Source organism: Vibrio penaeicida, assembly GCF_002933855.1.
GTDB classification, from domain to species: domain Bacteria; phylum Pseudomonadota; class Gammaproteobacteria; order Enterobacterales; family Vibrionaceae; genus Vibrio; species Vibrio penaeicida_A.
Genome location: NZ_BFAQ01000009.1, coordinates 1 through 57,671 on the forward strand (window position 1 = coordinate 1; position 57,671 = coordinate 57,671).

The 57,671-nt window shown below is 44.1% G+C and carries 41 protein-coding genes and 1 riboswitch (1 of these 42 running past the window's edge); of the genes, 17 read left to right on the forward strand and 24 right to left on the reverse strand.

All coding sequences use genetic code 11. The features are described 5' to 3' along the window. Positions 1-3,556, reverse strand: a 3,556-nt coding sequence (locus VPNCDNU1_RS02930) for a VCBS domain-containing protein (protein WP_145959431.1), incomplete at its 3' end; no start/stop codon positions are given. A 782-nt stretch (positions 3,557-4,338) separates the two neighbouring features. Continuing rightward, a complete protein-coding gene (locus VPNCDNU1_RS02935; RefSeq protein ID WP_104398979.1) occupies positions 4,339-16,902 on the reverse strand; it encodes a VCBS domain-containing protein in 12,564 nt (4,187 codons plus the stop codon). A 408-nt stretch (positions 16,903-17,310) separates the two neighbouring features. Between VPNCDNU1_RS02935 and VPNCDNU1_RS02940 the strand changes: the two genes are divergently transcribed. From VPNCDNU1_RS02940 to VPNCDNU1_RS02955, 4 genes are all read left to right on the forward strand, one after another. After that, positions 17,311-18,603: a TolC family outer membrane protein gene (locus VPNCDNU1_RS02940; RefSeq protein WP_101114507.1), complete on the forward strand. Its 1,293-nt coding sequence runs from the start codon at positions 17,311-17,313 to the stop codon at positions 18,601-18,603. A gap of 11 nt (positions 18,604-18,614) precedes the next feature. Further along, complete coding sequence (locus VPNCDNU1_RS02945) at positions 18,615-19,229, forward strand: OmpA family protein (RefSeq protein WP_104398980.1); 615 nt, start codon at positions 18,615-18,617, stop codon at positions 19,227-19,229. A 130-nt stretch (positions 19,230-19,359) separates the two neighbouring features. Beyond that, entirely contained in the window at positions 19,360-19,710 is a 351-nt protein-coding gene (locus VPNCDNU1_RS02950) for a DUF2750 domain-containing protein (RefSeq protein WP_104398981.1), read from the forward strand. Positions 19,711-19,970: 260 nt separating this feature from the next. Then, positions 19,971-21,941 (forward strand): GGDEF domain-containing protein, encoded by a 1,971-nt coding sequence (locus VPNCDNU1_RS02955; protein WP_104398982.1) that lies wholly within the window; start codon positions 19,971-19,973, stop codon positions 21,939-21,941. Here the strand turns inward: VPNCDNU1_RS02955 and queC are convergent. The 11 genes from queC to VPNCDNU1_RS03010 all read right to left on the reverse strand — a co-directional run bounded on the left by queC (position 21,895) and on the right by VPNCDNU1_RS03010 (position 32,830). Continuing rightward, on the reverse strand, positions 21,895-22,596 hold the full coding sequence (gene queC, locus VPNCDNU1_RS02960) for a 7-cyano-7-deazaguanine synthase QueC (protein WP_104398983.1): 702 nt from the start codon (positions 22,594-22,596) through the stop codon (positions 21,895-21,897). The two genes, VPNCDNU1_RS02955 and queC, sit on opposite strands and share 47 nt — an antisense overlap. 9 nt (positions 22,597-22,605) lie before the next feature. Beyond that, a complete protein-coding gene (gene queE, locus VPNCDNU1_RS02965; protein ID WP_104398984.1) occupies positions 22,606-23,256 on the reverse strand; it encodes a 7-carboxy-7-deazaguanine synthase QueE in 651 nt (216 codons plus the stop codon). 197 nt (positions 23,257-23,453) lie between these two features. Continuing rightward, positions 23,454-24,797, reverse strand: coding sequence for a bifunctional NUDIX hydrolase/phosphatase PAP2 family protein (locus VPNCDNU1_RS02970; RefSeq protein ID WP_145959432.1), 1,344 nt, complete (start codon positions 24,795-24,797; stop codon positions 23,454-23,456). Positions 24,798-24,938: 141 nt separating this feature from the next. Next, positions 24,939-25,424: a GNAT family N-acetyltransferase gene (locus VPNCDNU1_RS02975; RefSeq protein ID WP_104398986.1), complete on the reverse strand. Its 486-nt coding sequence runs from the start codon at positions 25,422-25,424 to the stop codon at positions 24,939-24,941. A gap of 170 nt (positions 25,425-25,594) precedes the next feature. After that, entirely contained in the window at positions 25,595-27,478 is a 1,884-nt protein-coding gene (locus VPNCDNU1_RS02980) for a propionyl-CoA synthetase (protein WP_104398987.1), read from the reverse strand. Positions 27,479-27,528: 50 nt separating this feature from the next. After that, positions 27,529-28,980, reverse strand: coding sequence for a bifunctional 2-methylcitrate dehydratase/aconitate hydratase (locus VPNCDNU1_RS02985; protein ID WP_104398988.1), 1,452 nt, complete (start codon positions 28,978-28,980; stop codon positions 27,529-27,531). A gap of 17 nt (positions 28,981-28,997) precedes the next feature. Next, positions 28,998-30,128: a bifunctional 2-methylcitrate synthase/citrate synthase gene (gene prpC, locus VPNCDNU1_RS02990; RefSeq protein ID WP_104398989.1), complete on the reverse strand. Its 1,131-nt coding sequence runs from the start codon at positions 30,126-30,128 to the stop codon at positions 28,998-29,000. A 92-nt stretch (positions 30,129-30,220) separates the two neighbouring features. Next, entirely contained in the window at positions 30,221-31,126 is a 906-nt protein-coding gene (gene prpB / locus VPNCDNU1_RS02995) for a methylisocitrate lyase (RefSeq protein WP_104398990.1), read from the reverse strand. Then, positions 31,123-31,803: a GntR family transcriptional regulator gene (locus VPNCDNU1_RS03000; protein WP_104398991.1), complete on the reverse strand. Its 681-nt coding sequence runs from the start codon at positions 31,801-31,803 to the stop codon at positions 31,123-31,125. Before VPNCDNU1_RS03000 ends, prpB begins: the two co-directional genes overlap by 4 nt. A 217-nt stretch (positions 31,804-32,020) precedes the next feature. Further along, a complete protein-coding gene (locus tag VPNCDNU1_RS03005) occupies positions 32,021-32,290 on the reverse strand; it encodes a hypothetical protein (RefSeq protein ID WP_104398992.1) in 270 nt (89 codons plus the stop codon). Between the two features lie 9 nt (positions 32,291-32,299). Next, positions 32,300-32,830 carry a hypothetical protein gene (locus VPNCDNU1_RS03010; RefSeq protein WP_104398993.1) on the reverse strand — a complete coding sequence of 177 codons (531 nt, stop codon included), beginning with the start codon at positions 32,828-32,830 and terminating at the stop codon, positions 32,300-32,302. Positions 32,831-33,076: 246 nt separating this feature from the next. Between VPNCDNU1_RS03010 and VPNCDNU1_RS03015 the strand changes: the two genes are divergently transcribed. From VPNCDNU1_RS03015 to VPNCDNU1_RS03025, 3 genes are all read left to right on the forward strand, one after another. After that, complete coding sequence (locus VPNCDNU1_RS03015) at positions 33,077-34,048, forward strand: tripartite tricarboxylate transporter substrate binding protein (RefSeq protein ID WP_104398994.1); 972 nt, start codon at positions 33,077-33,079, stop codon at positions 34,046-34,048. A 237-nt stretch (positions 34,049-34,285) separates the two neighbouring features. Then, positions 34,286-34,765, forward strand: a complete 480-nt coding sequence (locus VPNCDNU1_RS03020) for a tripartite tricarboxylate transporter TctB family protein (RefSeq protein ID WP_104398995.1) — start codon at positions 34,286-34,288, stop codon at positions 34,763-34,765. 9 nt (positions 34,766-34,774) lie between these two features. Beyond that, positions 34,775-36,310, forward strand: coding sequence for a tripartite tricarboxylate transporter permease (locus tag VPNCDNU1_RS03025; RefSeq protein WP_104398996.1), 1,536 nt, complete (start codon positions 34,775-34,777; stop codon positions 36,308-36,310). An 87-nt stretch (positions 36,311-36,397) separates the two neighbouring features. Here the strand turns inward: VPNCDNU1_RS03025 and VPNCDNU1_RS03030 are convergent, their stop codons facing one another. The 5 genes from VPNCDNU1_RS03030 to VPNCDNU1_RS03050 form a co-directional block, all read right to left on the reverse strand. Further along, the gene (locus tag VPNCDNU1_RS03030) at positions 36,398-37,342 is read right to left on the reverse strand and encodes a hypothetical protein (protein ID WP_104398997.1); all 945 of its coding nucleotides are present in this window, start codon (positions 37,340-37,342) and stop codon (positions 36,398-36,400) included. Beyond that, positions 37,342-37,845 carry a hypothetical protein gene (locus VPNCDNU1_RS03035; protein ID WP_104398998.1) on the reverse strand — a complete coding sequence of 168 codons (504 nt, stop codon included), beginning with the start codon at positions 37,843-37,845 and terminating at the stop codon, positions 37,342-37,344. The genes VPNCDNU1_RS03030 and VPNCDNU1_RS03035 overlap by 1 nt, the downstream gene beginning before the upstream one ends. 362 nt (positions 37,846-38,207) lie before the next feature. Continuing rightward, positions 38,208-39,170 carry an ABC transporter substrate-binding protein gene (locus tag VPNCDNU1_RS03040; protein WP_104398999.1) on the reverse strand — a complete coding sequence of 321 codons (963 nt, stop codon included), beginning with the start codon at positions 39,168-39,170 and terminating at the stop codon, positions 38,208-38,210. Positions 39,171-39,275: 105 nt separating this feature from the next. Then, on the reverse strand, positions 39,276-39,962 hold the full coding sequence (locus VPNCDNU1_RS03045) for a response regulator (RefSeq protein ID WP_104399000.1): 687 nt from the start codon (positions 39,960-39,962) through the stop codon (positions 39,276-39,278). After that, a complete protein-coding gene (locus VPNCDNU1_RS03050; protein WP_174715124.1) occupies positions 39,962-41,518 on the reverse strand; it encodes an ATP-binding protein in 1,557 nt (518 codons plus the stop codon). Before VPNCDNU1_RS03050 ends, VPNCDNU1_RS03045 begins: the two co-directional genes overlap by 1 nt. 206 nt (positions 41,519-41,724) lie before the next feature. On the opposite strand from VPNCDNU1_RS03050, the gene VPNCDNU1_RS03055 reads away from it, so the two are divergent. The 4 genes from VPNCDNU1_RS03055 to VPNCDNU1_RS03070 are packed head-to-tail and all read left to right on the forward strand — an operon-like array spanning position 41,725 to position 46,459. Beyond that, positions 41,725-43,125: a TolC family protein gene (locus VPNCDNU1_RS03055; protein ID WP_104399082.1), complete on the forward strand. Its 1,401-nt coding sequence runs from the start codon at positions 41,725-41,727 to the stop codon at positions 43,123-43,125. Continuing rightward, on the forward strand, positions 43,122-44,105 hold the full coding sequence (locus tag VPNCDNU1_RS03060; RefSeq protein WP_104399002.1) for an HlyD family secretion protein: 984 nt from the start codon (positions 43,122-43,124) through the stop codon (positions 44,103-44,105). The genes VPNCDNU1_RS03055 and VPNCDNU1_RS03060 overlap by 4 nt, the downstream gene beginning before the upstream one ends. 3 nt (positions 44,106-44,108) lie before the next feature. Next, a complete protein-coding gene (locus VPNCDNU1_RS03065) occupies positions 44,109-45,314 on the forward strand; it encodes an ABC transporter permease (RefSeq protein WP_104399003.1) in 1,206 nt (401 codons plus the stop codon). Further along, complete coding sequence (locus VPNCDNU1_RS03070; protein ID WP_104399004.1) at positions 45,311-46,459, forward strand: ABC transporter permease; 1,149 nt, start codon at positions 45,311-45,313, stop codon at positions 46,457-46,459. Before VPNCDNU1_RS03065 ends, VPNCDNU1_RS03070 begins: the two co-directional genes overlap by 4 nt. A gap of 124 nt (positions 46,460-46,583) precedes the next feature. Here VPNCDNU1_RS03070 and VPNCDNU1_RS03075 read toward each other — a convergent pair whose 3' ends face one another. From VPNCDNU1_RS03075 to VPNCDNU1_RS03080, 3 genes are all read right to left on the reverse strand, one after another. After that, complete coding sequence (locus tag VPNCDNU1_RS03075; RefSeq protein ID WP_104399005.1) at positions 46,584-47,336, reverse strand: chromosome partitioning protein ParA; 753 nt, start codon at positions 47,334-47,336, stop codon at positions 46,584-46,586. A 15-nt stretch (positions 47,337-47,351) separates the two neighbouring features. Further along, positions 47,352-47,510: a hypothetical protein gene (locus VPNCDNU1_RS28780; RefSeq protein WP_167404709.1), complete on the reverse strand. Its 159-nt coding sequence runs from the start codon at positions 47,508-47,510 to the stop codon at positions 47,352-47,354. Positions 47,511-47,687: 177 nt separating this feature from the next. After that, the gene (locus VPNCDNU1_RS03080) at positions 47,688-48,422 is read right to left on the reverse strand and encodes a beta-ketoacyl-ACP reductase (RefSeq protein WP_104399006.1); all 735 of its coding nucleotides are present in this window, start codon (positions 48,420-48,422) and stop codon (positions 47,688-47,690) included. A gap of 425 nt (positions 48,423-48,847) precedes the next feature. Next, positions 48,848-48,972: riboswitch (glycine riboswitch) on the forward strand. Between the two features lie 112 nt (positions 48,973-49,084). On the opposite strand from VPNCDNU1_RS03080, the gene VPNCDNU1_RS03085 reads away from it, so the two are divergent. Further along, a complete protein-coding gene (locus tag VPNCDNU1_RS03085; protein ID WP_104399007.1) occupies positions 49,085-50,455 on the forward strand; it encodes an alanine/glycine:cation symporter family protein in 1,371 nt (456 codons plus the stop codon). Positions 50,456-50,520: 65 nt separating this feature from the next. Here VPNCDNU1_RS03085 and VPNCDNU1_RS03090 read toward each other — a convergent pair whose 3' ends face one another. Next, positions 50,521-51,153: a LysE family translocator gene (locus VPNCDNU1_RS03090; protein ID WP_104399008.1), complete on the reverse strand. Its 633-nt coding sequence runs from the start codon at positions 51,151-51,153 to the stop codon at positions 50,521-50,523. A 185-nt stretch (positions 51,154-51,338) separates the two neighbouring features. Between VPNCDNU1_RS03090 and VPNCDNU1_RS03095 the strand changes: the two genes are divergently transcribed. Beyond that, a complete protein-coding gene (locus tag VPNCDNU1_RS03095) occupies positions 51,339-52,820 on the forward strand; it encodes a carboxypeptidase M32 (protein WP_104399009.1) in 1,482 nt (493 codons plus the stop codon). Positions 52,821-52,899: 79 nt separating this feature from the next. On the opposite strand, the gene VPNCDNU1_RS03100 is transcribed toward VPNCDNU1_RS03095, so the two are convergent. Next, positions 52,900-53,757 (reverse strand): AraC family transcriptional regulator, encoded by an 858-nt coding sequence (locus VPNCDNU1_RS03100; RefSeq protein WP_104399010.1) that lies wholly within the window; start codon positions 53,755-53,757, stop codon positions 52,900-52,902. Positions 53,758-53,940: 183 nt separating this feature from the next. Between VPNCDNU1_RS03100 and VPNCDNU1_RS03105 the strand changes: the two genes are divergently transcribed. From VPNCDNU1_RS03105 to VPNCDNU1_RS03115, 3 genes are all read left to right on the forward strand, one after another. Further along, positions 53,941-54,657: a sugar isomerase domain-containing protein gene (locus tag VPNCDNU1_RS03105; RefSeq protein WP_104399011.1), complete on the forward strand. Its 717-nt coding sequence runs from the start codon at positions 53,941-53,943 to the stop codon at positions 54,655-54,657. A gap of 76 nt (positions 54,658-54,733) precedes the next feature. Then, positions 54,734-55,480, forward strand: coding sequence for a copper homeostasis protein CutC (locus VPNCDNU1_RS03110; RefSeq protein WP_104399012.1), 747 nt, complete (start codon positions 54,734-54,736; stop codon positions 55,478-55,480). 36 nt (positions 55,481-55,516) lie between these two features. After that, positions 55,517-56,161, forward strand: a complete 645-nt coding sequence (locus VPNCDNU1_RS03115; protein WP_104399013.1) for a copper homeostasis protein CutC — start codon at positions 55,517-55,519, stop codon at positions 56,159-56,161. A gap of 137 nt (positions 56,162-56,298) precedes the next feature. Here the strand turns inward: VPNCDNU1_RS03115 and VPNCDNU1_RS03120 are convergent, their stop codons facing one another. Then, positions 56,299-57,228: a DMT family transporter gene (locus VPNCDNU1_RS03120; protein WP_104399014.1), complete on the reverse strand. Its 930-nt coding sequence runs from the start codon at positions 57,226-57,228 to the stop codon at positions 56,299-56,301. Between the two features lie 148 nt (positions 57,229-57,376). Between VPNCDNU1_RS03120 and VPNCDNU1_RS03125 the strand changes: the two genes are divergently transcribed. Then, positions 57,377-57,671 carry the 5' portion of an Lrp/AsnC family transcriptional regulator gene (locus tag VPNCDNU1_RS03125; RefSeq protein WP_101113753.1) on the forward strand. It continues 161 nt past the right edge of the window, so the window shows 295 of its 456 coding nt (coding positions 1-295); its start codon is at positions 57,377-57,379; its stop codon lies beyond the right edge, outside the window.

Genomic DNA, 57,671 nt, shown 5'->3' on the forward strand with positions numbered 1-57,671 from the left:
CCGTATCTTCTGTGATCTCCACGCCTGGCGCTTCTGGTGCTATCTCATCAATGTCACTGACATTGATAACGAATGTTTGGCTAGATTTGCTGCCGTCTTCTGAGGTTGCAGTGATTTCAATAGTGTGAGAATCAGAGGTTTCGTGGTCGAGAGCGTCGTTTACGGTTACGACACCAGTTTCTGGGTCAATGACGAATAAGCCGTCTGCATCCTCAGTAAGTGAGTAAGTTACTTTTTGACCGTCAGGATCAACAACAAGACCTGTAATATTGACTTCTGTTCCTATTGCCGCATTCTCAGCAACTGTATTATCATTGGCATCTGAATCTGTCACCGCGCCTACATCATCATTAACCGCTTCAACAGTTACTTTCACAGTTGTAGGTTCGCTATCTAGCTTTCCATCCGTGGTTGTATAGGTAATCGTGGCTTCGCCATTGAAGTTTTCGGCTGGGGTGAATACGATTTTCCCATCTACAATCTCAACTGTTCCTTGATTCGCTGGAACTGATGCCTCTTTGATAGATAGAGGGTTGTCTTCTGCATCGGTATCGTTAGCCAATACATCTATGGTTACTGAATTGTCTTCTAGAGTTGTAGCAGTATCTGCGGTAGCAACTGGGGCATCATTGGTGCCTTCAATTGTAATCTTGACTGTTGTTGGAGTACCGTCTTCGGTAAAGACATTGAAGGTGTGTGTTACAGACTCCCCTTCATCTAGGTGATCGTATGCACTGCTTGATTTGAATTGCCACTCACCACTTTTATGAATGTACAACGTTCCGATATCACTTTCGATCGTATCGGCTTTGAATGTGTTATCCGCACCGTCCACGTCTGTGTGCGTTAACGTGCCACTCGTTCTTATAATACCATCGGTTTCTGTTAATGTTTTAGTTGCCGATGTCACTTCAGCAGCGTCATTTGTACCAGTAATCGTTACCGTAACATCAACAATAGTGGTTGCACCTTGAGAATCTTTTACTTCAATTTGATATGTCTCATTGTGCTTATAACCTTCCGGCAGCTTATCTGCGCCTTCAGTGTCTGTGATAACGAATGTATAGCTGCCGTCGGCACGCATTTCAAAATCACCCAGACTTGTGTCTGGTTGAGAAAGAACAGTGAAAGTATGGCTGTCGTTTGCATCAGCATCGTTAACTGTCAGGCTTTTTACTGTTTTTGATGTATCACCTTCAAGTATCCAAATATGTGTTTGCAACTCCACGGAAGGAGCATCGTTAGTACCTTGGATATTAATATCGATGGTTGATTTCGTTCCATCTTCCGTTTCTACGACAAACTGTTCTGTAACTTGATCATTCGCCCCAAGCTCATCCAAAGCAGTGTGAGATTCAAAATTCCAGCTACCGTCTGCTTGAAGCGTCAATACACCATATGTGCCGCTAATAGTGGTCGCTTTAAATGTGTTGTCATTACCATCTGGATCAGTGCTTTCAAGTTGACCACTTGCAGTAAGTACAGAGTCAGACTCCGTCAAATTTGCTACATCGGCAGTCACATCAGCAGGATCATTGCTACCAATAACGGTAATGGTAAGTGAAGTCGTTGTATTACCATCTGCGTCATCTTCAACAGTAACTGGTACCGTGATAACAAGTTCTTGCCCTTCTTTCAGTTCATCATATTCGCTTGCGTCGAAGGTATATGTGCCATCTGAATTAAGTGTTAGTCCTTTCACTACTTCGTTTGTTGTAAATACTAACGATTTGTCAGCAGGGAGATCGACATCCGACGCTTCAATTTGTCCACTAACCGTCGCATCTTCATTGACTGATGCTGTTTCTGCTGTTGCTGTTGGATCATCATTAACAGCCGCAACACCAACATTCACAGTTATCGTATCTGTACCACCATTACCGTCACTTACGATTACAGTAAAGCTGTCGTTACCATTGTAATTTTCGTTAGGTGTATAAGACCAATTTCCGTCAGCATCTACGGTTAGTATGCCGTTAGAAGGTTCTGTTCCTTTTGCAAAAGTTAACACGTCACCATCGGCATCTGTCGCCGTAAGTCTTCCACCAACTTGGGTGTCTTCATTCGTCGACACACTCAAAGAGTCACCAAGTGGGTTCCCATTTTCGTCCGCGATGACTGGGTTATCATTGATATTCTCACCAGTAACGGAGTCTGTTCCTTCCGCTGAAACATTACCTGATGTATCAGTAATGGTGGCATTTACAGTAAGAGTTTCATTTTCACCTGGAGCTGGATATGAGACGGTAATAAACCCAACATCGATTTGTTCTTGGTTGATGATTAGATCGGGTTGCCCAGTGATTTTTAGCGTATCGCCGACTTTAATGCCTTCAGGAAGCGTAATTCTGACATCCACTGTCCCATCGTTTTCATCCGAGGTTAGGATTCCATCATCATTCGCATCGTCCAATATTTGGACAACAGGTGCACCTGTCGGTGTGTTATCTTCAGTAACAACGCTATCACTGCCTTCAGCTGAGGTGTTACCTGCTTGGTCGGTCACCGTCGCCGTGATATTCAGTGATTCGCCATCTTCTGGGCGATCGTATTCAAAAGAAATCGCACCGTTATTGATCATTTCTTGGGTGATAATAGTGTCAGGTTGCCCCGTCACCGAAAGCACATCACCAACTTCTGCATCTGATGGGATACTAACCGTAACAGTGACTTGCCCTTCTAGTTCATCATCCGCGAGCAAACCGTCGTCGTTGAGATCATCTTCAATCGTTACAATAGGTGTAGATGGAGGCGTAGTATCAAGATCAAAGGTGATAGGCGAACTGGTTGAAGTTGAATCACCATTTGGTTTAACAACTTCAGAGGTAACAGTGTAATCACCGTCTGTTGTCAAATCCGTTGCTGGAATAGTCACGACTATTGGAGAGAAACCATCCCAGTCATCAGGAACAGGAACTTCTATAAAGACAGAACCACCAGTAGGTCTTGATACTTCAAGGAAGATAGTATCTTCAATGGTTGTACCTGCAGGAACAGTTACGAGAACATCAACACCATCTTGTGCTTCTTCTGCGTTAACTGAGTTAATAGCTTCTGGGATGGATAAAGTCGGCGCGCCTTCTGGACTAGGCTCTGTCGTAAGTAAAATTCGGTAGGATTCTAATAAAGTTAAACTTTGGGTTCGAGACAGCCCCTGGCTTTCTAGGCTGCCTGTATCAAAGGATGTTTGGGCAATAGACTGAGCACCAACTCGTTCAATTTCTCCAGAAGTCGTTAAGCTCGAACCCGAAGCTGCAGTACCTGCAGCAGCTGCAAATTCATCCCCTAACTGGGTAGGGTCATCACCACCTTCTAACGCAGCAAAGATGTCTTGGATATCTTCATCAAGCTCCAACTCATTCAAGTTCTGATCATTATCAACAATACTTGCTTTTGCGGAACCTTGTTCTTGCACATCATCTGCTGCAAAAACAACTTCTCCTGGAAGTAATGGTGTTCCTTTTGGAACCACTCGAATATTACCTTCTTGATCGATAACAATTAATTGAGTGATACCTGCGATCGCTGATGACAAAAGAGATTGAATAGAATCCATGCTAACCCCAAAGTTATTCGTTGCGCCTTTACAAGCCAGAAAGTATGACGCATTAGATTTTTATTAGTTAATCTAATAATTTACCACCTATATGGAACTAACTCCACAAAACCCATTAGTTGATTCAATATCTCTTTGCAGTCCCTGCGTACTTTATGAGCCAGCTCTCAAAGTTGAGAGCCTTTAAATTACATTTCCAATCATTTTAAACAATTTGAAATTAAATCGATGATTAAACAACCAAATTTGTACTGAAAGTTTATTTTTCTAAAAAATTAATTCCAACACTGACATTTTTAGAAAGAGCTATATTGACAAGTATCTCTCTAATGATCCGTTTTTGCTCTATTCTCGTATGACTGAGAAAATAATTATTTATTATATTTTCTCACAAAAGAGAGCATTTTCTCACTAATGACACGTTTTGTTTTTTCTTGCTTAAGATCTACTTAAGATTTTCGATTCAATCTCATCCACTTGATTATAAATAGATTTTACTTCCCAATCAGAATCAATGCAGTTTCTCACAAATAAGTCAGTTTCTATCTATGTCTTTCGGTCGAGCTATAATGTTCAAAGATTCGTTGTAAACGTAAAGTATTCTTATGTAGGAAACGAAACACCACTTTTATTCATCAATATGTAGTCAGACAAAGTACTAGATAAGTATTAAAAATACTAAAGAAGTATCTTATGTGTACAAATGCGTTTAATTGTTGAATTAGCAGAAATAAAAAAGGGCTGGAGAATTCCAGCCCTTTGAAAATAGGAAATTTATTACATTAGTCCCACTTAAAAGCGTTTTGATTCATAAGTTCATTCACTATTTCACTTGAGGTAGAAGTTAGTGATAAACCATAATCACCAGCATTTCCGATGACTACATCTATAGCCTGAGTCATTCCGGATTCAGGCGTTACAACTAGCTCCAGAGTCGAGCTATCACTAGAAACAGATGCGGAAATATGACCAAGCAGTGAAGAAAGATCATTGCCATCTACTGAATCAGGCAAGATGTCCCTTAAGTCCATCTTATCTCCGATACTGGTATCTGTAGATAAGGTGAAATCAGTAATCTGGTCGTGGCTTGAGGCGCTATCTGTTTCTCCTTTGTACCAGATAAACAAGTCGTTCCCACTGCCTCCAGTTAAAATATCGTTTCCACTACCGCCCACAAGAATATCTGAATCACTATCACCATCAAGAATGTCATCTCCAGATAAACCAAATAAGCTGTCAGATAAGATTCCACCACCGATCGTATTAGCGCTACTGTCACCTATATTATCGCTTACAACCAAGCTCCCGTTATCCAGCATACGTTCAATTTTTTCTTCAGAAGATAAGCTATTTGGAGAGGCGTGGTCCAGTAACTCGCTCAATCCAACATTTTCTAATTCGATGGTTTGAATCACACCACTCACATCACTTATGGTAAGTACACTGCTGCCAGAATTTTCTGAGAGAGCAATATTGGATGCTAACGTAGAAAGCCCTAGCAAGTTATCTGCTTCTACGATTGCGCTAATGTCCAACTGGTCATTGTTAGCATCGAACTCTCGAACTATGTCGTGCCCCGCTGGCGAACTTAATGAGCCAGGTTGCCATACAAAAGAATCTTGAGAAGCAACACCACTCCCTTTCGGATCACCATAAATAATTTCATCTTCATCGGTTGCGATAAGTATGTCATTACCCGTAGTAATAGAACCGCTGAACAACGCACCGTTAACCGTTACAGTCACTGTTTCAGTAGAAATGCCACCATGTGAATCTTCAACTTCAATTGTGAAGGTTTCCGTTTTTGTCACGCCGCTAATAAGGTCAGATGCATTGGGTTTAGTTTCGTCAATAACGTAAGACCACATCCCAGACTGGTCGATACTAAGGTTTCCATATGTTCCGTTCGGATCGGATACAGACCAAAGTAGAGAAGTATTATTTGAGTCGGGATCTGACGCTGTAAGGCTTCCAGACGCTAACGCTGTAAACCCAAGTGTTGTTGTACCTGCAACATTAACAGCAGTTACCGTTGGTGCATCATTTCTACCAGATACTGTAATAACGACGTTTTGGTTAGTTACACCGCCATTTCCATCAGATACTTGCACAGTAAAGGTTTCAGTATCTGTCTCACCTTCTCCTAATGCATCGCTGCCAAGCAACGCATTATTAACGGTGTACTCCCACTCACCTGAAGAGGCATTAAGTGTTATCTCACCGTATTGACCAGTAGCGCTACCAACTAGCGACCAAGAGTGCGTATCCGTTAAATCTTTGTCTGATACGTTCAAGTCACCAGTGATAGTTGAAGCTGAATCTTGAGAAATTCCACCCGATACGTCACCGGTAATTGATGGTGTATCGTTACTTCCTTGTACATCGATTGTTACGGTTTTTGTTACCGTTTCAGTACCGTCAAAAACGCTGATCTGGAAGGTATCTTGTTCTGTCTGTCCAGCAGCCAAATTTTGTACGGCATCCGAACCATTTGCTAGCGTGTAGGTCCATACGCCATTAGCATCTACCGTAATAGAACCATATGTGCCCGTATCACTACCACTCACACTCCAAGTATGTGTGTCGTTCACATCTACATCACTCACGTTCAGATCACCTGTCGCGCTTGACGTTCCGTCTTCGGATGTACTGCCTGTCAGTGGACCACTCACGATTGGAGTATCGTTGGTTCCCTTAACTGTGATTGAAACAGTCTGCGTATCACTCTCGTTATGTTGATCAGACACTTTAATCTGATACTCAATAACAATTTCTTCTCCTGCACCCAGCTCTTGAATGTCGGAATGACTATTGTCCAAATCAAATGTCCATTCTCCACTCTGGTCGATAGACATACTTCCGTATGGAAAATTGTCATTCAGCACCTCCCAGATATGGGAGTCAGGAGTATCTAAGACATCTGGGTCACCGGAGTTGAGCTGACCTGTCACCGTAATTGCAGATTCTTCCTGAGCGGTTGCATCAGTGTCTGACGGAAGGTTACCCACAATAACTGGAGCATCATTTTCACCATTGATGGTGATATTGATGGTCATGGTATCAGTACCGCCGAATTTGTCGGTAACGGTCACAACCGCTGTATCTACAATTGAAGAGCCTTTTCCTAAGCTATTCACGGTTGTGTTGTTGCTGTCGACAACATACTCCCACACGCCTGTAGTAGGGTTAACTGTCATTGTCCCGTATGACGATGCCGTAGTTACACTGTAACTCGTAGTATCTGCTTCATCGACGTCTGCCGTTACCAAACTTCCAGATGCTGTAGTGATTGCCGTTTCCGCAACAACGCCGGTTGCGTCACCAGAAATGACAGGGTCGTCATTCGTCCCCGTAATAGTCACAGTCACAGTTTCACGAGTGGTCACGCCAAAGCTGTCGACCGCTGTTACCACGAAGGTTTCCGTTACAGATGAATCCGGCGAAAGCTTCTCGACATGAGGTTGCCCGTTATATAAGTTGTAAACCCAGTTTCCGGCAGCATCAATCTCGAATGTTCCGTACGTCCCTTGAAGCGCATTAGCCCCTTCTTTTGGTATAAAGGAAGCTGAATCATCAGAATTGGATTCCGTCGCATCCAATTTTCCTGAAGCTGGCGTGCTACTGTTTTCTTCTGCCATTCCAGAAACATCACCAGAAATTACCGGAGCGTCATTGGAACCTGTAACGGTAATTGTGATAGTTTCCGAAGACTCAAGCCCAAGCGCGTCTCGAACAATGACATCAAAAGTTTCTGTAAGCGTATCTGTTTGCCCTAAGTTTTGAACCGTCGCATTACTTTGATCTAGCTGATATTCATAACTTCCGGTAACAGAATTAAGAACCAGCTTCCCGTAAGATCCTTGCTCTTCATTCGCTGCTGTCTCATTCGGCAGTCGCCACTCATGTACATCACCAACGTCAGGGTCACCAGAATTAAGCGATCCAGCGACTTTACCGTCGTCATCAGTATTCGCAATACTACTAGTCAGTTCACCCGTTATGTTTGGTGAGTCATTAGTGCCTGTAATATCAATTTCAACTTGAAGCTTGATTGGATTACCACTTGCGTCAACAGTGGTCTTTCCATATTCATCGACGACAACGACTTCGAAGGTTTCGGTAAGTTTTGCACCTTCTTTTAGTTGATTGACAGCCGCGTTTGAACTGTTGAGGTTATAGCTCCAGTTCCCTGATGAATCAAGGGTTAATGTACCGTATTGACCTTCACCCGTTGGCAAGTGCCATGTTCCTGTACCGAGCCCTGCTGGTACGGTAAGTGTTCCTGAATCCGTTTCCGTTGTTTCTTCAACAACTTGTGCCGTTTCTATAACTGGGTTGGTTACCTCAACGTGATCAGCGCTCCCCACTACATCAATCGTAATAGTTTGGGTATCTGAGTCGTTGGATTCTCCTGAAGAGTCCGTCACTTTTACAGTAAACGTCTCTTGAACAACTTGCCCAGGCTCCAATGCTTGAACCAACGGATCATTGTTATTTAAAATATAGTGCCATTTACCGGTTGCTGGATTGAGTTCCAACGTACCATATGTGCCTTCAAGCTTGTTATCAGGTTCGGCAGTGCCGCCACTATTAATTAAACTCCAAGTATGCGAGTCCGCGACATCAGGATCACTGGCTATTAGCTGACCAGACTCAGAAGTAAGAGAGTCTTCGGTCACAGAGCCAGAGATATCTCCGACAATGTCTGGCTGATCGTTGTTTGGTGCACCACCATCTCCAACTGGCGGGAAGCCAGACCCTTGCACTTTAATAACAATCGGGAAAGGTGCTGACAAACCATCGTCTAGATCTTTCGCTTGGACATAAAATACGTCATCGGCAGTGGCGTTTGTTGCAGGCATTGTTTTTCCTGCATCTAAAGTGTAAATCCATTCACCAGTTGCAGAGTCGATACTTAAGGTTCCGTAGGTCCCATCGCCGTCTACAACAGTCCATTCTTTAACATCGTCAAGAGAATCAACATCTGTGGCAACAACCATACCTTTTGCGGATTCAGACTTCGTTGCTGTGACTGTGCCATCATCATCGCCGCTCACTACAGGCAAATCATTGGTTCCTTTGACGGTTATGGTGAGATCTTTACTCACAATCGCACCAAATTCGTCTTCAGCAAGTACGGTAAATGTTTCTACATAAGTATCGTCCTGACGCAAGCCTTGAACTTGCGGAGAATCATTGTTGATCAAATACTCCCATTGACCATTTTCATCAACAGTCAGCGTACCTAAATTACCCGTAAACGTAGCAGCAGCAAACTTAACTGTATCGACAGTATCCGTATCTGTCCCATCAGCAACATCAATATCGATTTCCTGTATATCAAGATTTCCGGTCAACGAGACACTCGTACCTGAACCACTATCTTCGGTATACGTTGCTGCAACATCACCGATAATTTCTGGCTCATTATTGGTTCCAGCAATCGTAATAGTCAGCGTTTTCTCTACTTTTTCTCCCGCATCATCTTCGACAAATACCGTAAACGTCTCCGTCAAACTTGTGGTTGGTGAAAGCTGTTGAATGGCGGTTGAATTCGCATCATTTAGGGTGTAACTCCACTGACCTGTTGTTGGGTTTACAACAAGAACGCCGTATGTTCCTTCTCCAGCGTTAGGGGGACCTGATATACCAAACTCTGCACCATCATCTTTATCCGGATCCCCCGATTGAAGCTGACCGGAAACAGCGGTTGCTCCATCTTCTGTGATCGTTTTAGACAACTGGCTACCTGAGAGTGTTGGTGCGTCATTGGTGCCTGTGATGGTTATCTCTACTTGAGATTCACTTTGTTGACCAAAGCTATCTGTCGCTCGCACTGTAAACGTATCAGTTGCGGTGTCGCCTTCATCTAATTGGTTCACTGAATTAGATGAATCATTGAGAGTAAACGTCCATTGACCATTGCCATCAATAGAAAGAGAACCATAGCTACCGGATGGGTCGACAACGATCCAGGTATGTGTATCACTCCCATCAGGATCGCCAGACTCTAATGTGCCTGTCGTGGTATTAGGGGTTGGTGGCGTGCCCGTACCTGCAAGCTCTTTTATGCTGCCAGTATCGTCGCCGATAATACTAGGATCTGTGTTGGTCCCCACCACATTGATGGTGATTTCTTGAGTGGTTTTTCCTAAATTACCGTCATCCACTTCAACAATGAATGTATCCTGAGCTATTTCACCCGCGTCTAATTTAAGCGTCGCGTCTTTGGTTGAATCGAGTTGGTATGTCCATTTTCCAGTATTCTCGTCAATGGCAAGCGTCCCGAATGTGCCCGCCGGAGCCAAGACTTTCCAAGTGTGTGTATCCGTTGTATCGATATCAAGTGCGGTAAGCTGCCCCTCCGCTTCTTGCTGACCAGTAGTCGCTTCAATCACTGTGCCCGATATTTTACCCGTTATCGTAGGATCATCATTATTACCCTGAACGGTAATAACAAGGTTCTTCTCTGTTTTCTCTCCATGACTATCCGTTACAGTCACCCGATAGGTATCCGTTAACGTTTCACCTACGGCAAGCGCCTGTACTCGGCTATTCGAATTTGTTAGCACGTAATCCCAATTACCATTGGGATTCATCGTCAATTCACCAAACAGCCCTTTAGGATTCAATACTGCAAACGTGTGAGTGTCATCGGCATCTGGGTCACCATCGAGTAATGTGCCCGATGTAGTCACTTGAGTATCTTCCGTTACTGTGCCTAACAAATCACCATCAAGAGCCGGAGCATCGTTCGTTCCTTTAATCGTCACCACTACTTTTTTAGTGGTTGAAGCTCCCTCACTATCAGTGACTTTCACCCAGTATTCTTCCCGAACAGTGTCACCTGCATCAAGATGGTCAGCTTTGTCATTATCGAGAGTGAATGTCCACCAACCATAAGCATTGACACTGAATGTACCTAAGCTACTAGGATGAGACTGAGTCACTTCCCAAGTATGAGTATCGTTTTGGTCCGCATCGCCAGGTTTTAATCTCTTTGATACAGATAGGGTTCCGTCTTCTGTTACCGTACCCACTCTTGAACCTGTCATACGTGGGATATCATTTGTACCCGTAACTTCAATGGTAATTTGTTTGGTATCTATTCCACCATTACCATCGTTCACGGTTACAGTGAAGAAATCATGTTCTTCCTGTCCTTCAAGCAGTCGCTGCACTCTTTTACTGCTGTTGTTTAGGGTATACGTCCAGTCTCCATTTGCATCAATAGAAATGGAGCCATATTTACCCACGCCAGCATTACTCACCGTCCAAGTGTGAGTATCAATCACATCGGCATCCGCCACATCCAGTGAACCTGTTGTGGTTAGAGTAGTGTCTTCTTTTACGTCCCCAGACTGTGTACCTGAAATAAATGGCTGATCGTTGTCACCCGTTATGGTGATCACAACGTCTTGAGTAATGACGCCATTGTAGTCATCGGTAATTTCAACGGTGAACGTGTGCGTGACTTCCTGACCTTCAGCCAAAGCTTGCGCAGCGGTGTTGTTTATATCGAATTCCCATTCACCGGTCGCAGCGTCAATTTTAAATGTGCCGTAGGTTTGAGTATCGCTACCGAGCAGTTTAAACTCTGTGCTATCAGGTACGTCAGGGTCTTGTATCGCTATCGTGCCTGTTGCTTTTTGAAGTGAAGAGTTATCTTCTTCGACATCACCACTTGTTCCACCGGTTACAGTCGGTAGATCGTTGCTACCAACCACTGAAACTTCGATGGTTTTAGAAACGGTTCCACCTTTCCCATCACTCAAAGTAACAGTGAAAGTTTCCGTTTCCTGCTGATTCTCATGCAGGCTGTTTGATTTCACAGCATCCAACACATACTGCCAGTTGCCGTTGTTGTCGATGGTTAGGTTCCCATATGTTCCCGTTCCACCACCACTAACCGTCCATGTGTGTACGTCAATGGTGTCAACATCTGTAAAACTGATGGCACCGGTAGCGGTCGTTTGAGTGTCTTCGGTGACTGTATCTGAAAACTTACCACCCGTTACTACAGGGGCATCATTGGTCCCCGTTACGGTGACGGTCACTTCCTGAGTATCCGTTGCGCTTCCGTCGCTCACTTGAACAGTAAAGGTTTCCGTCACGGTTTGCCCTTCGGCAAGCGACTGTACGGCAGTTAGTGAATTGTTGATTTGATAGGTCCACTGACCTGTGCCTGAGTCTATCGAGAAACTGCCATAAGTCGGAGAGCCTGTAGTGACGTCTGTCCATGCCATATCTTGGTTTGGATCGGTATCGTTGTCCGGGTCGGTTGCTATCAGAGTTCCTGTTGCAGTTGCACTTGCAGCTACATCCTCTTTAACGGTTCCAGAAACGCCTGTTGTTCCATCAATCACCGGACCATCATTTGTACCTTCAATGACTACGGTAACAGTCGTAGGTGTTCCGTCTTCGGTTGTGACGTTGTAAGTTTCTTCTACTTTGTCGCCAACGTTTAATTCATCAAAGGCATTGCTAGCAACAAACGTCCAGACACCATTAGCATTAATTGAGAATGTACCTATGGTTCCATTAGTTGTGGACGCATTAAATCGATTGTCTGTGCCGTCGACATCCGTGCTGGTTAGAGTACCGCCAGTTGTGAGCGCTGCATCTGTCTCTTGTAACGTTTTGGTCGCGCTGTCTACAACGGCAGCATCGTTTGTCCCCGTTACTTTGATGGTAAGGGTGGTGGTTGCGGTTCCACCCGCTTCATCGGTCACGGTTACAGGCACGACTATTTCAAGTACTTGCCCCGCAGGAAGATAGTCATAGCTAGAGGCATCGAACGTGTAGCTACCATCCGAATTAAAAGTTAGCCCTGTCGCAGTACTGGTGGTACCAAATGTCAGTGACTCCCCTGTAGGCAAATCGATATCAGTTGCCGTCATTTGACCACTGATTGAAGCGTCTTCCTGAACGTTGACCACTTTAGCTTCGGCAACAGGGTCATCATTTGTCCCGGTTATCGTAATGGTAAGAATACCCGTATTGCTAACGGCAGACTGTTCATCCGTCGCAGTGTAAGGAACTTGAATGACCAGAGTTTCGCCTTCCGACAGCGAATCATAGCTGGAAGCATCGAAGCTGTAAGAGCCATCTGAATTGAACGTCAGCCCAGTTGCAGTAGATGTTGTCGTGTAATTCAGAGAAGAGCCAGCAGGAAGATCGACATCTGTCGCCGTCACATTACCAGCAATGCCCGCATCTTCATCCACACCGACAGATGCGTTTTGAGCGACAGGCGCATCGTTTGTGCCCGTGATGGTAATGACGACTTCCTGGGTATCGGTTCCCATCCCGTCACTCACCTGAACAGTAAAGGTTTCAGTCACCGACTGACCTTCAGACAAGGCTTGAACTGCTGGTAGCGTATTATCTATCTGGAACGTCCATTCGCCAGTTCCAGAATCGAGAACAAGATTGCCGTATTGAGATGGATTGGTTGTAATGTCAGACCAAGTGAGATCCGTATTTGGAGCCGTATCATTATCTGGGTCTGTCGCCACAAGTTGACCTGTCGCCACACTGCTGCCCATCGTATCTTCTGCAACACTACCTGTCACACTAATGGTCGAATCAATTACAGGGACATCATTCTGACCGACGATACCTACGGTGACGTCAACAATGGTTACACCACCATCTTCATCTGTGACTTTCACCTGATAGGTTTCGAACAGTTTTTGCCCCTCTTTCAGGTAGTCTGCTGCACCTGGAGTCAGCTCATAAGTCCAGACACCTTCACTGTTGATGACAAACGTACCTACAGCACCAGGGACAGAACCGACGACTTCAAAAGTATGGTTGTCATTATCCAAGTCTTGCACAACAAGATTTTTGACAATTTGTGTCGTTTCATCTTCACTAATCCAGCCACCCAGTCTCTCTTCCACCACCGGAAGATCATTCGTCCCCTGAATCGTGATTTCGACCGTGCTGGTTGCCCCATCGGTAGTAGTGACCGGGTAAGTAAATGTCGCCTCTTCGCCCACTCTTAAATGGTCAAAAGTGCTGCTTGCTGTAAATGTCCAGTTGCCATTTTCATCAATGGTGAACGTTCCGAGTGAATTGGTAACGGAACTCGCGACAAAACTGTTGTCTGGTCCGTCTACATCTGTACTGGTTAGAGTACCGGAGGATGTAAGAACGCTGTCTGTTTCGACAAGCGTAACGGAGTCGGAAGAAACGATAGCGGCATCATTCTGACCAACGATACCAACAGTGACATCAACAATCGTCACGCCACCGTCTTCGTCAGTAACTTTCACCTGATAGGTTTCAAAGAGCTTTTGACCTTCTTTTAAGTAATCCGCCGCACCCGGAGTTAGCTCGTACGTCCACACCCCGTCACTATTGATAGCAAAAGTACCAACGACAGTTGCTGGCGCTCCTACTACTTCAAAGGTGTGGTTATCATTATCTAGGTCCTGAACAACTAAGTTTTTAACGAGTTGCCCAGAGTCATCTTCAAGAATCCAGCCTCCTAAGCGTTCTTCCACAACAGGAAGATCGTTCGTACCCTGAATGATGATTTCAACGGAGCTAGTTGCGCCGTCGGTAGTTTCAACCGGGTAAGTGAAAGAAAGCTCTTCTCCTACTCGTAAGCTGTCAAAGGTCTCACTAGCCGTAAACGTCCAGCTACCGTTCTCATCAATCGTAAATGTACCAAGAGAATTGGTTATGGAGTTGGCAACAAAGCTGTTATCTGGTCCATCTACATCTGTACTGGTTAATGTACCTGACGTAGAAAGTACGCTGTCTGTTTCAACCAGATTTCGAACATCTGAAGAAACAACAGCGGCGTCATTTTGACCTACGATACCGACTGTTACATCAACAATCGTTACGCCGCCATCTTCATCGGTCACTTTCACTTTATAAGTTTCGAAAAGCTTCTGACCTTCTTTCAGATAATCAGCTTTACCTGGTGTCAGTTCAAACGTCCAGACGCCATCCGAGTTAATTTTGAATACGCCAACACTGTCTGCCGGGTCAATTCCGCCGACAACTTCAAAGGTATGATTGTCATTATCAAGGTCTTGAACAATGAGGTTTTTAACGAGTTGCCCAGCATCGTCTTCAAGGATCCAGCCTCCTAAACGCTCTTCAACAACAGGAAGGTCATTCGTGCCTTGAATGGTGATAGTCACCGAGCTTTCCGTACCATCCGCAGTGGTAACTGGGTAGGTAAATGTTTTTTCTTCACCAACTCTTAGATGATCAAACGTGCTGCTTGCTGTAAACGTCCAGTTACCGTTCTCATCAATGGTGAATGTGCCAAGGTCATTGGTAATACTGTTGGCAACAAAGCTATTGTCTGGTCCATCAACATCTGTACTAGTCAGGGTGCCCGAGGATGTTAATACACTATCGGTTTCTACCAAAGTTACCGAATCGGAGGACACGACTGAAGCATCGTTAGTACCAACGATGCCAACCGTAACCTCAACAATGATTTCACCACCGTCTTCGTCAGTAACTTTCACCAGATAGGTTTCAAATAGCTTCTGCCCTTCTTTTAAGTAATCAGCTTTACCCGGAGTCAGTTCAAACGTCCAGACGCCATCTGAGTTAATTTTGAATACGCCGACGCTGTCAGCAGGGTCAATTCCACCCACCACTTCAAAATCGTGATTCGTGTTGTCTGGATCCTGAACAACTAAGTTCTTTACAATTGGTGTAGTCTCATCTTCTTGAATCCAACCTCCTAACCGCTCTTCAACAACAGGAAGGTCATTTGTACCCTGAATCGTAATAGTAACCGTGGTCTCCGTTCCATCTGTGGTGGTTACCGGGTAAATGAAGCTTGCTTCTTCGCCCTGGCGAAGATGATCAAACGCGCCATTTGATGAAAACGTCCAATTACCATTAGCATCAATAGTAAAAGTACCAAAATCATTCGTAATGGTGTTTGCGGTAAAGCTATTGTCTGGACCGTCAACGTCAGTACTGGTCAATGCGCCAGAGGAGGTAAGGACGCTGTTTGTTTCAGTCAGAGTACGAGTATCTGCCGACACAACAGACGCATCATTAGTACCCACAATAGTAATGGTCAGCGTTGTTGTATCAGTCCCGCCGACTTCATCGGTTACCGTTACTACAACTGGTATTTGTAATGTTTGCCCTTCCTGCAGGTAATCGTAACTGCTGGCATCAAAGGTATAAGATCCATCATTATTGAAGGTCAGCCCTTCAATTGTGTCGGTAATAGTGAAGTCTAAAACGCTACCCGCTGGCAGGTCGATGTCGGTCGCGTCCATCTGCCCCGAGAAGGTCTCATCTTCGTTTACTGAGAAAGATCCAGCCTGTGCCACAGGCGCATCATTTGTGCCGGTTATTGTTATCGTTAAAGTACCAGAGCCAGAAGCACCTAAATTATCTGTCGCAGTATAAGGAATAGTAATAACCAGTTCTTCACCTTCAGACAGTGAATCATAACTTGATGCATCAAACGTATAGCTGCCATCGGTGTTAAAAGTTAAACCAACAGCAGTCGACGTTGTTGAGTAAGTCAGGCTTGCTCCAGATGGAAGGTCTGCATCTGTCGCCAATACTTGTCCAACGATAGACGTATCTTCATCCAAAGCAGCATTAAAGTTTTGAGCAGAAGGTAATTGATTGATCGCTGCGATCTGCAAAAGGTTGAGCAAAGAAAGGCTCTGTGTTTCAGATAAACCTTGACTTTGTATTCCAGACGTATCGAAAGATGTTGATGCTAAAACCTGTGCATCTGTTCGTTCGATTTCACCAGACAAGCCAATTGACGATCCGCCAGCACCCCCACCAGCAGCAGGAGCAAGTTCTTCAATTTGAGTCGGATCCTCTCCAGCCTCTAATGCAGCAAATATTTGATCAATTTCTGGGTCTGTATCGAGAGCAATCAGCTCACCATTATCACCAACGATAGAAGTCGCTGGTAAATCGCTCTCTGAGAATAGTAATAACCCACTTTCATCCTGCAGAACGATTTCCCCTGCAAGCAATACCGTATTTGCAGGTACAATTTTGATGTTACCCGCAATATCTATAATTAACATTTTTTCTTGTGATGGGGCTTCGACCCCAGCGGCAGAAGCAAAGTCCACGAGTAATGTGGGGTCTTGACCGGACTCAATTGTCGCCAATATTTGGTCGATATCCGTTGAAAGTTCCGGTTCAACCTCTTTCGTAGGGAGCTCAGCAAGGACAATCTCGTCATCTATAGTTACAAAGACCTCACCGGGTAAAAGTGCATAATCTTCAGAAACAATTTTTAAATCGCCCCGAGCGTCTATTACGATAACTTTACCCAATGCAGACAAGCCCGCAGAAAATAAAGGAGAAAAAGCGGCCATATTTACGACTCCCAGAGAAGCAAACCATCACGCACTAATGACTAATTGCGCGACTTTAAATGAACTGATAAGCGCCGAGATAATAAGCAACTATAATTTATTTAAAAGCTTATAGAATCGATGTTTTTTATTGGATTCTATTTATCTCAACCGATATTATTTGACTATTTTAAGTATATGTATTTATTAACACTTATCAGTTTCAAAAGTGAGAATGACACTATTTAACTTATTGTCTTCGAAAACATTCAATAGCTTATAGAAGACAAATGCCGCAATATGTAGCTCACTCATTTATTTGTATTTTGCATGCATCTCATAAATGAGATTATAATTACGATAAAATACATATAGATAAAGAAATAACTTAACTGGAGAGGTAAAGTGAAAGGACGTTATATAGGTGCCATAGGCTGCTTACTTGCGGGCTCGATCGCCACAAGTGTTTCTGCTCAAACTTTGGAGCAAGCCGTGGCCATTACGCTCGCCACCAACCCAGAACTTAAGAGTGCATTTAGTGACTACATGAGTTATCGAAAAGATAACGAGGCTGCTTCTGGTGCATACCTTCCTAAATTGGATTTGGATGCAGGAATCGGATTTGAGCACGTAAACCCTGCTCCCGAAAACAGCGAAACAACAGATTTAACCAGAAAAGAAGCCACACTAACATTTACTCAATTAATTTGGGACGGTTCTTCAACACTAAATAACATTGATAGAACAGCTGCTGAAGCTGAATCAATGAGGCTTCAACTCCTTGCAAATGCGCAAGACAAAGCGCTTGAAGTTGCACAGATATATCTCGAAGCGGTCAAGTCTGAAGAAATATTGGCGCTATCAGAAAGTAATTTGGCAGTCCACAAGAAGATATATAAAGATATAAAGCGCAGAGCGGAATCGGGAATTGGTTCTGTTGCCGATGTATCTCAAGTTGAAGCGCGTATAGCAAAAGCACATGGTAACTTGCTTGCAGCTCAAAACAATATCTTTGATGCTCACACTCAATTCACACGTTTAGTTGGTCAAACGCCACAAGGTTTGATTTTCCCACGTGCTGATGAAACCTCTATACCTCTTACTTTTGAAGATGCCATAAATCACGCATATCAGAGTCACCCTGTAATAAAGATAGCGATTTCAGATGTCGATGCTGCACGCTTCCAATACGATCAATCTAAAGGCGTAAACTACCCTACGTTTTCATTTGAAGCTTCGGGTACTTGGCGTGAAGATGCTGGCGGCGTACGTGGTCAAGCTGATGAAGCAAGTGCTATGCTTCGTATGCGATACAACCTATATAATGGCGGTTCTGATACTGCAAACTCTGAACGTGCCGCATACCAGTTGAATAAATCGAAAGATTTACGAGACAGAACCTACCGTACTATCAAAGAGAGCTTACAACTTTCTTGGAGTGCACTGGACCTGACTTTACAACAAAAAGAGTTTTTGGCTGACCACGTAGATTCTGCTGCTGAAACCGTTATTGCTTACGAAAAGCAATATCGAATCGGTAAACGTACTCTTCTCGATTTGCTGAATACCGAGAATGAATTGTTTGAAGCCCGTAAAGCGTACATTGATGCTCATTATGCCGAACAGTCAGCTAAATATCGTGTAATGAATGCCTCTGGCGTACTGCTTGACTCTCTTCTGGTTGAAATTCCAGATGAGTGGAAAGAATCTGTAGAATATTAAGGTTGAAGTTAATGAAGTTTCTAGCAATAGCGTGTTCCGCTCTGCTTGCGTTATCTTGGCAAGTTCATGCTAATCAGAACGATGAATACGACTACATCGAAATGCCCAAATCTGATCAGGTCGCAGATCTTAGCGACGACGATTATGATGGAGTGGTTAATGCTCGTGACCTATGTACAGGCACACCACGGGGATCTCAAGTCGATAACGATGGGTGCGAGACATACATCGAGTCAGAAGAGAAAAAGCAGCTTAAAGTATTGTTTGCAAATGATTCCGATGTAATTACACCTGCATTCATTACCCAAATTAGAACCATGGCTGAGTTTCTAGATGCGTACCCTGAAACTTCTATAGAACTGCAGGGGTTTGCAAGCAAAACGGGTAACGCAGAACACAACCTAGATTTGTCGAAAAGACGCGCTAAGGCTGTGAGAGAGTCGTTAGTTAGCTATGGTGTTAGCCACACTCGTATCAAAACAATCGGTTTTGGTGATTCTGTACTGGATGATTTAGGTGAAAGCCAGGTTAGCCATGCGCTAAACCGCCGCGTAGTCGCCACTGTAGTAGGTTATAAAGGTTCCGTTATCAACGAGTGGAACATATTTACTACTAAGAAAAAATAACGGTCTATATCCGAATAGAAGCCAGATTCTAACGAATCTGGCTTTTTTTTATTTTTCCATCTTTACCGTGTCAAAATACGTGGAAAGTGCTACCCTTTCGGCGAATTTATTAATCTTATTGGATAACCCGATGACAAAACTAACTTCAGACATCGAATCTAACCTAAAACTATTCGTTGAAGAAACCAAGCAGACCAAGTTGGTTTGGGGCTTACGAAATGAAGAGGGTTGGCTAGCTTGCGATTCAACAGAGTTTGAAAGCAGTGAAGTAATGCCATTCTGGTCTTCTCGTGAAGATGCAGAATTACACAATGTTGAAGAATGGGCCGATTTTGAAGTATTGGAAATCCCATTAGATATTTTTGTCGAAGACTGGCTGATCACACTAGCTGAAGATGGCGTCTTAATTGGAACAAATTGGAATGCAACTTTGGAAGGTAAAGAATTAGAACCTTCGGATCTCGCGAAGCTCTACCTTTAACAGATAGTCACTGTTCAAAAATTTTAAGCCTGGCAATTTAATATCGCTGGGCTTTTTTACATTTTAAAAACGTCTAATTCCTATTGCAAAGATAATGATTTTAGATAGGTTAATTCCTGTTATTTTCGGCTCACTTCACTAATTCAGTTTTTCTTTTGCACAAATCTCATTTTCTGTTTCAAAAGGTGACATTTGTACTATTTTCATATGTCTGCATACGTACAATAACTCCCTTATTCAATATTCACTCGGGAGCATAAGTGAGAAAGAGCAATCTCCTCGCTAGTATTATCACCGCACTTGTCACCTTTACTGCTTCTGCGTTTGATCGCGAGAGCTGGAATGAGCTGTATGCTAATCAATTAAAAACTAACGAACATGCTGCATTAATGATGCTTCAAGAGCGTCATATCATACTTCCTGACAATGCTGAAAAGCTCTATATCTCGACGCAAATTTTCCGATTTTATTCTATCCGTAAACAGCCTTACTACAGCCAATTACCGGATGTTCCAACCAGCTTCGACAAATTTCAACACACGCTAATTGAAGCACTCAACGACGAAGCAAGTGGTAACAACCAGGCTTCTTATGCCAAGCTTAAAAACTTGATTAATCAAACCAAGGTAACTCACGACTATCAAAGCCGTACATTAATTGAATACCAGTTGTGCTTACTACTCAGCCGAATGGGCGAACACCACAGTGCGAAATTTTACTGCGCTTCCGTCGTCAGCCACTTAGAGCAAATGGAAGACCCATTTATACCTCTTAGGGTTGCTTACCGCTTACTCGCTAACAACTATTCGTACCTCGGAGATTATAAAACGGCTTTAGACAAATACTTTGAAATCATTTCAAACTCCAAGCCTTACCATGATAATTCAGGGAATTATAATGATATAGGCAACCTTCTTGTTGATATGGGCAGATACGGCGAAGCCGAAACGTACCTTTTAAAATCACTTGAATTGCGAAGCGAGCCAAACACTTTACCACTAGCGCAAGCTCAGATAATGCACAACCTCGGTAATTTTTATCTCACTACTGACCAGTTTGATAAATCGCAGCAGTTTTTCCAAAATTCATTGGAAATATTAAAGGAGCTCGATCATCAGTACGGAATCGCCCTTTCCTACATAAGCTTAGGCAAACTCAATACAAAATTAGGTCATCATGATTTAAGTAACGCTTACCTTCATCAAGCAATGGATATGGCCGCCGAGCAAAATAACCGTGAAATGAAGATTAAAATAGCGTTGAGCCTCAGTGAAGAATACCTCGCGAGAAAGGTTTACAATGTAGCAATTGAATATGCAGAAACCGCTGCAAAAATTGCTCAAAATGATGAATTGCCTTTATTTGAAGCTTCAGCACATTCTTTACTTTCACAAATATATGAGCAGACAGGCGGGTATGGGAAAGCGTTAGAGCATTACAAACAGTTTCATTCACTCGAAATCAATAAGCGTGACATCGAAAATCAAAACGCTTTTGAAGCCTTAGATTTAAGTAAAAGTAAATTAGAAGAGGAGCTTCAAAATTCGAAGTTGGTTTTGAAAAATACCGAACAAAAACACCAGCTAGATAATCTAACGCAGCGTGACATGATGAACAGAATGTTTATGGTTGTTCTGTTTTTTATTATTGGGGGCATCTTGTATGCCAATAAAAGAACAAGACAGACCGCCGAAAAAGACTCTCTTACACATACATTCAACCGATTAACTATCCTAGATAAAATCCGCAGGCACCCGCAATCCTCTTCAAGTAACCACAAACACGTTTTAGTCCTTTTTGATTTAGATAATTTTAAAGATATTAATGATAGCTATGGTCACCCAACTGGGGACATCGCGTTGAAGCACGTTGCTAAAACAATTATGGAACAGCTCGAAGAAAAGGACTGCATGGGAAGAATTGGAGGAGAAGAGTTTTTAGTTTTATTGAGCGACGTTTCGGAAGATCAAATTTGGCACCGCGTAGAAAAAATGCGAGAGACAATTGAAATCAGTCATTTTATGTCGGAAGATCATCAGTCACTAAGTTTAACAGCGAGCTTTTCTTATCTGGCAACATCAGAAAAGCTCAGTGACTTTGATATTTTGTATTCGATACTAGATCAAGCGTTATATCAAGCTAAAACAAATGGCAGAAACTGTATTGTCGATGCGTATACCGACCCTATTGATAACGTTCCTCACCCTGCTTCGAAACCAATGACTGCATAACGGACTCTCGATTATCTAAATACTCATTCAGCCCAGCCGAGCGTAAATCACAGGAAGGGCAATCCCCACAACCATCACCAACAACCCCGTTGTAACAGGTCAGAGTGCTCTGGCGAATAAGATCAAGTGCCTTGTATTGATCGGCCATTGCCCACGTTTCGGCCTTATTCAACCACATCAACGGGGTTTTAATCTCTAGAGTTTTATCCATACCGGAGACAAGCGCTTTGTTCATCGCTTTTACAAACTCATCGCGGCAATCAGGGTAACCAGAAAAGTCCGTTTCACATACCCCAGTAATAATAGTTTCTGCCCCAATCTGATAAGCGTAAATACCAGCTAGCGTGAGGAAAAGGATGTTTCTACCGGGAACAAATGAATTAGGTAACCCATTGTCTTGCAGTTCATGTGAAACTGGAATGTCATCACGAGTTAGGGAACTGATTGCTAGCTCGTTCAGTAAATTTACGTCCATAACTTTATGAGCCGCAATCTTTAAATCACTTGCTAGTTTCTCTGCCACTTCAATTTCAAGCTTATGACGCTGACCATAATCAAAAGTAATCGCGTGTACTTCATCAAATTCTTCTATCGCTTGAACAAGACAAGTTGTGGAGTCTTGACCACCACTAAAAACGACAACGGCTTTTTTCATATTACGTCCTTAAGCAATGTTTAAATATTTATGAGTTTGAACAGAGAGACGCCAATTTCGTTCGATACAGGTATCGATACACAGTTTTGTTGCTCTTGGCTTTTGGCTGATCGGCTGAAGGGCTATCGTCGTTTTTTCAGACACGTTAGCGCTGGCGATCAGCTCATCTAGCTGGTCTATATCTTTTTGAGTTCCCACTGGGTGCTTTATCTCGTCGGCTCGTTCCAATGCGGACTTAAGAACAGGTAGCTTTCCTTTCATCGCAATTTTTGGAGAAACCGTTACCCAAGTTGAATCTGTCGCTTTTACTTCAAAGGTTCCGCTGGTTTCTATCTGACATTGACAACCAATTTTCTCGAAAGCTTCTGTTAAGTTCACCAAGTCGTACACGCACGGTTCACCGCCAGTTATCACGATGTTCTTAGCGCTAAACCCGTGTAATTCGTACTGCTCAACAATTTGCTGAGCAGAAACAAAACACCATGTAGGAGAATCTTCTGTTTTCACCATGATATCGCCAATAGGCGCCAAATCTTTTTCTTCGGCTTCCCATGTCTGTTTTGTATCACACCAAGCACACCCTACAGGGCATTCTTGCAAACGAACAAACACCGAAGGCACCCCTGTAAAAGTACCTTCACCTTGGATGGTTTCAAACATTTCGTTGATTTTGTACTGGCTACTCAAAACGTCAACACTTCTTAATCCGGAATTTTAATGGGGTTTACTGCCTAGCAAATACCGCCTAGCGAACAGCAAACTGCCGGATTATACGCACTTCTGTAAAACATACCAGCGTTTGTAAAGAACACAAAAAATAGGACCTCGTAAGATCCTATTTTAAAGCGGTGAGTAGTTTAATTTTTTTGGTCTTTGCCAACTCGAAGCTGGGTTATTGCAAATATCAGAACAAGGATTGGATACCTAAGCGCTTCCAAAGTCAGAGCAATGATGGAACTGTAATTCAAAATCCCCTGCACGACCCCAAACAACAAATTGGTGAACACTAACACGGCGACTACACTCACTAAATGTTTGACGCTGCGATGACGAGATTCCACTTTGGGTTTTAAGAAAGTAAAAACTGCGGCAATAGCAATCGAAGTGGCAAACCAATTCGCAAAGTCAGGTCGTGGCCACAATGTCGCCAAGCCTGCGATAAAAACAACGACTACCCACCAAACAGACGCACTGCTTAAAATTTGCCCCACATGAACTTCGTCTTTTTTATCTAGCCGATTAAAATGCCAAACAGCCATTGCCCCAAGTGCAATACCAACCAAAACGTCTGAGAAGTATTGCCCCCCAAGGTAAACACTAGACACACCATGGAACAGTACAATAGTGATAATCGACGGTAGGTAACGTCGTACTACTTCAATTGGGTATTCACGAGTAGCATGCAAATAAAATAGACCTAACACCGTAACCATGAGCGCACTCGTCATGCTCGGCATACCAAACCCAAACGTGTCGCCAAGCATCAATTCCGGCATAAAGGCGTGAGGACGAGCAAACCCTACTCCAACTTGTGCAACCAAAGCCAAAATCGCCACACTGACCACAGCGAAGAGCAATTCCGCACCAAAGTAACGCCCAAATACCATAAATGCCGTTGGTATTAACAAAATCAGCATCCAAGGACTTGCTAGCGTGTCTCCAACATAGAGAAAGGCATGGATATAGGGAACCAATGCTGGCGGAGCACTTAAAACGCCATCTTGAAGTGCTTTAATGTACTTAATTTCCGCTTGGTGAATCGGAGGCGCTGCTTCGACAATATCATCGATGTACGCCACTTTTTGTCTTGTCGCTTTTCCGGAGTAGTATTGCAAAGCTTCTATTTGAGACGGGTATCGGTACGTCGCCTTATTTACTTCGCCCACCTTCGCAAGCACCACTTGTTTGGTTTCAATACCATAATGAGGTGCAAACCACGCCGGAACGATGTGATGACCAGCTTCATCAGTATGATTGAATGCAACGATGGGAGAATCTGATACGCAATCGTATAAAGCCGCATTACCTAAAACGCCTAACTTTCCAAGAGCAGTAACGACCAAACCTGACTCTTCCCAAGCTTCTCGTTCTGCCGCTTTTGCAGGATCTTCCCCTTCTTCGACATGACCACCAGGGATTGAGATCTGCCCAGTGATGGCTTCTCGCACCATGACAATGCGTCCATCATGGCTTGCAATCAAACATAGTGCACCTTTGTATTTCTGAGACTCCGTGCTAGCTGATGCACTCGCAAATACGGAAAAATTGGTGAAGGAAATGAATACTAGAAAAATGAAACATGAAAACAGACGACAAAATGTCACGATGTGTAATCCCTAAAATTAAGAATCGATTAGAGGCTTTCGCATCCAATGGATATGATGCTCTAATCCCAAGTTGCTATAAAAGTTTAAGGCAGCTTCATTAAACTGCCACACTTCTACAAACATTTGTTTCACCCCACAGTCTTGAAAAGAACGCTCCAACCGCAAGAAGAGAAATCTCGCAATACCTTGTTTACGAAACTCTGGCTCAACATACATTTCGTCAATGCTACCCATTTGCACAGGTTTCATAATAGAAGATTGTAATTCGCAGAAGTGACCTGAAATAAAGCCAACTACGCCGTGTTTTGGATGCACAGCGACATAAACAAAACACTCAGGGTTATCGAGATAGCGAGCAATGCTTTTTTCTTGCTCAACGTCTTCGGCCGTTTTAAACAATTCTGGGGTGACTTTGTGATGAAAATCGTGAAGTTCATACATAAAATCATTGAGTACTTCCAAATCGGATGTTTGGCCAGCACGAATTTTAATGAGGCTCATAAGTCTATGGGAATAAAAGCTTATGCGCTAAGTATATACTCAAACCACTTCAATGTGCAGGGTTCAAAGCCCTATCTGCTGCTTCTATTTAAAGAGAAGAATAACCAAAAGCCAGCTTTATCAGTTGTGACAAAAAGCGCACCCAATGGGTGCGCTCAAATCGCAACCGTTTATTTGGGTCGATTAAGTACGTCTTCCAATTCATTTAAGCTGGTGGGATCGTCGATTGTCGATGGCACGGTGTACTGCTCTCCGTCGGCAATTTGGCGAATGACTCGTCGAAGGATTTTTCCTGATCTCGTTTTTGGCAAACGGTCTACGACCAAAGCATGCTTGAAACACGCAACAGCGCCAATCTCCTCCCTTACTTTGCCAACCAGTTCTTCTTCAATGTTGTTGTCGGTTATCGACACCCCGTCTTTTAGAACCACAAAACCAAGTGGCGTTTGACCTTTAAGATCATCGTGTATCCCCACGACAGCGCATTCAGCAACAGCTGGGTGGCCACCTACAATCTCTTCCATCTCCCCCGTAGACAAACGATGCCCTGCGACATTTATCACATCGTCCACGCGCCCCATAATGAACAAGTAACCGTCTTCGTCCAAATACCCGCCATCCCCCGAAACGTAGTACTCGGGAAACTGAGACAAATAACCCGACTCAAATCGGTCGTGATTATGCCATATCGTAGGCAAACAACTTGGCGGAAGTGGACGCTTTATCGCGACATAGCCTTGCTGCCCAGATGCTTTAGAATGACCAAACTCATCAAGAATGGCGACTTGAAAGCCTGGCATCGGCTTTGTGGCGCTGCCGTGTTTAACAGGTAACATTTGAATCCCTAATGGGTTTCCTGCAATTGCCCAGCCCGTTTCCGTTTGCCACCAGTGATCAATCACAGGTTTGCGAGTACAGGTTTCCACCCATTCTTGAGTAGGTGGATCCAACCTTTCCCCTGCCATAAAAATACTGTCTAGATTCGATAGGTCATATTTCTCTAACTGTTTGCCTTCTGCGTCTTCCTTTTTAATCGCTCGGAATGCCGTGGGGGCAGAAAAGAGTACATTCACATTGTATTCTTCGCAGACTCTCCAAAATGCGCCGGGATCGGGCGTTTTTATAGGCTTACCTTCAAAAAGTACGGTTGTGCAGCCATGAATTAACGGAGCGTAAACAATGTAAGAATGCCCCACCACCCACCCCACATCTGATGCCGCCCAAAACACACCATTTTGTGGAAGGTTATATAAACAAGACATGGAATATTTCATCGCAACCGCGTGCCCACCGTTGTCACGCACAACACCTTTGGGTTTTCCAGTTGTCCCCGATGTATAAAGAATATAAAGCGGGTCTGTCGATTTTACAGGTACGCAGTCGGCGATAGGTGCTGAGCTTTGCGCGGATTGCCATTCAATATCACGCGGTTGGTTCAACGTAGCAACACACTCAGGGCGCTGAAAAACAATCACAGAAGAAGGTTTCCAACGGCTGTCCATAACGGCTTGGTCGACGAAGGGTTTATATGGCAGTATTTTGTTTACTTCGATACCGCAGGACGCGGTCATCACCACTTTCGGCTCCGCATCTTCAATCCGTACTGCAAGCTCGTTTGGAGCAAAACCACCAAATACCACAGAGTGAATCGCCCCGATTCTGGCGCAAGCTAACATCGCCATAACGGCTTGGGGGATCATGGGCATGTAGATAACGACTCGATCACCCTTACCGACCCCTTGCACCACAAGCATACCCGCAATTTTAGCCACTTCTTTTTGCAGCTGAGCATAAGTGTAACTGCGCTTTACTCCAGTAACCGGTGAATCATAGATCAACGCGGTTTTGTCACCATTACCTTGCTCAATGTGGTAGTCCAGCGCAAGCCAACAAGTATTCAAAACTCCGTCGGCGAACCATCGGTCTATGCCATTTTCGTCTTTGCTTAAAATCGTTTGAGGGAACTGAAACCAATCTAGGTTTTGGGCTTGTTTTTTCCAAAACGCTTCGGGTTCATTGCAAGAAAACTGATACTCTTTTTCGTAGGTAGACATCCGTTCTTCCTCCGATATAAAAACGGAGCCGATCACGGCTCCATTTTCAGTTAATTGATAGTAAACAAACTCATGAACTCGTGAACAGGCGTGCGTTCAAGTGCTTGTTGGTCTTTACATAAATCAAAGATTTGCTGAGAACGCATCACAGGGAAACGGGTTTGTAGATTTCGAAGGAATTTTTGCTCCAGTACTGGAATACCTTCTTCACGGCGGCGGCGATGACCAATCGGGTATTCAATTTCGATCTTCTCAGTCGACGAGCCATCATCAAAAAAGACTTGGATCGCATTGGCAATTGAGCGCTTGTCGGATTCCAAATACTCTCGGCTATACCGTGAGTCTTCGATGACCATCATTTTCTCTCTCAGTGCATCGATGCGCGGATCGCCATTGTGGAAGCAATCTTCATAATGCTCTGCAACCAAATCTCCGTAAATTAATGGAACGGCAATCATGTACTGTAGGCAATGATCCCTATCCGCAGGATTCGCCAACTTACCGGATTTGGAAATAATACGAATCGCAGATTCATGGGTGGTCACTTCAATTCTGGTGATCTGGTCGATTCTATCTTTAACTTCGTTGTGAAGCGCCACAGCGCATTCCACAGCGGTTTGAGAATGGAACTCTGCTGGGAAAGATATCTTAAATAAGACATTTTCCATCACGTAGCTTTCAAATGGCTGATTCACTCTAAATTGTTCACCATTGAAAAGTACATCGTAGTATCCCCACTTAGGAGCCGTTAACACAGACGGCAAGCCCATTTCACCTTTCATCGTGATCATCGCAAGCCGAACCGCACGTGAGGTCGCATCTCCAGCCGCCCACGATTTTCGTGAACCTGCATTAGGGGCATGGCGATACGTTCTTAGCGCGCAGCCATCGACCCACGCTTGAGAAACCGCATTTATAATTTGCTCTTTGTTACCTCCAAGCATTTTGGTTACCACTGCAGTGGAAGCAACGCGAACCAATAGAACATGATCCAACCCAACTCGGTTGTAAGAATTTTCAAGCGCTAACACACCTTGAATCTCATGGGCTTTGATCATGGCAGTCAGAACGTCTTTCATCGTAAGAGGCGCTTTCCCCTCTGCTACAGCAACTTGGCTTAGGTAATCGGCGGTAGCCAAGATCCCACCTAGATTATCTGACGGGTGCCCCCACTCTGCTGCCAACCATGTGTCATTAAAATCCAACCAACGAATCACACAACCAATATTAAAAGCAGCAGTGATTGGATCTAACTCATGGCTAGTACCCGGAACTCGCGCACCATGCCTGACGGTTGTTCCCGGGACGATTGGTCCAAGATGTTTCGTACACTCTGGGAATCTAAGCGCCAGTAACCCACAACCTAGCGTATCCATTAAACAATTTCGGGCTGTATTGTACGCTTCTTCCGACTGAATATTGGTATTGCTGACGTATTCCGCTATTTGAACAAGCAGGTCGTCAGGTGCTGGGCGTTCATTTACTTCTACATTTTTTGTCATTTCTTGTTCCTTAAATTCTACAGACGTTTGTCGATTGGCAGCCAGTCTTGGTGTTCGGGACCTGTGTAATCGGCACTGGGCCGAATGATTCGATTGTTTTCTCGTTGCTCGAAAACATGCGCACACCAGCCAGTCAATCGACTCATCACAAAAATAGGCGTAAATAATTTGGTGGGAATGTTCATGAAGTGGTACGCCGAAGCATGGAAGAAATCCGCGTTACAGAACAAGTCTTTCTCGCGCTTCATGACAGATTCGACTCGTTCGCTCACCGCGTATAAATGGGTATCGCCAACGGATTCCGATAAAGTCTTTGACCATGCTTTTATCAGAGCATTTCGTGGGTCGCTTTCACGATAGATTGCATGACCAAAACCCATGATCTTCTCTTTACGCTCTAACATGCCGAGCGTTTCGCGTTCCGCTTCCTCTACTGATGTCCAATTCTCAATCATCGCCATCGCCGCTTCATTTGCACCGCCATGCAATGGACCACGCAATGTTCCTATTGCGCCAGTAACACAGGAATGGATATCAGAAAGTGTGGAGGCACATACGCGAGCGGTGAATGTAGAGGCATTAAATTCATGTTCCGCGTATAAAATCAGAGAACAGTGCATCACCTTTTTATGGAGTTCAGATACGGGTTCGTCCGATAACATTTTTAGGAAGTAACCGCCAATGCTGTCTTCACCCTCATCATCCGTATCAATTCGAACGCCATCGTGCGAGAAGCGATACCAATAGCAAATAATCGCAGGAAGCAAAGCCAGCATTCGTTCTGTAGCAGTAAGTTGATCCTCAAAGGATTCTTCTGTTTCCAAGTTCCCAAGAACTGAGCAACCGGTTCTCATTACATCCATTGGGTGCGCCGTTGAAGGTAGCAACTCCAGTGCATGTTTTAAAGGTTCCGGCAACCCTCTTAAACGCTTTAAGGTTAACTTGTATTCATCTAACTCTCGTTGGTTTGGCAGTTTTCCCCGTAGCAGCAAATAAGCGACTTCTTCAAACTCAGCATGATTCGCTAAATCCGTTATGTCGTATCCACGGTAGGTCAGCCCCGTTCCGCTTTTTCCTACGGTACATAATGCAGTTGAACCTGCGCTTTGCCCACGCAGCCCTGCACCACCAAGTGGTTTATCTGTCATGACAGACTCCTTGTCATTATGCTTTTGCCTGTTCGTTATTTTTATGAGTTGAACAGTGCGTCAGCAGCTTCACGTTATTGGATTGTGCACGACTATGTTTTGTCGGCGAACAACTCGTCGAGTTTGTCCTCATAGTCGTGATAATTTAGGTGTTGATATAACTCTTTTCGGGTTTGCATTTGGCCAATCAATGCTTCTTGATTGCCTTCATTTAATAGATGGGAATAGACCATTTCTGCGGCTTTATTCATGGCGCGGAAGGCGCTGAGAGGGTAAAGCACCATATCCACAGAATACTCTGCAAGTTCTTCCCCCTTATAAAGCGGGGTTTGTCCAAATTCAGTTATATTGGCCAATATTGGTACCTTGTAGCCGAAATGCTGCGTTAATGCATCAGATAGCATTTGGTATTGATTCAATTCGACAAAAGCTTCCGGGAACAACATGTCAGCACCCGACTCAACGTACGCAATACAACGCTCTATGGCACTCTCCATGCCTTCTACAGCCAGTGCGTCTGTCCTCGCCATCAATACAAAATCACCGTCGCTTTTTGCATCCACCGCCGCTTTGATTCGGTCGGTCATTTCTTGTGTGGATACAATGGCTTTATTCGGCCGGTGACCACATCGTTTTTGAGCGACTTGGTCTTCCATATGCACCGCAGCTGCGCCGGCTTTCTCTATCGATTTAACGGTACGAGCTATATTAAATGCGCCGCCAAAACCGGTATCGATATCCACCAACAAAGGCAAATCGCAAGTGTTAGTGACTCGCTCCACATCCACCAGCACATCGTTGAGTGTGGTGATACCAAGATCGGGTAATCCATAAGAAGCATTGGCAATACCACCGCCAGACAAATAAATCGCCTGATGCCCTGTATTTTTTGCCATCATGGCGCAGTAGGCGTTTATTGTGCCGACGATTTGCAGCGGATCATTAATCTCCACCGCTAACCGAAACTTTTTCCCTTGCGTGGCTTTGAGTGCCGTCATTTTTCACTCTCCTGTTGAATCTGTTGTTCAATAAGTTGGCGGCTACATGCGATGTGTCTTCTCATCAACATTTCCGCTAATTCTTCGTCTCTTGATCTAATGGCTCTTAAAATGAACTTGTGTTCTTCCAGCGCTTGCTCTGGTCGCGAGTGAGAACGCGGAGATTGATAACGATACATTCGGAGTAAGTGGTAAAGTTCGCCACACAATAGATTGATGAGTTTTGTATTTCGGCTGGCTTTAATAATGCGGTAGTGAAAGTCGAAATCACCGTGCTGATGAAAGTAAGACGAACCTTCAACTTGGAGGATATGCTCGGAATGTGTCGACAATAGCGATTCAAGCCCTTCCAGTTCTTCATCCGTGATGAATCTCGCTGCGAGTCTTGCTGCCATTCCTTCAAGTGCTTCTCGCACGGCATACAGTTCAGATAGGTGAGTTAACGATATTTCAATAACGCGAGCACCAACGTGGGGGATTCGTTCAATCAGCCCTAGCCCTTCTAGGCGCATTATCGCTTCTCTTAACGGACCTCGGCTTACATTAAATCGTTTTGCTAACTCTGGTTCAGAGATTTTGCTTCCGGGAATGATGTGCCCTTCCACAATCGCTTCTACCAAGCTGCTAGTGAGGTTTTCAGATTTTGTTGCTTCTTTCTCAGGTGTGACTACAGACATCGGCTCGCTCTATATTGTCAACAATATTTAAAATACGATCATAATTTAGCCACCAAAATCTAAATAATCAATATAATTGTCGACAATTTAGACTAATGTCGTAAAAGAAATCGACAAGAAAGACACCAATCAGTAGCTATTTCACTGTAATGAAAATGAAAAAGCCGCATTCGTTTTAATGAATGCGGCTTCAAAAATTGTTAATGCGCTAGGTGAATTAATTGTTGTTTGGGATTTCCATAACACCACTGTGCCCGATGGATAAAACTCCGTTAATTTGTAAAGACGCGAGAGACAAACCAATTATCGCGATTACACACAAAACAATAAGTGACCATTTATGACCATATCCAGTTAGGAAAGACATAATGACAAACACAATTACAAATGGCGCTATTTGTAATATGTACGGTTGGGCATTTAGCTTGATAAACCAAACTCCTGCTAATACGGTCAACCAAGAAAATACGTATAGTGAAATAAACATTCCAATCCTCTACTTTTCTTCTACACGGCAAAGTGAATTAGGAGTTACAATACCGCCACCCCACATTTTCCCTTTTATTTGTGAAGCTGGATAGGAACTTCCATCCCAGGGGTCGCAAACTACGGCATCAGCCCCCCAACTTTTTGGATCGTTACTACTACCAGTAACTTTGCGACCAATTACCACGAATGCGTGATCAGCATTTACACGAATCATGTAATCCGTAGGTCTAAATCCTCGATCAACCAACCAACAAAATGCTATTGCTGCTTGCTCACCACAATTTCCACACCCATTAATTTCTGCCCTTTTCGCAACAGCTCTCAACCATGAGAGATTACTTCCTCCTTCGTCTTTAGCGCTTCTAATTCTAGAAAGACATTCTGAAGGGCTTTCGAGACCTTTGGCAAAAGCAAAAATACTATTCAATGGTTTATTTGACGCACCAATGGTCATCTTTTGCTTTACAAATTCAACTGCTCTTTTAGCTGCTACTAAGTTCTTTTGCTTTTTCGACAACTCAGTCCCTGTGTCTGACACAATATAATCCTTATTTAACAGAAAGTTGCTAAATATTACTTATCTAAATCCGCATATGCAACATGATCAACCCGAACCATGTGAACAATATGAACTTAATTCACTTTTTGTTTTTTATTCTTTTTAAGTCCTCTATCTGGGCTTTCACACCTCAGCACACTAACTTAACAACCAGCACCAAATGGCAACATATACATAACAAATGAGCTCATCTATGAATAAGCTCAATGACATAAGGAACGTGACATGATAAAGGTACTGAAACCCACATTAGCGGCTGCGGTAATTGCTGCTAGCTTTTCTTTCAGCGCATTTGCCGCTGACATGGAAAAGATTCACTTTTTGATCCCCGGCGGCGCTGGTGGCGGTTGGGATATGACCGCTCGTGGTACTGGTGATGCGTTAGTTAAATCTGACATTGTCGACAAAGTTTCATTCCAAAACCTTTCTGGTGGCGGTGGTGGTAAAGCGATCGCACACCTTATCGAAACAGCAAAACGCCAAGAAGACACATTAATGGTGAATTCAACGCCTATCGTTGTCCGCTCCCTAACGGGTATTTTCCCTCAATCTTTCCGTGATTTAACGCCAGTTGCGGCGACCATTGCTGATTACGGCGCGATCGTTACATCAGTCGATTCTAAGTACAACACATGGCAAGAAGTGGTTGAGGATTTCAAAGATAACCCACGCAAAGTAAAAATTGCAGGTGGATCAGCTCGTGGCAGCATGGACCACTTAGTTGTCGCAGCCGCGTTCAAAGGTGAAGGTTTCGATGCTAAAGCAGTACGTTACATCGCTTACGATGCAGGTGGTAAAGCAATGGCAGCCTTACTTTCTGGTGAAACGCCGCTTCTTTCTACCGGCCTTGGTGAAGTGCTAGAGATGTCTCGGAGTGGTCAAGTAAAAATACTGGCCGTCACTGCGCCTAAGCGCCTACCAGCGGCACCAGAAATTCCGACTCTGGTTGAAACTGGAAATGATACCGTATTCGCAAACTGGCGTGGCTTCTTCGCTGCACCAGGTACTCCACAAGCAAAAATTGATGAATTCAACGATGCCCTGTCTAAAATGTACGCTACAAAAGAGTGGGCAACGGTTCGAAATCGCAACGGTTGGATTGACAACTACAAGCCAGACCAAGATTTCTACAAGTTTCTTGAAGAACAGGAAGAAACGATGGGTTCGCTAATGCGTGAGCTTGGCTTCCTTAAGTAAGAAATTGACCAACCCAGTGTCGTGAGGCAGATGAACCTAATAAGTTGTTCTGTTTAATCTGCTTAACTCACTTGGATTGGTCAGCCCCTTTTGCCGTGTACGCTGTAAAACGCCAAACTCCTTTGTTTATTTAGTTATCCCTCAGTGATGTTGCCTTAATCTGCACCATCACAACTAAATTGATTAACTGAGCGTACACGGCTTTTTTCCTTCCATTTAGAACAAAGGAATGAAGATATGTCTGTTAAGCCCACCAACTTATTTTGTCGTGACCGCGTGGGTGCGATGATATTTCTAGTCGTCTGCTTATGTTACGGCTATCAAACCACGCAAATCCCCCTATTCCCAGGGGATGAATACGAACCTTTTACCGCACGTACTCTCCCTACATTACTTACCGTCGTCGGCGTTATTCTTTCTTTAATGCTGCTTGTAACTGCTCGCCCTGATGAAGAAAACGGTTCGCTGCTGGGTTTCGACTGGAAATTGCTCATTGGCTTTTTGATATTAATGGCAATGTACGGAGTTGGGCTCACTTACGTTGGCTTTGTATTAGCGACGGGGTTTTTCTTAATGATCGGGTTCTACATGCTTGGAGAGCGCAAAAAATCTATCTTATTTGGCGCTTCTTTCCCGTTTGTTATCGCTTTCTATTTACTACTGACTCAGGGTTTAGATATCTATCTAGAACCCGGTGTTTTGTTCTCTATCTGGTAGGAGATTGACATGTTAGATGGAATATTAGCGGGTCTTTCTACCGCCGTAATGCCGATGAACATCATGATGGTGATCGTCGGTTGTTTTGTAGGAACCTTTATTGGCATGTTGCCGGGATTAGGTCCCATTTCTGCAATCGCATTGATGATCCCCATCAGTTATGGTTTAGACCCAGCTTCTGGCCTTATTCTTATGGCCGGTGTTTATTATGGTGCCGTTTTCGGTGGCTCCACATCCTCTATTTTAATTAACGCACCGGGCTGTTCTTCAACGGTTGTTACCGCATTTGATGGCTACCCAATGGCACAAAAAGGCCAAGCAGGTAAAGCACTGGCTTTGGCGGCTTACTCATCATTTACTGGTGGTACGCTTTCAGCGATCATGCTTTTGGTAGCCGCTCCTGCTCTGGCAAGCGTTTCTTTGAGCTTTCAGTCTTCAGACTACTTCGCTTTAATGCTTCTTGGACTATCTGCGGTTGCAGCGTTTGCAGGGAAAGGCCAAGTATTGAAAGCTTGGATGATGACGATTCTGGGCTTAATGCTATCTACGGTTGGTATCGATAAAGGTGTTGGTGTAGAACGCTTTACGTTTGGTTTGACGGATCTAATGGACGGCTTTAGTTTCCTACTGCTTGCTATGGCGACCTTCGCCCTAGGTGAAACCTTAATGGGGATTTTGAAACCGCAACAAGATGCCCGAGGCGATGAAAGCAACAAGCTCAATAATTTAGGTAGCATGAAGGTAACAAAAGAAGAAGTAAAAGAGGTCGCCCCTGTTTCTCTGCGTTCTTCTGTTCTTGGTTTCTTTACTGGCGTACTTCCGGGTGCAGGCGCAACAATCGCAGCATTCCTAAGTTACGGTATGGAACGTAACTTGGCACCTAAAGAAAAGCGTGAAGAATTTGGTAAAGGCAGCATCCGAGGTTTGGTTGCGCCTGAATCGGCGAATAATGCAGCATCTAGCGGCTCGTTTGTTCCCCTTCTTACTCTGGGTATTCCAGGCTCAGGAACCACCGCCATCATGCTTGGTGCCCTGATTGCTTACGGTATACAGCCAGGTCCACGCCTGTTTGTGGATCATCCAGACGTATTCTGGTCGGTTATCATTTCCATGTACTTTGGTAACATTGTATTGGTTATCTTAAATCTACCGCTGATCCCATACATCTCGAAGCTACTAATGGTGCCTCGCACCGTACTTCTTCCAATGATTTTGTTCTTCTCAATCACTGGGGTGTACTTGGTATCGTTCAATACGATGGATGTGTTCATCATGTTGCTTGTCGCCATGGCAGCGATTGCGCTTAGGTTGGCTAACTTCCCCCTCGCCCCATTATTACTCGGATTTATTCTGGGCGGGCTGATGGAAGAAAACCTTCGTCGAGCCTTAATGATCAGCGACGGTGAACTGAGCTTTTTGTGGGAACGCCCTATAACAGGAGTATTCGGTGCGCTGGCCGTGGCTGTCCTTCTAAGCCCTATTATTGCTAAGCTTTTTGGGTATTTGAAGCAACGAAATGCAGCAAACCCTACTCACCAAGATTAGTTCTAGATATCGAAAATAGATTGAATTGAATACAACCCAAAAGGCTTCTGGAAAACCAGAAGCCTTTTTATTTTTGAAGGAGTTAGGTTATTTAATTTTTCCGAAATCGACCTTCAAGTAACGAGTAAAATCGCTATGACGAACTTCACTACCTAAAGAAGGAAACTCTGATCTTGTCCACCAGAAAGCTTCCATACCCATGTCGTAATCGAGAGCATTAGAGTGGAAACGAACGGTAACGGGCTTGTTGAAGTTTTTGTCGATCTCCCAGAAAACATATCCCGGTATCGCCGTATCTCCACCCCATGCTGGTGGGAATGGCTCATCGGTGCGATAAATACGCCAATCGGCACCCGCGTAAAACCAGTTGTACCAATTTTTCTTCCATAATGTGTACAGCTGCCATTTGTTACCGGCGTTGCCGCCACTACGAGTGATACCAGAATGCCCGTAAGACACAGATTGTTGTGGCGGCGTAATGGAGATACTAGGGGCACCAGCAGAGCCTGAAACAGAGAACGACGGTCCAATAGGAACTGAGACACTGGTAGCTGCCGACACGGCTTCAGGTCCTGAACGTCTTAAGAAGAAAGCGTTATCTGGGTTGTAACTTAATTCACACGCTCGCCCAGATTCTGGAACTAAACAGATTTCAAAATTCAGTTTATCAAGTAAGCGATAAGCCTTGGATTGAATACCGCCCGTTTGTTCGTGGTAAGGTTTTTGATTGTTGTTCCGGGTTAAACCTTGCCCTGCCCACTGGGTGGCTAAATACTTGTGACCAGAAGCATCGCGATACGCGACCACTTCGACTTTAGTATTGATGGTTCGGCGCCCATTAACAGAGTAGATAATTTCTTCGCTATTCAAACAAGTACCGTCTTCTACCTGCCAACGTGTTTTCAGCACTGAACACAAATTAGACGGTGTAAAAAACTCAGCATGTACTGGCGCAGAAGTAAACGTAGATGCCCCGACCATCCCAAGCATTGAAACAGTGATTAAAGAACGAAGATTGATTGTCTTTGTCATTATTTATCTCCTCTGCTTGATTGATCTTTAAAAAACGCGTTTAACTGCTCTTGGATGATGTTATTAGACGTATTTGCAAAGCTTAAACTGTTAGAGGACTCTTCATTTCTAAGTGTCATGCGTTTTGCAAAGTTGCCATCGATTGGGAAAAGTACAACGACATCACCTTCCGATCCGATTCCTGTTAACTCTAAAGACAATTCTTCAACGTTGTTTTGTATAACAATGGGAAGATTTTTCTCTTTTGCCATTTTAATCAAAGGGCTAGATACCGCGTCGCTTGAGTCGACATGGTTACCATTGATCATAAGCAAGACGTTATCTGCATTAAAATCGATGGATGAAAGGCTCTCAACTACTGTGTATTCACTGCTTAACAAATTCAGGAGACTTGCGTCATTCGAATTAACGTCGCCAATAGACAAACTAGTGTTTGCAGCAGACGCAAATCCACTCATAATGGCCAGGCAGGCACCTAGATATTTCACGTTTATATTTTTCATTATTTTTCCTTGTAGGGTTGGAAACTGATAACCCATACAACGTTATTTATAGGGTCATCATTAGCCCCTTTGTAACCTTAAGAAAGAATACTAAACAAGCAAAACACCTTGTATTTTATAAAATATTGGAATTGTATTATCAGATTTGATAATTGGAAATTTTAGTCATTGACACATGAACACTTTAGCCAGTAAAAATAAGCAGTTATGCCATGTAACACGTGTGTGATGTTGGTTCTAAAAACAATGAGACTGGAAGCGTTATAAACCGTAAGCGGAAAAAACCTCGTAACGATCAACGAGGTTCCGTAGTTCGAATACTGGTTAACGCTTGAAGGCTAAATTGGTTCAATAGGAGCTCATCAATCACGCATTTCAGCCTTTTTTTCAATATCGCTAGGCACACTTAACTGCCAGCGCTTTAACTCTTTTTTGCTGAATATGAATGCGCCTTTTTTTGGTGTCATGATCGTTGGCATTTCTCCAGAGGCAACAAATTGATTAATGAGCTTGGCAACTTCTATTCCTTGCTCTAGAGCACTGATACTCAATCCACCTATCGCCTTCCCTTGCCCTACAGAGTATGACCAAAAAGCGAAGACAGGTAAGGGTGAGTTTTTACTTGTCCAAGAACTGACTTCATCTAATGAATAGTGCTTTTCAGATTCATCTTTGAGTGCAGCATAGTTGGCAATGATAATGGCATCGTAACCTTGTTGTTTAGCCTCTAAAATATTACTTTCCCAGCTTTCGTAATTCGGCACCAAGCTAGTATGTACCGCTATACCATTGATAACTTGCGAAAGTTTGTTGTTAAATGATGTTTCGAGAATAGCATGCGATGTCGCTGCCCCGTCCATCAACACGCGAATATTGGCGACATCGGGTAACACTTTACTGATCATATAGACGGAACGCTTCATCAGCGGTCGCTCTAACACGCCTGAAATATTTGGAGTGATTGGCACATAATTTCGAGGGTTGGCATTAATTCCTAAAAAGAAAGTAGGAATGTTGTTTTCAATCAAACGCGGGCCTAGGTATTTCAATGCATTGTCGTCAGAAACAACCACGATGTCTGGGTCGTGCTGTTGAATAAACTCCCAGGCTTTATCTGCTATCGCTGGAAACTGGTTAACAGGCTTACGCTTGGTATCCATTTGGAAGTTGTGAATATTCATATCCTCAATTTCGCTGTGAAACCCTTCTCGATACTCCCCTACCCATGGGTATTCAAAATGATAGCTATGAATAAAAACAAGCTCTTTGGCAATGCTACCACTTGCAAATAGCGTGACCGTCAGCAGCAAAAAGATTTTTCTCATAAAAAAGCCCTAACACATTGTCTTATCCAAGTTTAGACAATTTGTTAGGACCTGCTAATTTTCGTTTAAAGCTCGAATCAGATTAGAGCTCACATCAGATTAGAACTAACGATAGATTCTGCGATAGGTGCGTTCAGGTCGACCCACTGAGCCATAATGGACATCCGCCTCAATCTCACCAGAACTGATAAGGTACTCAAGGTAGCGCCTCGCCGTTGTTCGGCTTGCACCAATTTTAATACCGGCTTCGTCGGCGGTGAACTGTGCATCTCCCCCAAATAGCTGGCGGATCTTATCCAACGTTACGCCATCAATACCTTTGGGTAAGCGATTTGTTGAAGGCTCTTGCGACGTTGATGCTTGCAACATTTTATCCACCAGTTTCTGATCCAGATCCGATACGGTTTCCAGCTCTTGTTTCTGCGCTTGATATTTCTTTAACGCTGCTTCAAGTCTTGAAAAAATGACAGGCTTCAACAAGTAATCCACAACCCCACCACGCATAGCTTCTTGCAGCGTATCAACATCACGAGCCGCTGTTACCAATATCACATCGCAGTGCTGTTTTTGCTGCCGCACTTGGCTGAGAATTTCAAGGCCATTTCCGTCAGGTAGGTAGACATCAAGTATCACAAGATCCGGTTGAAGCAGATCCAACTGCATTTCCGCTTCCGATTGGGAGGTGGCTATCGCGACCACATCAAACCCGCCAATCTGATTCAGATACCTGTGATGTACCTCAGCGATACCTTCATCGTCCTCGATGATCATCACTTTTGTACTTGTCACCATTATTTCTTTTCCTTTGGTATATACACCGTTGCTCTTACTCCTTGAGTCGGTCCGTTTCCAATATCCAGCTGACCGCCATATTGCTTCACCAAATTGTCAACAAGGTATAGCCCAACACCCCGATTGTTTTTCGCCTTACTTGAAACACCTTTGTCTACAAGTTTGGCTACATCAATGTCACTTGGCAAACCGCAACCGCTGTCTTCTACTTCTAAAATAATTTCTGTACCGTAATCGCTGATCGAAACAAAAATGTGGTTATTGGGCATTTTCCCGCGATCTACGATCATTGCGTCGAACGCGTTATCAATTAAATTCCCCAAAATTGTCACGAGGTCTTCGGCATTTACGTTAATTGGTAACGGTTCTAATCGTGTACCGTTATCGATCTCCAAAACTAACCCAATCTCACGTGCACGTTCAGTTTTTCCTAGCAATAAACCGGCGACTAATGGGTCTTTCACTGTCTCTCGTATAAAGCCGATCAGCGCTTGATAGTGCGCCGTCTCTTGCCCTATCAGCTTCTGCACTTCTTCCGATTCACCCAGTTGCACCAAGCCGCTTATCGTATTGAGCTTGTTCCGGTGTTCATGGGTTTGAGAACGAAGCATGTCGGCGTATTCGCGCGTCTGCGAAAGCTGTTTTGTCAGTTCGGTTATTTCATCACGACGACGAAAGCTCGACACCGCCCCAACCACTTCTCCTTTTACGATAATTGGATTGCGGTTGGCGACTATTCGCTGATCATTCAAATAAAGATCAATATCATGCTGAGGCTCTTTAGTGGAAAGAATACCAATCAAGTCACTGTCTGGCAGAACCTCTTTCATTGGCATGTTCATAACACTGCCACGCTTAATTTTAAGAATGTCACATGCACTGCGATTGATTGATCGAATCAGCCCTTTGTTGTCTATGCTGATAACCCCCTCTTTTATCGTGCTCATCGTGACGTCTAGCTCTACATACAACCGAGCGATTTCTTCTGGCTCGAAGCCCAAAATTACTTTCTGAAATCGTCTTGACGCGTAATTAGACAAAACGGCATTGGCAATCACCACCAGCAGCGCCATAGCGATGAGAAAGGCAAGGTATGGCTCAATTCTGTCTTGCAAGCTATCCAATAAGTAACCTACTGAAACAACGCCGATGATATTGCCATCGCGATCAAATATAGGGGTTTTACCGCGAACCGACTTGCCCAACGAGCCTTCAGCATAGGAAACGTAAGACTGCCCTAACTCTAGCGCCTTTACGTTATCTCCCCCTTTCATTGGTTGGCCAACTCGTTCACTCACAGGGTGAATCAATCGAATGCCTTCTTTATTGCCAATTACAATGAAAGTTGCCCCTATTAAATCCGTCAGTTCTTTAAATTCTTGGGGCAACAGCCCTACGTCTTCAGTCGTCACCATATCGACAACCGATTGGGACTGGGCCAAAAACTGTGCGATTCCGAGTGCCTTGTAACCCATTTCTTCTTGCTGGGAATGTTTAATGTAAGCAAATCCGGCTGCCGTCAAAATCAGCAGCTCGATCAAGCCAGACAATGTCATAATTATCAATAGCCTGCGGCGAAAACTCAGATTCTTCCAACTTAACAATGTCATTCCCCTTTATTCTGAGCTCGGAACATAACAAAAAAGAAACATTTCTTCCGTTAGGCGTCGCAAAAAATTGACTCCTTTATCAAAAAGACTCGGTTGCACAGTCATTTTTTAGAGTATAAACTCTATTTTCAATTTTTAGCGGTCAGTTAATGATGAAAAAAAGACCTTTCTCCGTGCTTTTAGGGATGCTGATTTCTCTGCCTTTTTCTGCACAATCTCAGCCGGTTAGCTTCGACCAAGCGTGGCAAATCGTGCAGCAACAAAGCGACGCCTTATCTGCTTCTCGAGCCAATCTTCAGCGTTACCAACACCTTCAAGCATCGAAAGGCAGTTTAAACTTACCCAAAGTCACCCTTTCTGCTAACTACACTCGCTTAGACGACGATGTAACATTATCGGCTGGGCAAGTCGCAGAGAGCTCTAATGTCGACCTATCGGGCTTGGGTCATATGCTGCCCCCAAGTGTTATTCAAAGCCTAGCAGGTGCGAGTTCCACTATTACCGAGAAAGACATTTTTTCGTCGTCTATCCGCGCCATTTGGCCGATATTTACAGGCGGAAGAATTACAGCGGCTCAAGAAATAGCGAAAGGTCAAACTGAAGAAGCGCGAAGCCAACTTGAAATGGAAAGGCAGGCAAAATTTGAGGACCTGACCAAGTTTTATTTCAGCGTCGTCCTTGCCAAGAAAGTGGTTGAAACAAGACACGCCGTTGAAGATGGATTAGAAAAACACCGCAACTTCGCTTTGAAAATGGAAAAACAAGGACAAATCGCTAAGGTAGAACGATTGCAAGCCGAAGCCTCGTTAGACAAAGCCAAAGTCGATCGAAAAAAAGCAGAGCGTGATTTGGACATCGCTAAAACCGCGTTAGCCAAAATGCTAAATGTAAAAGACGTTCAGTTGCAAAGCGCTTTATTCATTAACGATAGCCTACCCCCGATGTCGGCATTTGTTGATCAAACCTTAAATACTTACCCAGGTTTACAATTGCTCGACGCCAAGGAGCAACAAGCCAGCAATTTGGTGAAAGCGGAAGACGGGAAATACTTCCCGAATGTTTACCTATATGGCGATTACACCGTGTATGAACACGACAGCTTGGCAAGCCAAATGAAGCCAGACTGGCTCGTGGGCGTCGGAGTCAGTATTCCACTTATCGACTCTTCTGGTCGCTCTGACCGCTCTCAGGCTGCTCATAGCGCCGTGCAACAAGTTCAACATTTAAAGGCACAAGCGCAAAAAGACTTACAAGTGTTAGTGGAGAAAACCTATTTGGAAGCCGAGCAAGCCAAGGAAGAAGTTAATGGGCTCACCTCTAGCTTAAATCTGGCAATAGAAAATCTTAAGCTTCGCCAACGTGCTTTTTCGCAAGGCTTGTCTAACTCGTTAGAAGTCGTCGATGCTCAACTTTATTTAGCCAGTATTAAAACACAGCAACATGCCGCACGTTTCAACTACCTTATCGCACTGAATAAACTGCTCGCACTGAGCAATGAAATGACTACTTTCCATCAATACGAACATAGAGCCAATCTGGAGACTCAATCATGAAATCAAACCTATTAAAACCTGTTTTCGCTGGCGTCATCGCCTTAGGTTTAGGTGGATGGCTGATTCACAGTTTCAACGCGGCCTATGAAGAACAGCCTCTGCGCCTTCAAGGGCAAATCGAAGCGCAGCAATACAATATTTCATCCAAAGTCGCTGGTCGTATCGACAAAGTATTGGTTCGAAAAGGCGATGAGATTCAAAATGGTGATCTTATCTTCACCATCTACAGCCCAGAGCTAGACGCCAAGTTAGAACAAGCGGTGGCGAGTAAAGAAGCGGCCGGTGCACTGGCTCAAGAAGCTGAAAAAGGCGCACGTGATCAGCAAATTCAAGCATCCAAAGATCAGTGGAAAAAAGCCAAAGCCGCATCAGACTTGATGGAAAAAACCTATAACCGTATTAACAACCTATACAAAGATGGTGTTGTCGCGGAACAAAAGCGTGACGAGGCGTTAACTCAGTGGCAAGCCGCTAAATACACGGAAAGTGCCGCATACCAAATGTATGAAATGGCAAACGAAGGCGCGCGCGATGAAACCAAACGTGCCGCTGCTGAGAAAGCCAGAATGGCCGCTGGCGCCGTTGCTGAAGTCGAAGCCTTTGCCGCCGATACCAAAATCCGAAGCTGGTTTAAAGGTGAGGTATCACAAGTTCTACTAAGCCCTGGTGAATTAGCACCTCAAGGGTTCCCTGTTGTAACCGTATTGGATATGGAAGATGCTTGGGCTGTGTTCAATGTTCGTGAAGATTTACTGAGTAAGTTTTCTAAAGGCAGCGAGTTTTCGGCGTGGGTTCCAGGGATCGAACAGCACGTTACCTTCAAAGTTTCTCACGTATCCGTAATGGGTGATTTCGCAACGTGGCGCTCTACCGATTCTTCTCAGGGTTTTGATATGAGAACCTTTGAAGTTGAAGCGCGCCCTACCAAGCCAACAGAAGGGCTTCGTATGGGCATGAGTGTTGTTATAGAGAGTTTATAATCCATGATTCAATCTTCATCGGATTCAGGGCAACGCTTCTCAGAGCAACGCTTCTTTTCTGAGCAACGCTTGGGCTCTGGACAATGCCTAATAGTTAAAGCAGACAAATGGCTTTTGTCTGCTTTAACGTGGATTCCTATTCTTGTTGCGGTGATCATTTGGGGTGTGTTCAATCAAGGGCTCGCTAGAGATATGGCGATTGGTATTGTCGATCACGACCACACTCAGTTTTCACGCGAGCTTGTGCGTCATTACGATGCCTCCCCAAGCCTTGATGTACAAAGCCATTACACCGATACACTGTCGGCTAAAGAGGCACTTCAGTCTGGTGAGATCTATGCCTACATAGTGATACCATCAAACAGCTTCAAGCATGTTTTGCAGGGCAGGCCACCGCAAATTTCGGCATTTACGAACACGCAATACATACTTATCGGTCGATTAATCAATTCCGCATTGTTGCAAGCTCAAGGGACGTTTAATGCAAAACTTGAAGCTGGAAAAGTGCTGTTAGGAGGCGATACAACGCCTGTGCAAGCTCTAGGGCAAGCGGTACCAGTGCGAAGCCAAATCACGCCTCTGTTTAACAGTAATACCAACTATTCGCAGTTTCTTCTTGGCGCTGTGGTACCTGCCTTATGGCAAATTGCCATTGTGGTTGGCACTGTCATGGCATTAGCCGCGAACTTGCGTTTGAGAGGCAAAGAGCAGTGGTTCAAGGACGCACCTATCTTAAACGTGTTTCGAACACTTGCGCCTTACTCTTTGGTGTTTGTCATCCAAGGCTTTTTGATGCTTTTCTGGTTTTACATTGGACTGGGCTGGCCATTTCATGGCGACATCGCCATTTTATTGCTTGCACAGGTATTGATGGTTATTGCCTGTATGGTTATGGGAAGCGTATTCTTCTTTTTGAGTCTGGATGCCACGCGAGCCATGAGTTTCGCTGGCGCATTCACCGCCCCCAGCTTCGCCTTTATGGGGATCACTTTTCCCGTTACAGAAATGAATGGTATTGCACAAGCGTGGCGCTCTATGTTGCCTGTTAGCCACTACATTGAAGCGCAAGTTTATCAGTCTAACTACGGGGCAACTTGGGCAGACACGTTGAACACACTTATACCAATGGCGGGCTACATTGTGCCTTTCATATTGATGTTATTGCTAATTCGTAAGAACTGTGTTTCGGCTAAGGCGGTAACCTCATGAGCACTCAATGGTTATTTCCTCAGTCTCTTTGGCAAGAATTACGCGCTATTGTGAAGCATCCAGCGATTGTTTTAACGGTGTTTGGTGGCACTCTGTTTTACTCTTTCCTATATCCACTCCCCTATGCTAACCAAGTGGCTCAGGAACAAACCGTCGCGGTGGTTAACTTAGACAAAAGCCAAACCAGTTATCAGCTCGAACGCATGGTTGATGCAACACCCCAAGTCGCCATTACCCATCGAGTACACGCCATAGAAGACGCGAAATCGTTGTTTTTGTCGCATCAAGTAAGCGGTATTTTGGTGATCCCAGAGAACTTTTATCGGGATCTCATGCTAGGCAAAAGCCCCGTGCTGTCTTACGCTGGCGACGCATCATACTTTTTGGTTTATGGTGCGGTTGTTGAAGGTCTGGCACAAGCATCTGGCTCTTTGGCTGCGAACGCAAAAGTGGTAAAACTGCTTGCCGATGGCATGCCACTAGCGAAAGCCAGTGAACTGTATTCACCAGTGCACTTAAACATTAAACCCACGTTTAATCCCGAAATGGGTTACGTCGACTATGTCGTTCCCGCTGTCTTTGTACTGATACTTCATCAAACATTGATCATGGGGGCAGGTCTTCTGACTGCGCACCAGAAGAACACAAATACCCCATCAGCGTACTGGCATAAAATGTCGTCATTAAGCCTCGTAAGCCATCGCCTTTTTGTGTTCGGCGTTTTATATCTTGCTCTCAGTTTGTATTACTTCGGATTCAGTTTCGATTTCTACGAGATCAATAAGCTAGCCAGCATATCCAACTTGTTCGTTTTGCTTGTCCCTTTCTTAATAAGCACTGGCGCAGTTGGTATTGTATTGGGCAGCCTATTGCCGAGAACGGAGCTGGTTACGTTAATTGTGCTGGTGAGTTCAATGCCACTGATTTTCACTGCTGGGTTTATATGGCCGGTTGAAAGCCTGCCACAACCTCTGATTTGGATAGCAAATGCACTGCCGAGTACCCCAGCTATTCAAGGCTTCTTAAAACTGAATCAAATGGGCGCACAGCTCTGGCAGATTAAAGACGTGGTCACACAGCTTTGGGGGCTTGCGTTTATCTGGTTTGGTATCGCTTGGATTCGGATGCGTAATTCGGATGAGTAATTCGGATGAGTAAAGTCTAGCCGGATAAAAATGCCTATAAAAAACAAACCCCGCCAACAGCATTGACGGGGTTTGTTCTCGAATTAGTTGAATTTTAAATCGGACTAGCTTTGTGCGAGAAAGATCAGTTACCTAACCCCAACCCTTCAGACAGCGCTTTGATTTGTTCAAGATCCAGTTTATGAACCTCAATCATTTGTGCAATTTGGCTGAGTTTGGAATTTACGTCGTCGCTCTTATCACACGAATCTGAAGACGCATCCCAAGATGTGCCTGCCAAAAACTCGTCACATTCTTTACTGAGCTTTTCCTTCTGAGGCAGCAGCTCTTTCTGTTCTTTAAGCAACCCGTCTAACTCTTGTCGGATAGCCATTTCGCGCTGAAATACTTCTCTTGAACGTTCAAACACAGAGGCTTGTAAATCGGCTTGTCGATTGAGTCTTTGGTTTGATATACCCAAATCTTCAAGTTGTGAGCCTTGTTGGGCAATCAACGCTTCTTGCTCTAGATTCACCTTTTCAAGCTCTGTCACCGTCGTCTGTAGCTGTTGAAGTTGTGCTTGGAACTTCGCATTCAGTTCATCCGCTTGCTGAACCAATGCCGACTCAATCGCTTTAGCTGAGTCGACTTCATAGGCACTTAATGTTTGTTGAAGCTGTACATTTTCACCAGCCAACGTTTGAGTTTCTTTATCTTGAGATAGGTAGGCATCCTGCCAACTGCTTTGCGTAACCACGGCACCAACCAGTCCACCAATCGCTAACCCTAATATGGCAGCAACTGTGATGTAGATGTAAGAGGATTTGTTACGCTCTTCAATAATGACGACTTCTTCCTGATCGTCATCGCGTTCGTCTTGGATATTATTGTCTACCATTCTTTAGCTCCAACGTCAGTTGATCAATTCCATGGTCATAACTGACACAACGTAGATTACAAACCCAATTATTGATGCAAGAATGACGCCTTTTTGCAGTTTTTCGTTGGTTCGATAACGAAAAAGTAGCACGGCTATGGCAATAAGCACCCCAATTGCAATTAGTCTGGTCATAACTTCCTCCTGTTCAGTTAGTTATACCACTTTTTTGAGCTTAGAGCGTAAACACAATGTCCGAAATATCGCGGCCACTATGGACCGAATGAAATGCTAGTTTGAAATGTAACCAATATGGTTAAAAAAGAGGTGGTCGTATAGCTGACCACCTTATATCTAGAATCAATGAAAGCGTTAAATCACTAGCCCCCCATCAATTTTTAACACCTGCCCCGTAATAAAGCTGGCTTTATCGCTGGCTAGAAATTCCACCCCATTGGTAATATCTTCTGGCTTACCCATTCGACCTAGTGGCGTTTTTGCCTTCATCATATCCAATACTTTTTCTGGTAAATCCGCCGTCATGGGCGTTTCTACAAAGCCCGGTGCTACGCAGTTTGCTCTAACCTGCGCGCCTTTACGTGCAAACTCTTTCGCCCATCCTTTCGTCATGGCAATCACGCCACCTTTGGTTGCGGCGTAGTTGGTTTGACCAATGTTGCCATCTGTGCCGACAACCGATGACATTGTTACAATGGATCCGTAGTCGTTTTCGATCATTATTGGGGCAATGGCTTGGGTGAGGTTGAATACCCCTTTTAAATTCACATCAATGACTTGATCCCAATCTTGCTCAGTCATTCTGTCAATCAAGCCATCCCGCGTGATACCAGCATTATTCACAAGTACGTCGATTCGACCAAACTCTGAGTTAATGTCGTTCACTAATGCGGCTATTGCTTCTCGGTCGCATATATTGACCGTAACGGCTTGTACATTCTCATGACTTGAAAAGGCTTCGCTCAGCACTTGTTCGTTCATATCAAGGGCATAAACTTTGGTTGCACCTTGTTCAGAAAACCGTTCGACAACCGCTTTACCGATACCTTGGGCAGCACCGGTTACAACACATATTTTATTGTTAAACATTGAGTGTCCTCTAGTGGGCTATTTAATACGCATTTCACCGCCTGGTAATGGTTTGGGCTTAAAGTCCGACGTGAAAACAGCGCGTTCCATGTTTTTACTGCTGAATTAATAATAGGTTTAATCCGCATTAGTGCTAGTCGGCTTCGGCCAAGATTTCATTACAACTTGATTTCCATCATTTCTTTCCTCACTAATCGTTTGCTTTGTTCGTTATTTGCGCAAACAGACTTTCCGCTACTGACATTGTCTTTTTCTTTTTGTACGATGCGCAGCTTAAAGTCGAAAGACTTTTGTTCCAGTGAAGACAGCAGGAGAGAGGTTTTACTCTAACTTTTCAATTTAAGTGAGTATAACCCGCCGAAGAAGTAAATCTTTCAGGTGCTAAATTCCAGATTTTCAATCTTGAATTGGCGAGGACTGTTGTTGGAGGAACCTCTGGAGAGAACCGTTAAATCGGTCGCCGAAGGAGCAAGCTTCTCTATCAAGTGATCTAAAGATTACTTGATTGTACAGAAGTGAAACTCTCAGGCAAAAGGACAGAGGAGTGAAAGGCAACCATTTCAACCAAACCTTTTGGTGAATAACCCATTTTGGGATCTGCTCTTGCGAGTAGACGCCCCCTTTCTCTCTTCTCCTTATGTTTTATTAATTAAGGGGAAACCATGCAAGAACTGCATTCCATTTTACTGACCATCGATAACTTGGTCTGGGGACCAACGCTACTGATCCTGCTAGTAGGAACAGGCGTGTATTTCACATTTAAACTGAACATTCTTCAATTTCGCTATTTACCCAAGGCGTTAAAAATGGTGTTTAGCAAAGATACGGGCTCTGGTGACGTATCTAGCTTTGCTGCGCTGTGTACCGCTTTGTCGGCCACCATCGGCACCGGTAATATTGTGGGTGTCGCAACAGCCATAAAATTAGGCGGGCCGGGCGCGCTGTTTTGGATGTGGTTGGCTGCCGTGTTTGGAATGGCAACAAAATACGCAGAGTGTCTACTCGCTGTAAAATACCGTCAAAAAGACAGTAACGGCCAGATGGTTGGCGGTCCTATGTATTATTTGCGAGATGGCGTGGGATCTAAGTTTTTAGCGACAATGTTTGCCATCTTTGCGCTGGGCGTTGCCTGTTTTGGAATCGGCACATTCCCACAAGTGAATGCGATTTTAGACGCTTCTCAGCTTTCATTTGGCTTGCCACGAGAAATAGCAGCCGTTGTACTTACCCTACTCGTTGCATTTGTGACTTTGGGCGGTATTCAATCCATTGCTCGCGTAGCAGGTAAAGTCGTTCCTTCCATGGCATTACTCTACATTGGCGCTTGTGTCAGCGTATTACTGATGAATGCAAGCCAAGTAATTCCGGCTATTCAGCTTGTTCTAGAATCGGCGTTTACAAATACCGCAGCAACTGGCGGCTTTTTAGGCGCAAGCATCATGTTGGCTATTCAATCTGGTATCGCTCGCGGTGTCTTTTCGAACGAGTCGGGCTTAGGAAGTGCACCCATCGCGGCCGCAGCAGCCAAAACAGATTCCTGTGTTAAGCAAGGCCTGATCTCCATGACAGGCACCTTCTTCGACACGATCATCATCTGCACAATGACAGGGTTAACGCTTATTTTGACGGGTGCTTGGCAAGGTGATCTCGCTGGCGCAGAGATGACAACATCAGCATTCGCCATGGGGCTTAACTCCGACACTTTCGGACCTATATTGGTGTCGATTGGGCTTATCTTCTTTGCTTTCACCACGATTTTAGGCTGGAACTATTATGGCGAGCGCTGTGTGGTGTACCTAATGGGCACTAAAGCTGTATTGCCCTACAAAATAGTATTCGTTGTATTGGTAGCTTCTGGTGCCTTCTTAAAGCTGGATATGATTTGGCTGATTGCCGACATTGTGAACGGGCTGATGGCAATACCTAACCTAATAGGGCTCATCGCTTTAAGGCATGTGGTTGTGGAAGAAACCAAGCTCTTCTTTGAAAAAATGTCTGATTCCCCCAATTTAATTACAGAACATCAAAACTAAGTTCTAGCCCGGATTGAGTCCGGGCTTATTTTCAAAACGAATAATGGGAAAATTCGACGAGAGCCTTAACTCTCGTCGACAAGCAGCTTCACGCCTAAGCCGATTAAGACAGCGCCAGTTGCGCCTTCTATCGCTTTTAGAAATGTGTCGCTGCTCAAGAGTTCCTTGGCTTTATTGACCATAACCACTAAGCCACCCTGCCAAACCATGGCAATAACAAAGTGTATTCCTGCCATAAACATGGATTGTGCGACAGCGCTACCTTGCGGGTCGATAAATTGTGGTAAGAATGCCAAGTAAAAAACTGCGGTTTTAGGGTTCAGTACGTTAGAAAGAAAGCCTTCTCGTAACACCGCCAAACGGGTGATACCCGACACGTTTTCTATTTCGCTGGGCAAGGAAGTGCGAGCTTGAAACAAAGAGCGAATTGAACCAATTCCCAACCAAATAAGATAGCCTGCCCCTACAAGCTTGAGTGCCATAAACCACTCAGCGGATTGCAATAAAATCGCAGAAATACCGATCGCTGAAAACGTCGCATGAACAAACAAACCACAACAAATCCCAACACTGGTTAACAGCCCATGTTGCGTACCCGAGCGGCTTGTGTTTCTGACTATAACAGCAGTATCCAGACCCGGTGTTAATGTAAGAATCGTAATCGCAACTAAAAAGGCTTCAATGTTCAGTATTTGCATGACTTTTCCATAAAAATTCAACGACATTGAATTTATACCGCAAATCGCGCTCAGTCCCAAATTTTGAGCATTTTGGCTCAGCTCACAGGACAATAATTATTTACCATTTCGCCCGATGATTTGAGGCTAAAGCCTTGCTATAGTTGGCGTTAACAATAACAAGCCCCTATGTAACAAGGACAACCATGAGTTACTACGACAAGTTGGTAAAACACAATAAAAAAATTTCTCGCTTTGAGCATCTAGAGGCAATCTGTGGCTGGGACGCAGCAGCCGTTATGCCCGCTGGTGGCAGTGAAGCACGCTCTGAAGCACTAGCAGAGCTTTCGGTACACCTACATCAGCTTTCCAATAAGCCAGAATTAGCTGAGTGGTTTGATAAAGCAGAATCTGAATCCTTATCTGCGGACGAAACAGCCGCCCTAGCTGAAATGAAGCGCGTTTGGCAGCAAGAAACCGTCTTACCTGAAGAACTGGTAGAAGCCAAATCATTAGCAGGTTCAAAATGTGAACACGCATGGCGTACCCAACGTGGTGAAAACGACTGGAACGGCTTTGAAAAAAACTGGGCTGAAGTGGTTAAACTTTCTCAGGAAGAAGCGCAGATCCGTGCTGAAGCGACAGGGAAAACACCTTACGATGCCATGCTAGACCTCTACGAACCTGGTGTATCAACGGAATCACTGGAGTCCGTATTCAGCAACGTAAAAACATGGCTTCCAGACTTGATCAACCAAGTCATCGACAAGCAAGCTAAAGAAGACATTATCATGCCAACTGGCACATACAGTGCAGCAGACCAAAAAGCACTTGGGCTGGATGTAATGAAGCTTCTGCAATTTGACTTTAACCATGGTCGTTTAGATGAAAGTACCCACCCATTTTGTGGCGGCGTACCAACGGATGTTCGCCTTACAACTCGTTACGATGAAAACGACTTTATCCAATCTATGATGGGCACCGTGCACGAAACGGGTCACGCACGCTACGAGCAAGGTCTGCCTAAGAAATTTGCAGGTTTACCAGTAGGTGAAGCTCGATCAATGGGAATCCACGAGTCACAATCTCTCTTTTTTGAAATGCAGATTGGTCGCAGCACGCCATTCATTCAAATTTTGGCAGACAAAGCGCGTAAGCAGTTCCAACGTAACGACGATCCTACTTTCTCAGCAGAGAACTTCCACAAGCTATACACCCGCGTTGAAAAAGGGTTTATTCGCGTGGATGCCGATGAACTGACCTACCCTGCACACGTGATTCTTCGCTACGAAATCGAACGTGATTTGATGAATGGCAAAATCAAGCACACCGACGTGCCAGAGCTTTGGGCAGAGAAGATGCAAGCTTACCTAGGCTTGGATACTCGCGGTAACTTCACCAATGGCTGTATGCAAGACATTCACTGGACAGATGGTGCGTTTGGCTACTTCCCAAGTTACACATTAGGTGCCATGTATGCCGCTCAGATGATGGCAAGCATGAAGCAAAGTGTCGATGTAGAAGGCGCTATTGCTAGCGAAGACCTATCACCAATCTTCACGTGGCTGGAAGAAAAAGTATGGAGCCAAGGCTGCTTGCACACTACTGATGATTTGGTGAAGCGCGCAACAGGTGAAGTGCTAAATGCTGATTACTTCAGAGCACACCTAGAAGGGCGTTATTTGTAACATCATAAGCTTAGAAAAGATAAAAGAGCCGCAATCGCGGCTCTTTTCTTGTAATAAGATCCATTCTCCATTTATCCCCTCACCTAAACCTCTGCCGATATTGACTCGGCGACATCCCTTTGTATTTCTTAAACAGTCGGTTGAAGTTAGAGCGGTTGGTATAACCCACATTTTCCGCAATTAGGCTTACGGGCTGCGACGTGGTGGTGAGTAATTGGGAGGCGTGATTTAACCGGAGTTTCATCAAGTAAGAGGTGTAACTTTCATTAAAATGTTGAATAAACCAACGGTGAATGGTGTTTTCACTTACGTACATGTAGTCTGCAAGGTTTTTAAGCGTAATATCTGATGCGTAGTGATTGTCGATGTATTTGCACACTTGCTCAATTTTACTGTAGTTGGCGTTCGTTTTTTCCTTTTCCCCTTCTGACAAATACGAAAGCAAAGTGGTATGGGATTGATCTGCGCATAACTCACCCAGAACCTGCATCAATACGGCAAGCTGCCCGATAGGGGTCAGGTGATTAAAATTATCGAGATGCTGAAAAACCTTTTCAGCGGTGTCGGTGGAAAACCGAACCCCCTTGCTGGCACTCTTAATCACTGGTCCTAACTGCCTAAGTTCGACGCAGCTGTACATCAGTTTGGCAATCCATTCTTCTCGAAACCAGATAACGTGAGTTTCACACGGGTTTTGTTCATTAGAGTTTATCGATTCAAAGCTGTGCGCAATGCCCGGACCAATCAACAACAGTTCGTTGTGCTCTATCTCGCCTTCAAAATGCCCAACTCTCGATTTCCCCTGAAAGTTTCTGTGTAAAACGAGTTCAAACTCCTGATGCGCATGCCAATATTCTGGCTTCGTCACCTCTTCAAACATCTTATAGCGCCAAGACCAACCGACGCGTTGAGGGACTTTTTGTATCGTTGCTTTCATCAAAAATCGCCTCCCTGTTTACTTACTATGGTCGTGAATTTGCACATGTCGTAACTGTGCAGTGATAACACGCACAATCGATAATAATCAAGAAAAGTATCAATAGTCGATAGCTTAGTATCAATTACGCCATTTTGCGGTGATACGGTAGTTAAGTCAGCACAGTTAAGGAGGCGACACATCATGTCCGAATATTTTCATTGCTTACTGCCCAAATTGACTTCCGTTATCGAATCAAACCAAGAGGCGCTGTCTCAAGCGATGGCGTTATTTGCTCAAGCCATTGTGAAAGACAACATGATACAAGTCTTAGGAACAGGTCATTCTCATATGATTGGTTTGGAAGGATTCATTCGTGCTGGCGGCCTTGGCAACATCAACGCCATTTTGGATTCTGTGTTACTCACAAACGATGGTGCACTTCGTGGCTCCGCCATGGAGAAGCTGCCGGGGCTGGCGGAGGTCATTTGGAACGACCAAAACATCTACCCCGACGATGTGGTCATGGTTATCTCCAACTCTGGGCGAAACGCTTTGCCAATTGAATTTGCTCAACTGGCAAAAAGTAAAGGTCACCCCGTTATCGCGATAACCTCGGTAGAACAATCATCTAAATACGAAAGCCGCCATAGTTCTGGATTGAAATTAATGGACATCGCAGACATCGTTATAGATAACCAAGTACCTCCTGGTGATGGGCTTTGCAATGTTAATGGCAAAGTGACTGGTGCTTTTTCTAGTATCGCTGGAATGCTCATTATGAATACGCTTGTAGTGGAAGCACAAAAAGAGGCGCTTAAACAAAATGTCACCCCACTTATATTTTCAAGTCAGAATGTGGATGGTTTCGACAACGATTATGTGTATAAGCATTTTGGCTCTCGACTGAAATCGATGTAAATAAAAACTCATAACGATCATACATACGTAAAGCATTTGGCTAAACACCAGAAAATATCGTTGTAGACCGAGGAATATTAATATGGAAATAGAAGCATCCATCGGAAATATAGAATCTCTTTATAGTGCCATTGCGGGTGGTGCCACTCGAATTGAACTTTGTTCGGCATTAGCGCTTGGGGGATTAACACCCAGTTATGGATTTATGCAGCAAGCAGGGAAAATATCCACCGTACCTGTCTATGCCATTATTCGCCCTCGACAAGGGGACTTCTTTTATAGCGAAGAAGAAATAGACATTATGATGTTCGATATTAAGTGTGCTAAACAAGCAGGCTTGCAAGGTGTGGTGCTTGGCGCGTTAACATCTACAGGGCATATTCATACGCAGCATGCAAGAAAGCTTTGTGATTACGCTCATAAACTGAAGCTTGGCGTTACCTTTCATCGCGCATTTGATCAGTGCAATAGTGCAGAAAAAGGGTTAGAAGACGTTATTGACCTAGGCTGTGAACGCGTTTTAACATCTGGGCTCGCCGCTGCCGCACCGCTGGGCACAATCACGCTAGCGAAACTCGTTCAACAAGCAGGAACACGTATCTCAATCATGGCAGGAGCTGGGGTAAACGCAGGTAATGCAAGAGCACTTGTAGACAAAACCAAAGTGCAAGAGCTGCACCTTTCAGGTAAAACGACTCGTCCAACGAAAATGGTGTACACCTCGCAATACAGCAAAATGGGGGCTGATAATATTGATGACTATCAAATCCCTGTCACCGATAAACAGGCTATCGCTGAAATAGTTCGCCTTTTTCAACAATAAGTTAAACCTCACATTCTTATTAAAATAGGATAAATCATGATAAAAGAAATCTGTGTAGAGAATTTCACCTCTATTCCTGACGCCATAAAAAATGGCGCAAATAGAATTAGCTTAAAGGACAATTATTTAGAACAAGGTACGACCGTCAGTAAGGGCGTAATGAAAGCCTCGATTGAGTATGCGAATAAATATAAAATTCCCGTTGTTATTTGTATAAGACCAAGAAAAGGGAATTTTGTTTATTCGTCTCAAGAAATTGAAATAATGCAAACTGATATCCAATTAGCAAAAGAATTAGGCGCAACGGCCATAGACTTTGGTTGTTTAAAAGAAAATAACGCTCTAGATAAGAACGCCATATTAAAAATATTGGAATCGGCTAAAGGGATAAAAACAGTATTTCACATGGCTTTTGATGATATTCCAAGATCAGAACATCAAGAAGCGATTGACTGGCTGCATGAGCAAGGTATTACTCATATCCTTTCGCACGGGGGCCCTATTTCTGAACCCATCGATTTGGCTTATTTAAAAGAACTGGTTGAGATGGCAAAAGAGAAGCTAACTATTGTTCCCGGAGGTGGAGTTAACTATACCAACGCAGAAGCCATTGCTAACGAACTTGGAGTGAGCGAAGTACATGGCTCATACATTGTTAAATTAGATAATTATGAGTTTTAGTACCTAATCTCAATTCTCAATTCGCAAGCTAACACTTGAGAGATATCGAGAGTAATTAAAGCTTTCTGAACTAAAGAATGCTCACTGCGCAGTGAATCCAAATCAATTTTAAAGGTCTACGCCTCAACGTGGCAAACCTAAGCACGATTAGACAAAACAACTCCTGCTACCGTAAGGAAAATGCCTCCAATGATCGCAATGGTCAACGCTTCACCGAACACTGGTACAGCCGCAAGTGCTGTTATCCCTGGTGACAAAGAACCAATGGTTGACGACTGCGCCGATCCAAGTTGCCTAACTGCGTAGCTATAGCCAACCGTAGACAAAAGACCCACGCAAAAGCCCTGTACCAGAATAAATGGCAGCGCATCTTGGAAGGTATACGAACCAAAATTACTTGTGACTAAGCCGTTTAGCATTAGTGCCACCGTAATCACCAGTGAGCACCACGAGATCAATATCGTCACAGCAATTGGACTTAACCCAGATTGTTTCAAACTTATGGTGTATACCGCCCAAATCGTACTCGCACTCAATAAAACGACCACACCTTGCAAAAACGCACCAGACACAATATCAAGTTGCCCAACGATCATCGTGACAACGCCCATCATAATCATGGACAAAGCGATAATGCGCTTAATGTTGAAGCGACCCGCCAAAGCTGTATGTCGATAAAAAATCCAACCTAAAACCGCGACGAAAAATGGTGGTGTGCCCGCCAAAACAGTTCCTACATAAGCAGCAGGGACCAAGCTTGCTCCATGCGATGCGACAAAGAAAAACGGAACGCCACCCAGCAGAATCAACAAAAGGTCTCGCACTTTCGCACGCCTTATTTCATGGAGATATCGGTAAGTAAAAGGAAGTAAAAGAATGACAGGAATAAGAAAACGCATTAGCGCAACATCTGCCGTCGCCAATGGAGAAGAACCAATGGCGCGAATGGAAAGAGCGAAGCCTGTCCAAATCATCAAAACAAACGTAATGACCACGTAACCCTTCACCATTGGTGAGGCTGGCAATGAGTTAATCCCGCTAGATTGGGCGTAGATCGTTTTTTCCATGATAATTATTCCTGAACACCAATAAGATACAGGAGAATTATTCATCAAATTGCTCGCATTTATTCAGCGAATATCGCACCAATGCATGGTATTGTTAGTGGAATAAATCAAATAAGCACAGTTTAACAACGGAAACCGGCAGGGAGCAATGGATAGAATCGATCGACACATACTTTCAGTACTTCAAAAAGAAGGCCGCTTATCTACCGCCGATTTATCTGAACGCGTTGGGCTCTCCCCCTCCCCTTGTGCAAGGCGATTAAAAAGACTAGAAGATGAAGGCTATATTGAAGATTATCAAGCGAACTTAAGCCGTGAAAAAGTCGGTATTGCGATGAGCTTTTTTGTCGAGGTTAGCTTAAACAACCACCAAGCAGACTCGATAGAAAAGTTTGAGCAAGAATTGGCGAATATGGAAGAAGTGGTCAACGCCCATATTGTGT

What these genes read in the sequence shown, in the direction of transcription:
- VPNCDNU1_RS02935 (WP_104398979.1), bottom strand. Translation starts at nt 16,902, where the DNA reads ATGGCCGCTTTTTCTCCTTTATTTTCTGCGGGCTTGTCTGCATTGGGT.
- VPNCDNU1_RS02945 (WP_104398980.1), top strand. Translation starts at nt 18,615, where the DNA reads ATGAAGTTTCTAGCAATAGCGTGTTCCGCTCTGCTTGCGTTATCTTGG.
- VPNCDNU1_RS02950 (WP_104398981.1), top strand. Translation starts at nt 19,360, where the DNA reads ATGACAAAACTAACTTCAGACATCGAATCTAACCTAAAACTATTCGTT.
- queC (WP_104398983.1), bottom strand. Translation starts at nt 22,596, where the DNA reads ATGAAAAAAGCCGTTGTCGTTTTTAGTGGTGGTCAAGACTCCACAACT.
- queE (WP_104398984.1), bottom strand. Translation starts at nt 23,256, where the DNA reads ATGTTTGAAACCATCCAAGGTGAAGGTACTTTTACAGGGGTGCCTTCG.
- VPNCDNU1_RS02975 (WP_104398986.1), bottom strand. Translation starts at nt 25,424, where the DNA reads ATGAGCCTCATTAAAATTCGTGCTGGCCAAACATCCGATTTGGAAGTA.
- VPNCDNU1_RS02980 (WP_104398987.1), bottom strand. Translation starts at nt 27,478, where the DNA reads ATGTCTACCTACGAAAAAGAGTATCAGTTTTCTTGCAATGAACCCGAA.
- VPNCDNU1_RS02985 (WP_104398988.1), bottom strand. Translation starts at nt 28,980, where the DNA reads ATGACAAAAAATGTAGAAGTAAATGAACGCCCAGCACCTGACGACCTG.
- prpC (WP_104398989.1), bottom strand. Translation starts at nt 30,128, where the DNA reads ATGACAGATAAACCACTTGGTGGTGCAGGGCTGCGTGGGCAAAGCGCA.
- prpB (WP_104398990.1), bottom strand. Translation starts at nt 31,126, where the DNA reads ATGACGGCACTCAAAGCCACGCAAGGGAAAAAGTTTCGGTTAGCGGTG.
- VPNCDNU1_RS03000 (WP_104398991.1), bottom strand. Translation starts at nt 31,803, where the DNA reads ATGTCTGTAGTCACACCTGAGAAAGAAGCAACAAAATCTGAAAACCTC.
- VPNCDNU1_RS03005 (WP_104398992.1), bottom strand. Translation starts at nt 32,290, where the DNA reads ATGTTTATTTCACTATACGTATTTTCTTGGTTGACCGTATTAGCAGGA.
- VPNCDNU1_RS03015 (WP_104398994.1), top strand. Translation starts at nt 33,077, where the DNA reads ATGATAAAGGTACTGAAACCCACATTAGCGGCTGCGGTAATTGCTGCT.
- VPNCDNU1_RS03020 (WP_104398995.1), top strand. Translation starts at nt 34,286, where the DNA reads ATGTCTGTTAAGCCCACCAACTTATTTTGTCGTGACCGCGTGGGTGCG.
- VPNCDNU1_RS03025 (WP_104398996.1), top strand. Translation starts at nt 34,775, where the DNA reads ATGTTAGATGGAATATTAGCGGGTCTTTCTACCGCCGTAATGCCGATG.
- VPNCDNU1_RS03030 (WP_104398997.1), bottom strand. Translation starts at nt 37,342, where the DNA reads ATGACAAAGACAATCAATCTTCGTTCTTTAATCACTGTTTCAATGCTT.
- VPNCDNU1_RS03035 (WP_104398998.1), bottom strand. Translation starts at nt 37,845, where the DNA reads ATGAAAAATATAAACGTGAAATATCTAGGTGCCTGCCTGGCCATTATG.
- VPNCDNU1_RS03040 (WP_104398999.1), bottom strand. Translation starts at nt 39,170, where the DNA reads ATGAGAAAAATCTTTTTGCTGCTGACGGTCACGCTATTTGCAAGTGGT.
- VPNCDNU1_RS03045 (WP_104399000.1), bottom strand. Translation starts at nt 39,962, where the DNA reads ATGGTGACAAGTACAAAAGTGATGATCATCGAGGACGATGAAGGTATC.
- VPNCDNU1_RS03050 (WP_174715124.1), bottom strand. Translation starts at nt 41,518, where the DNA reads ATGACATTGTCTGGCTTGATCGAGCTGCTGATTTTGACGGCAGCCGGA.
- VPNCDNU1_RS03055 (WP_104399082.1), top strand. Translation starts at nt 41,725, where the DNA reads ATGAAAAAAAGACCTTTCTCCGTGCTTTTAGGGATGCTGATTTCTCTG.
- VPNCDNU1_RS03060 (WP_104399002.1), top strand. Translation starts at nt 43,122, where the DNA reads ATGAAATCAAACCTATTAAAACCTGTTTTCGCTGGCGTCATCGCCTTA.
- VPNCDNU1_RS03065 (WP_104399003.1), top strand. Translation starts at nt 44,109, where the DNA reads ATGATTCAATCTTCATCGGATTCAGGGCAACGCTTCTCAGAGCAACGC.
- VPNCDNU1_RS03070 (WP_104399004.1), top strand. Translation starts at nt 45,311, where the DNA reads ATGAGCACTCAATGGTTATTTCCTCAGTCTCTTTGGCAAGAATTACGC.
- VPNCDNU1_RS03075 (WP_104399005.1), bottom strand. Translation starts at nt 47,336, where the DNA reads ATGGTAGACAATAATATCCAAGACGAACGCGATGACGATCAGGAAGAA.
- VPNCDNU1_RS28780 (WP_167404709.1), bottom strand. Translation starts at nt 47,510, where the DNA reads ATGACCAGACTAATTGCAATTGGGGTGCTTATTGCCATAGCCGTGCTA.
- VPNCDNU1_RS03080 (WP_104399006.1), bottom strand. Translation starts at nt 48,422, where the DNA reads ATGTTTAACAATAAAATATGTGTTGTAACCGGTGCTGCCCAAGGTATC.
- VPNCDNU1_RS03085 (WP_104399007.1), top strand. Translation starts at nt 49,085, where the DNA reads ATGCAAGAACTGCATTCCATTTTACTGACCATCGATAACTTGGTCTGG.
- VPNCDNU1_RS03090 (WP_104399008.1), bottom strand. Translation starts at nt 51,153, where the DNA reads ATGCAAATACTGAACATTGAAGCCTTTTTAGTTGCGATTACGATTCTT.
- VPNCDNU1_RS03095 (WP_104399009.1), top strand. Translation starts at nt 51,339, where the DNA reads ATGAGTTACTACGACAAGTTGGTAAAACACAATAAAAAAATTTCTCGC.
- VPNCDNU1_RS03100 (WP_104399010.1), bottom strand. Translation starts at nt 53,757, where the DNA reads ATGAAAGCAACGATACAAAAAGTCCCTCAACGCGTCGGTTGGTCTTGG.
- VPNCDNU1_RS03105 (WP_104399011.1), top strand. Translation starts at nt 53,941, where the DNA reads ATGTCCGAATATTTTCATTGCTTACTGCCCAAATTGACTTCCGTTATC.
- VPNCDNU1_RS03115 (WP_104399013.1), top strand. Translation starts at nt 55,517, where the DNA reads ATGATAAAAGAAATCTGTGTAGAGAATTTCACCTCTATTCCTGACGCC.
- VPNCDNU1_RS03120 (WP_104399014.1), bottom strand. Translation starts at nt 57,228, where the DNA reads ATGGAAAAAACGATCTACGCCCAATCTAGCGGGATTAACTCATTGCCA.